Here is a 41,375-nt window from a genome sequence, read left to right as displayed (position 1 = left end):
CTTTTTGTGTAATCATTTTAGAGGAAAAGGAGTTTTTTCATGAAACACGAACTTCCTATTGTACATGCACTTCAACGTCATTTAGATCGATCGCCCATCTCATGGCATGTTCCTGGTCATAAGAATGGGACATTGACGCCTCTTCCTGACTTCTTTAAATGGGACGTCACAGAATTACCTGGTCTAGATGATTTTCATCATCCGGAAGAGGCTATTGCTGACGCGATAGCTTTGTTGCAAAAAGTCTACGGTGCAAAAGCGAGTCATTTCCTTGTGAATGGTTCGACCGTTGGAAACTGGGCGATGCTTGCCGCTACAGCAGCAAGAGGAGAGCGTGTTTATGTACAGCGTAATTCGCATAAATCCGTGTTTAATGCACTAGAATGGTTAGGAATCGAACCGATCTTTCTTGAACCAGACATCCATAAGGAAACGGGAATCAGTGGACATGTTTCACGTGAAACATTAAAGGAAGCGTTTACGAAATATCCAGGAGGAGTCGGTGTGTTTATCACTTCACCGACCTATTACGGGGAAGCAGCTGATATCACGTCACTCGTTCAGCTCACAGCGTCGCACGAACTCCCTTTATTAGTGGATGAAGCACATGGCGCACACTTCGGTGAAGCATTTGGTGTACGCTCTGCATTTGAATTAGGAGCAACCGCTGTTGTTCAGTCTGCTCATAAAACACTTCCAGCACTGACAATGGGAGCATGGATGCATGAGCGATTTTCAGAAAAGATGAGAAGGAAGTTACAGCGAGCGCTTCAAGCGTTTCAGACTTCGAGTCCTTCATATTTACTCCTGGCTTCATTAGATTACGCCCGTTCCTATCGTGAACAATGGACAGTTAAAGGGATGTCAGATGTGCAAGCTAGTCATGATGTATTCATCGAAGCACTTCAACGGTTCGATCATATGACGGTTCTGCGATTCGATGATTGGTCGCGGATGACATTAACGTATGAGGGATATTCAGGAGATGCGTTGTTGCACGCGTTACGAGCTGTTCAACTCGATGCGGAATTTGCTCTAGGAGATCACGTCGTCTGTATTTTGCCACTTCGTCCGCTAACAAAGTCTGAGCAGAATGACTGGGTCCACCGTGTCGAACGAGCCATTCAAATGATGAAATCAGAAGGAATTCCTTTGAAAAGGTATATCGAGCAACCAATTATGGGTAAAATACAGGTATCTGCTTTAGCTTGTTCTTATGAACAGTTAGAACAAGCAACAGGTATGTTCCGTCAGCTGGATGAGTGTATCGGTCATGTTTCACTCGAAACGATTATTCCATACCCGCCAGGCATTCCGTTGATCGTCAGAGGCGAACGCATTACGGCGGAACAGGTACTACGTTTACGATATTATCAAACCGTAGCCGTTCATTTGCAAGGGGGCGAACAATTGCAACGAGGAGCGTTACGCGTCATAGAGGAAGGGTTTGAAGAATGAAAGGTACGTTCATTACTGTCGAAGGACCAGATGGTGCCGGTAAAACGACACAACTACAATTGCTTGGCGATGTGTTAAAAGAAAAGGGCTATAACGTCATGACGACCCGCGAGCCAGGTGGCACACGCGTTGGAAACGAAATTCGTTCGTTGATTTTGAATCCTGATTTTGAAGAGATGAAAGAGATGACGGAAATTCTGCTGTATGCAGCGTCTCGTGCACAGCATGTCGAGGAATTGATTCGACCGGCGTTAGAGGCAGGCACAATAGTTTTATGTGACCGATTCGTTGATGCGTCACTTGCGTATCAAGGGTATGGTCTCGGACATCCGATTGATCTCGTGCGTCAAATCAATGATTCTGCAACAGGTGGGTTAGCGCCAGACCGAACGTATTTATTTGATTTAACGGTAACGGATTCTAAAAAACGAATGATGGACCGGGGAGCACTTGATCGAATCGAGCAGCGAGATGATGCGTTTCGTGCCCGCGTCTATGAAGGTTTCCAACAGATTGCAGCATCGGATCCGGAACGGGTGCAGATCGTACGGGCCAATCGATCGATTGAAGCGATTCATCAGGACTTAGTGGAAGATGTCATTACCTATTTAGAAGAAAAGGAGAGATTCTCATGAAAATGGTCATTACGATCGTTCAAGATAAAGATAGCTTACGTTTGGCGGAAGCACTTGTCGAGCATGATTTCCGAGCAACGAAACTGGCAACGACAGGTGGTTTTCTTAAAGAGGGGAACACGACGTTCATGATTGGTGTACAGAGTGAGCGTCTCGATGATTTGTTGCGATTGATCAAAAAGAACTGTTCAAGTCGCGAACAGATGGTTTCTCCAATCTCACCAATGGGTGGTCATGCCGATTCTTATATCCCGTATCCCGTTGAAGTCCAGGTAGGCGGGGCAACGGTCTTCGTCTTGCCAATCGAAGGGTTTCATCAATTCTGATGCAGACGTTTCATGAACTGGAACAGACACAATCGGTCATTTCGACGATTCTTCAAAATTCGTTACGGAACGATCGAATCAATCACGCTTATATCTTCACCGGAGACTATGAGCCGCTTCTACTTGAAGCGGCTCACTTGTTCGCGAAAAGCCTTTTTTGTGAGGCACCGGTCGATGTGGAGCCGTGTGGTGTCTGTCGTAGCTGTCGGCGGATGGAAAGTGGCAACTTGGTCGATTATTATGAAATCGAACCAGATGGCGCGACCATCAAAAAAGAACAGATTCAACAATTGATGCATGATCTCTCACTCCGAGGACTTGAAGGTGATCGTCAGATTTATGTCATTACCCAGTCCCATAAGATGACTCCCCAAGCAGCAAACAGTTTGCTGAAGTTCTTTGAGGAACCAGGAGAAGGAAAAGTGGCTTTATTGTTGACGAATCAACCCCAGCTCCTTTTACCGACGATTCGATCGCGGGGACAGTTATTAAGTTTTCGTCCGGCGGATCGTCAAATGATTGGCGAGGTTTTATCTGAAAAAACGGGACGGGACCACGAGTTGACGCAATTGGCAGCGCGTGTCTATCCAAAAGTCGAGGATGCAGAAGAAGCATTACTCGAAGACTGGTTTGTAAATGCGCGAGCGTCAGTGTTACAATTGATGGAGGAATTAGCGAATCGTCCGGCTGATTTACCACTGTTCGTACAAGAGAAATGGATGGGACAATTCAAAAACCGTCAGGATGTCCGAATCGGTCTTGAACTCGTCACTTGTTTCTTCGAGGATGTCTTACGTCTGAAACTGAATCCGGCGTGGGAAGGTATGACCTATACGAATAGTAAACCCCAACTTGAACAGATGGGGTCCAAGAGCCAGACGACGATCACCCGCTGGTTGCAAGCTGTGCTTGCCGCAGTAAGACGGGTCGAAGCGAATGTTAATCCCCAATTAACAGTTGAGCGTCTCATGTTTGACTTACAGAAAGGGTAGAGCGACATGCTAGAAGTAGTAGGCGTTCGCTTTAAAGAAGCGGGCAAAATTTATTATTTTGCACCTGGACAAGAGTCATTATCACGAGGACAAGCAGTCATCGTTGAGACGGTACGGGGCATTGAATATGGCGAAGTGGTCATCGCCGATAAACAAATGGACGAAGAAGATGTGGTGTTGCCACTGAAATCCATTCTTCGGATTGCTGACGATAAGGATGCAATGATCGTCCGCGAAAATAAAGTCGCAGCGCTTGATGCGCATGCGGTATGTGTCGAAAAAATCCGTGAACATAAACTCGATATGAAATTGGTCGATGTCGAGTACACGTTTGATCGCAATAAGGTCATCTTCTACTTCACGGCAGAAGGACGTGTTGACTTCCGTGAGCTCGTCAAAGATTTAGCGGCGGTCTTCCGGACGCGTATCGAACTCCGTCAAATCGGTGTTCGGGATGAAGCGAAGTTACTGGGAGGCATCGGTCCGTGTGGTCGTGTCTTATGTTGTTCATCTTTCCTCGGTGAGTTCGAACCGGTTTCGATCAAGATGGCAAAAGATCAAAACCTGTCGTTGAATCCGACGAAGATTTCAGGAGTATGTGGTCGTTTGATGTGCTGCCTGAAATACGAGAACGATACGTATGAAGAAATGCGCCGTGATTTGCCGGACTACGGAAAACGTTTGACAGTACCTGAAGGCGAAGGACGCGTCGTTGGTTTGAACATCCTCGATCAAGTCGTTCAAATCGAACTGAAGGATCGTTCCCGCGTCTTGACGTATTCAATGGAAGAACTATTATCCGTTGGTGCCGTAAAACCAAAACGACCAAAAGAATAACGGGGTGCATACGCGTGGAGAGAGTCGATAAAAAAGAAATCATTACGCGTGTCGATGCGATTGAGCAACAGATTCATTTGCTGACTGAGCATCTGAGCGTGTTAAAGGATCAGCTGGCTTACATGATGGAAGAGAACCAACATCTGTACCTGGAGAATCATCATCTTCGAGAAAAAGTCGAACGCGATGAACAACAGCCGGTCACGGAAGCGGAAGAAGCGGAAGCAGGCGTCGGTGCGGGCTACGATAATCTCGGGCGATTGTACCAGGAAGGGTTCCACATCTGTAACTTGCATTATGGACAAGTACGAAAAGACGGCGATTGTCTCTTTTGCTTATCCATGTTAACGAAACATTGAGAGGCTGACTTCTACATGAGTCAGTCTTTTTTTCGGAAAGGAAGGCACGACATGTTTGAACTATTACCAGACGAACGACTTGATTATCTCTTAGGACAGGAAGGGAAAATCATTCAAAGTCCATCCGTCTTCTCGTATTCACTTGACGCGGCACTGCTCGCACGATTTGCGTGGGTCCCGATTCAACAGGGACGGATTGCCGATCTCTGTTCAGGAAACGGTGCAATTCCACTCTTTTTATCCTACCGGACGAAAGGGCAGATCACGGGTCTTGAAATCCAGCCACGACTAGCGGAGATGGCACGACGGAGCGTCACCTTGAATGAACTGAACGACCGGATTGAGATGATTGAAGGGGACGTCAAAGAGGCGGGAGCGCGTCTTGGATACGGCATCTATGATGCTGTCACCTGCAATCCGCCATATTTTTTAGCAAATGAGACATCGAACCAAAACCAAAGTGAACATTATACGATTGCAAGGCACGAAGTCCTCTGTACCCTTGAAGACTGTATTCGAGGTGCATCTGATTTGTTGAAACAAGGCGGAAAAGCAGCGTTCGTTCATCGACCGGAACGACTGCTCGATATCGTCACCTTGATGCGGACGTATCGCTTGGAACCGAAACGGATGCAGCTGATTTATCCGAAAGCAGGGAAGGAAGCAAACATGCTCTTGATTGAGGGGATCAAGGATGCAAAACCTGGACTGAAGGTGCTCCCCCCATTCATCGTCTATGAGGCGGACAACTCGTATGCGGCTCAGATGAAGGAACTGTTCGATGTCTGAGCATGCAGTCTATATCGTTCGTTGCCAAGATGATACGTATTATACGGGTTACGCGGTAGACGTCACGCAACGCATCGCGACACATAACGCAGGTAAGGGTGCGAAGTATACACGTGCCCGTCTACCGGTCGTCCTCGTTCATCAGGAAGCTTTTGCGACGAAGTCAGAGGCAATGAAGCGGGAATATGCGATTAAACAATTAACCCGTTCACAAAAAGAACGGTTGATTCAAGGAGGAACCTCATGAAAGCGACGAGTAGCTATCAACAGCAAGGAGCCGGTCTCTATATCGTCCCGACACCAATCGGCAATTTAGAAGACATGACATATCGGGCAGTACGGATCTTACAGGAATCCGATATCGTCGCAGCAGAAGATACGCGGCAGACGATGAAACTGTTTCGACACTTTTCGATTGAGTCGAAGCTTGTCAGTTACCATGAACACAATAAACAAACAAGCGGCGAACGACTCCTCGCTGATTTAGAGGCAGGAAAACAAATTGCCCTCGTCTCCGACGCTGGTATGCCTGGCATCTCGGACCCGGGAAGCGATCTGATTCGCCAAGCGATTGCAGCAGACATCCCTGTCATCGTTCTTCCGGGTGCGAACGCTGCATTGACCGCTCTTGTCGCGTCCGGATTATCGACGGAACGCTTTTTATATTACGGCTTTTTGCCACGGAAGAAAAAAGAGCGTCGCGAAGCGTTGGAGCAATTGAAATACGAAACCGGAACGCTCGTCTTTTATGAAGCACCACATCGTTTGAAAGAGATGTTGCAAGGGATCGAGGAAGTACTCGGTGATCGTCAGGTGACGTTAGCCCGGGAACTAACGAAACGGTATGAGGAATACATTCGGGGGAGCGTGAGTGAATTACGTGCTTGGGCAGCAGAAGACGTTCGAGGTGAGTTCGTCGTTCTTGTCGAAGGGTCAAATGAAGAACGACCTGATGCGGTCATTCAAGACAGTGATCCACTCGAGCAAATCCGTCGGTATATCGAAGAAGGCGAAAAGCCGAATGCAGCGTTGAAGCGTGTCGCCAAGGAACGGGGACTGGATCGTCAGGAGCTGTATCTTGCGTTTCACGAAGCAGATTAAAAAAAGGAAGCCCCGTCAGGAGCTTCCTTTTTTGTTTACTCGTTGCTTGCGTAATGACGATCGAGGAAATCTTTTAATTCAACGAGAACGCGTTGTGCGCCATCTGGTGAAAGAATCAATTTACCATCAGCCAATTTGAAGTTATCTTCTGATACTTCTCCTGTTACTTGGCAAGTCATGTTTGGTTTATATTTTTTAAGGATGATCTGTTCGTTGTCGACATAGATCTCGAGGGCATCCTTTTCTGCAATTTGAAGTGTACGGCGTAATTCGATTGGAATTACGACACGACCGAGCTCGTCTACCTTACGTACAATACCTGTTGATTTCATTTTGTTGTTCCTCCTTTGATGTCATGGATCTCTTTTTCTTTTGAAAAATCGTCAAAATTCGACATCGTTTCTATAGAATGTAGAATACTAGACTTTCCAAAAGTAGTCAACCAATCTGAATAGCTTGAAATCAAAATGTCATTTATTTCTCAAAAACACCATATTTGAAACGATTTATTAATACATTTTCCCTTTTTAAAGGAAATGAAACTATAGAGTGTGTTTTTTTGTAATTTGATGTCTGATGTCAAAAAATGTTTTGATTCGACAAAAAGTGAGTTTCGACATCAGTCCCGTAACAGCGTATAATAGCCTATAATGAAGATGGAAATCAGAGAACGGAGGAATAACATGGCAAAGACATTTTATATCACGACCCCGATTTATTACCCAAGTGCAAAACTACATATCGGTCACGCGTACACGACGGTGGCTGGAGATGCGATGGCACGGTACAAACGACTTCAAGGATTTGATGTCCGGTATTTGACTGGTAGCGATGAGCATGGTCAAAAGATCCAGGAAAAAGCAGCAGAAGCAGGGATTTCGGAACAGGCATTCGTCGACGGTGTCGTCGAACAGATTAAAGTCTTATGGGATCGTCTCGACATTTCGTACGATGATTATATCCGGACGACAGAACCACGTCACAAGAAAGTCGTCGAAAAAGTGTTCGAGACACTTCTTGAATCAGGCGATATCTATTTAGGTGAATACGAAGGTTGGTATTCGATTCCGGATGAGACGTACTATACGGAATCACAACTCGTCGACGGGAAGAGCCCTGACAGTGGACACCCGGTCGAGCTCGTTCGCGAAGAATGTTACTTCTTCCGGATCAGTAAGTACGCGGACCGTCTGCTTGAGTACTTTGAGGCGAATCCGTCATTCATCTTGCCAGAATCACGTAAACACGAAATGATCAATAACTTCATTAAACCAGGTCTTCAAGACTTAGCGGTCTCACGGACGACATTCAACTGGGGTGTACAAGTCCCGTCGAATCCAAAACACGTCGTCTACGTCTGGATCGATGCGTTGACGAATTACATCTCGTCACTCGGTTACGGTACGGACGATCACGGTAACTTCGATAAGTACTGGCCAGCAGATGTCCATCTCGTCGGAAAAGAAATCGTTCGTTTCCACACGATCATCTGGCCGGCACTCTTGATGGCGCTTGACCTCCCATTACCGAAGAAAGTCTTCGCACATGGTTGGTTGTTGATGAAAGACGGAAAAATGTCGAAATCAAAAGGAAACGTCGTCGATCCGATTCCGTTGACGGATCGCTACGGTCTCGACGCCCTTCGTTATTACCTCTTACGGGAAGTGCCATTCGGTTCGGACGGTATGTTCACACCTGAAGCATTCGTTGAGCGGATGAACTACGATTTGGCGAACGATCTCGGGAACTTACTCAACCGGACGATCGCGATGGTCACGAAATACTTTGATGGTGAGATCCCAGCCTATACAGGTAACGTGACACCGTTTGATGCGACACTGTCGGATCTTGCAAAAGAAACGGTCACGAAAGTCGAAGCATCGATGGAACACATGGAATTCTCTGTCGTACTGTCGAACATTTGGCAATTGATCAGCCGTGCCAACAAATACATCGATGAGACACAACCGTGGGTGCTTGCAAAAGACGAATCCAAAACGGCGGAACTCGGTTCTGTCATGGTGCATCTCGTTGGCGTCTTGCGTCACGTGGCGATCATGTTGCAACCGTTCATGACGCGTTCACCAAAAGAGATCTTCGCGCAACTGGGTCTCTCTGGACAAGCGATGGACTGGGCAGCGCTCGAGAAATTCGCAGATATCACACCAGGAACAAAAGTCGATACAGCGACACCGATCTTCCCACGTCTCGACGTCAAAGAAGAAGTCGAAGCAATCGTCGACATGATGCGCCAAGCTTCTGCAGCACGTGTTGAGGAAGAGGAAGTTGAAGAAGAAGACGAAGATATTCGTCCAGAAACGACAATCGATGTCTTTGACCAAATCGAACTCCGTGTCGGTGAAGTCGTGACGGCTGAAAAAATCAAAAAGGCGAAAAAACTATTGAAGTTACAAGTCGATATGGGTAAAGAAACACGCCAAATCGTCTCTGGTATCGCTCAGTGGTATGAGCCGGAAGATTTAGTCGGACGAAAAGTCATCGTCGTGGCGAACTTAAAACCGGTCACGTTACGTGGCGAACTCTCACAAGGAATGGTCCTTGCTGCTGAAAAAGCAGGAAAACTTGAACTGGCGACGGTTCCGTCAACGATGGCGAACGGCGCAAGCGTAAAATAAAACCGATGCCTGTGGACTCCATGTCACAGGCATTTTTTTAAAGAAGGAGTCGAACAGCTATGTTAATCGATACACACACTCACTTAAATGCAGACCAATTCGCGGACGACGTCCATGAGACGATTGAGCGGGCACGCGCGAACGGTGTCTCACCGATGATCGTCGTCGGATTTGATCATAAGACGATTGATCGTGCGATGGAACTCGTCGAAGCGTACGATGATCTTTATGCGGTCATCGGGTGGCATCCCGTCGACTCGATTGATTTTGATGAGGAAGCGTACCAAAAGGTCGAACGGTTGATGGATCACGAAAAAGTCGTTGCGCTTGGAGAAATCGGACTCGACTATCACTGGGATACGTCACCGAAAGATGTGCAGCAGGAAGCTTTTCGTAAACAAATCCGGCTTGCGAAGCAGAAAAAGAAGCCGATCGTCATCCATAACCGGGAAGCGACAGAAGATACATTACGGATTCTTGAAGAAGAAGATGCGAAAGAAGTCGGTGGGATTCTGCATAGCTACAGCATGAGTGCTGAATTATTACCACGCTGCCTGGCGATGAACTTCTATATTTCACTCGGAGGTCCCGTCACGTTCAAGAATGCGAAGATGCCGAAGCGTGTTGCGCAGGAAGTCCCGCTCGATCGTCTACTCGTCGAGACGGATTGTCCGTATCTGACACCGACGCCACACCGCGGGAAACGCAACGAACCCGCTTACGTCCGGTTCGTCGCTGAAGAGATTGCGCAGCTCCGTGGCATGATGTATGCCGACGTGGAAGCAGCAACGACCGAAAATGCCAAACGGATCTTCCGCTTGCCATGATGCGTTCGTTGACGTTTACTACGATTGGATTCAGCCTCTTACTTGTTGCTGCACTCATCTATGGAATGATGGATCATCCACAAACCGTGACCGTCTTGATTGATGGACAAGAGCAGCAAATTGAAACGACAGCCGATTCCGTTTATGGCGTACTTAAAGAAGCAGGCATCACGACGCGAACGAATGACATCATCGAACCAGCGCTCAGTGCTGATTTACCAGAAAAACGGTTGATCGTCATTCAGCGTGCGAAAGAGATCACACTGATCATGGGCTATGGTGAATCCCGTCGTGTTCGGACGCAGGCGCGCCAAGTGAAGGATTTGCTGGCAGAACGTGGTATCAAGAAAGCGGAGACGGATGATATCTATCCGTCCTCTGACGCTGTTCTGAAGAGTGGTATGACGGTGCGATACCGAGAAGCTTTTCCTGTTGATCTTGTCGTCGGTGGAAAAGCCCGACAACTCTACACATATGAGACGTCGGTCCGGGAATTGTTAGCGCGAGAAGGAATTCGCTTGCAAAAAGAAGATCGGGTCGCTCCAGATCCCGACACCCGCGTGACGGAAGGGACGTTGATTACGGTCAACACGACACGTCGTGCAACGTTGACGCAGGAACAGCTCGTTCCGTTTGAAATCGAAGAAGTCGAGGACCCAACTTTACCGGAAGGCGAACAACTCGTGACGGCATCTGGTCGTCCAGGTGTCCGAACGAAAAAGTATCAATTGACGCTTGCTAACGGTTTGAGCAAAGAGAAAAAACTGATTGGTGATCAAGTGACGCAGACACCCGTCAAACAAGTCGTCAAAGTCGGAACCAAACCGGTCGAGACACCCGTCGAAGCGCCTGTCTTCAACGAAGAACAGGCGACGAATCCGTTAGCTGAAACACCGAAGGCCGATACGGATCTTGATTTTGCAAGTGCGAAGAGCTTGATGGTCGAAGCGACAGCGTATACGAACGATCCAGCTTCAAACGGCAGTCGTTTGTATAACGGTCGCGCCTTGACAGCGACCGGGTATGACGTGACAGATACGATCACCTATCAAGGGATGCCGATTATCGCGGTTGATCCGAAGGTCATTCCGCTTGGTACGAAGGTCTACGTCAAAGGAGTGGGGCTTGCGATCGCCCTCGATACCGGTGGCGCCATCAAAGGCAATAAGATTGATGTCTTGGTCGACGGAGAACAAAAAGCGAAGACGTTCGGTCGAAAACAACTGCAAGTCTGGGTCATTCCTAGTGCAACGGAAGCGGACACGTGACGCTTCCTTGTTTTTTTCGTGGAAACAGGTACAATTACGAGAGTGTTTGAAGAAGGTGGAGAGATCATGCGGAAACGCTTAAAAGAAGTCATCGTCGTCGAAGGACGGGATGATACGACACGATTACAAGAAGTCTTTGATGTCGATACAATTGAAACGAACGGCTCAGCCGTCAACGAACAAACGATGCAACGCATCGAGAAGGCGCTGGAACGGCGCGGTGTCATCATTTTCACGGATCCTGATTTTCCAGGAGATCGTATCCGTGCTCGAATCAATGAACGCGTACCAGGCTGTAAACATGCTTATCTTCCGCGTGCTCAAGCAAAAGACAAGCGAGGCAAAATCGGTGTGGAGCATGCCTCACCTGCCGCAATCGAAGAAGCGCTCGCTGCTGTCTATGAGACGGAAGAAGCACCGGTTGCTGAAGTGACACGTGAGATGATTCTGGCAGCTGATTTGATTGGTGGACCAGCAGCCTCGATCCGCCGTCGTCGTCTCGGTCAGATTCTTGCGATTGGTGAACCAAATGCCAAACAACTTGTCAAACGCGTCGCATCAATCCGGATCACGCGGGCAGAATGGGAAGCGGCTTTGAAACAATTAGAGGAGGAAGAAGTTTGAAAGACATTGCTACATTGCACCGGACGAAGGAAATTTTAGCGAAACATGGCTTTTCGTTTAAAAAATCGTTAGGACAAAATTTTTTAATCGATTTAAACGTATTAGGAAACATCGTCGGAGCAGCTGGATTAACGCCGGAGAGCGGCGTACTCGAGATCGGACCAGGAATCGGCTCATTGACGGAACAATCGGCGAAACAGGCGAAAAAAGTCGTCGCTCTTGAAATCGATCAGCGTCTATTACCGATTCTTGACGATACACTTTCACCGTATCCTCATACGAAGGTCATTCACGGTGATGCCCTTGAACTGGATCTTTCGACGATCGTCGCAGAAGAGTTCACGCAAGAAGGCATCACTGACATTGCCGTCGTCGCGAACCTCCCGTATTACGTCACGACACCGATCATCATGCGGATTCTCGAAGCGAAAGCACCGTTTCGGACGCTCGTCATGATGATTCAAAAGGAAGTCGCTGAACGAATCGGTGCAAAACCGGGCACGAAAGCATACGGTTCTCTATCGATCGCGATTCAGTATTATGCGGAAGCTGAAGTCTGCTTCACGGTTCCAAAACAAGTCTTCATCCCAGCACCAAACGTTGATTCAGCTGTCATCCGTTTGAACATTCGAAAAGAGCCAGCGGTACAGACGCAAGATGAGGCCCTCTTCTTCGAAATCGTCCGAGCAAGTTTTGCACAACGTCGGAAAACGATTCTGAACAACTTGACGACACACTTTGGGAAGACAGAAAAGGCGGCGGTCGAAGCGGCATTGTTAGAAGCTGGAATCGAACCACGTCGTCGCGGAGAAACGCTCAGCCTGCAGGAATTCGCACAGTTAGCGGATGCACTTTTGCCAATTAAAAAACGTTGACGGATACGATTAGAACAGATATAATATTTCCCCTTTCTAATATTTATTTAATATGCTATAATAAATATTAGTGAGGTGAAGCGTATGCCAAAGACGTTGAACGAAATCAGACATGTTTTCGAAACACATGTTGGTGAAAGACTGACGCTAAAAGCAAGCGGCGGTCGTAAAAAGGTCGTAACCCGAATCGGAACGCTCGTTGAGACGTATCCTTCGGTGTTTGTAGTCAAGCTAGACGCAGAGCGCCACAATGTCGAGCGAGTTTCTTATAGCTACGCCGACGTGCTAACAGACTCCGTACAAATCGAATTTGCGAATTCGTAAACTTACCTTCCGAAGCGGACAAAATGTTCGCTTCTTTTTTTGTGGAAAGGTTGATACAATTCCTACAGGAAACGAACTAGAGGAGGAACGGCACGATGACGATTATTGTAAAGGCTCCGGCCAAGATCAACCTAGTCCTGGATGCGACGGCAAAGCGCCCGGACGGCTATCACGATGTACATATGGTGATGACGACAGTCGATTTGGCAGACCGTCTAGAATTGACGGAGCTGCCGTCAGGAGAAATTCGCATGAATGCCCAGCATGCTTACGTTCCAAACGACGAACGTAATCTTGCGTATAAAGCAGCAGCGATCTTAAAAGAAAAATACGACGTCAAGACGGGGGTCGAAATCTTTTTAGAGAAACACATCCCGGTCGCAGCGGGACTTGCTGGTGGTTCCAGTGACGCGGCAGCGACGTTACGCGGTTTGAATGAGTTATGGCAACTCGGCTTGACGCTTGAAGAGTTGGCGGAAGTTGGCGCAGCGGTTGGATCTGATGTTCCGTTTTGTGTCATGGGTGGAACAGCGATTGCAACAGGTCGCGGAGAGAAGCTAGAAAAACTTGTCTCACCACCACCATGCTGGGTCGTTCTTGCCAAACCGACGATTGGTGTCTCGACGGCTGACGTCTATGGTGCTCTCGACTTGAACACGGCAAAACGTCCGAACGTCGAAGCGATGATCGATGCGGTGAAGGCGCAAGATTTCCAAGGCATTTGCCAGTCACTCGGGAACGTTCTCGAATCGGTCACGTTGCCGATGCACCCGGAAGTCGAGCAGATCAAGGAATTCATGACGAGTTGTGGCGCAGAAGGCGTCTTGATGAGCGGAAGTGGTCCGACAGTCTTTGCGTTGACGGAACACGAGAATCGGGCACAACGTCTCTATAATGGATTACGTGGCTTTTGTAACGAAGTCTACGTCGTTCGTCTTTTAGGCGAAAACCATTGATAATATCCGTATGAAAATGATATATTCACTATTGAATATTCGGAATTACGGAGAGGTGGAACAAAACAAATGAAAATTCGGAGAAGTGGTCGATTGGTCGACATGACGCGGTACTTGCTTGACCATCCCCATCATCTCGTCTCATTGACGATTTTTGCAGAACGCTACAAATCGGCGAAATCGTCGATCAGTGAAGATTTAGATATCGTCAGCGAGATGTTAGAACATGAGGGAACGGGTCGTCTCGTCACGGTACCAGGTGCTGCGGGTGGCGTCATGTTCATCCCGACGTGGAGCAGTAAGAAGGCGTTACCGTTCATCGATGATCTATGTGAACGTGTCGCACGTCCAGATCGACTGTTACCGGGGGGATATCTCTATTTGACGGACTTACTCGGGGATCCGAAGATGGTCAAACAAATGGGGCAAGTGTTTGCATCTGTCTTTAGCCAAAAGAAAGTTGATGTCGTCATGACGATCGCGACGAAAGGGATTCCGCTTGCTTATGCGGTCGCTGAGCAACTGGGTGTGCCGTTCGTCATCGTGCGTTCAGATAGTCGTGTCACGGAAGGATCAACAGTCAGCATCAACTATGTCTCAGGGTCTTCAAAAGCGATCCGGACGATGGCACTTGCGCGTCGGAGCTTGCCGCGTGGAGCGAACGTCTTATTGATCGATGACTTCATGAAAGCTGGCGGAACGATTCGTGGAATGATGAGTCTCTTGAGCGAGTTCGAAGCAAAGGTTGCAGGTGTTGGGGTCTTGATCGAGGCAGAGGGTGCTGAGAAGAAGATGGTCAACGAATACGTCAGTTTAATGAAATTAGCGGACGTCGACGTCGATCTCGGTCAAATCCAAGTCAAGCGTGGAAACGTCGATCACTATTTCTCGGAAGCCGAGACTACCTGAAATTGACAGCCGCATGGATTGTAACTATACTGTAATTATCAAACTTTTGGAAATTATGCGTAAAAAGATTGGGAAAGACTAAACCTTTATTTGTTTTAAGCCGTAAGTAGAAGTAGACAACGAAGAGTTGTGACAACGGTTAAAGGGGTGCGGACAAAATGAACGTTACGGACGTTAAAATTCGTCGCGTCGTGGCAGAGGGTCGAATGAAAGCACTTGCCTCTATTACGCTCGACCACGAATTCGTGGTACATGATTTGCGTGTCATCGAAGGGAATAGTGGTCTCTTCGTCGCCATGCCAAGCAAACGAACGCAAGAAGGTATCTTCCGGGATGTCGCTCATCCAATCAATGCATTAATGCGAAAAAAGGTCGAAGATTCAGTACTCGAAGCTTATGCGGCACGTGAGGAACAAGAAGAAGGCATCGGTTACGAAGTCGCTTCTGTTCAAACGACAGATCAAGTATAAGGAAAAAGACAGCTTTTCTCTTCTTGGGAAAAGCTGTCTTTTTTCTCGTTTTTTCCTCGATTCCGCTTCGTCCCATCATTGAATAACGGTGCCGTTTTCGTTATAGTTGGAACGAGTGTACTATTTCAGAACGAAATCAACACTAATTTACGTGGAGGAGCGACAAGGATGAATCATTTCGCGGTAATTCTAGCAGCGGGTAAAGGAACTCGGATGAAATCGAAGCTTTACAAAGTACTTCACCCAGTCGCTGGGAAACCTATGGTACAGCACGTCGTCGATCAATTAGCGACGCTCGGCGTCAAGCGACAGGTCGTCATCGTCGGTCACGGTGCGGAATCCGTCAAAGAAGTGCTTGGCACATCGGTGGAATACGCACTTCAAAGTGAGCAGCTTGGCACAGGACATGCTGTTCAAATGGCAGAACCCGTACTTGGGAACGAACAGGGAGCGACACTCGTCGTCTGCGGCGATACACCGCTCTTGACGAGCGAGACATTAGCTTCATTGTTACAACATCATACGGAGACGAACGCAAAAGTGACTGTCTTGACGGCACTCGCTGACGATCCGACTGGTTACGGACGAATCGTACGCGGTGAAGACGGAAACGTCTCGAAAATCGTCGAGCATAAGGATGCGAATGCAGAAGAACTCGCGATTCGTGAAATCAATACTGGTACGTATGTCTTTGATAATGAGATGTTGTTCGCGACGCTGAAGCAGGTCAAGAACGATAACGCGCAAGGTGAGTATTACTTACCAGACGTGATTGAGATTGCAAAGGCAGCAGGCGAAACAATCGCAGCGTATGCGGCACCTACGTTCGAAGAGACAATTGGTGTCAACGATCGCGTCGCACTTGCGCAAGCGGAAACATCGATGCGCAAGCGGACGAACGAGTACTGGATGCGTCAAGGTGTCACGTTCGTTGATCCGTCTTCGACGTATATCGGACCGGATGTCACGATTGGTTCAGATACTGTTCTTTATCCGGGAACGCAATTACTCGGTCAGACGGTCATTGGTTCAGAATGTACGATTGGTCCGAACTCGGATATCCGTAACAGTGAAGTGGCAGATGGTGCCATTGTTCGTCAATCCGTCGTCACGGACAGCAAAATTGGTCCAGCAGCGCAAGTCGGTCCATTCGCGCATTTACGTCAACAAGCAGTTCTCGGGGCGAACACACGCGTCGGAAACTTCGTTGAGATCAAGAAATCAACATTCGGTGAAGGTAGCAAATCAGCCCACCTGAGCTATGTCGGAGATGCGACGATCGGAGAGAACGTCAATCTCGGTTGTGGATCGATCACGGTCAACTACGATGGAAAAAATAAATTCCAAACGATCATTGAGGACGATGCCTTCATCGGCTGTAACGTCAACTTGATCGCACCGGTCACGGTCGGAAAGAACGCCCTTGTTGCTGCCGGATCAACCGTCACGGATGATGTGCCGGAAAACGGTCTCGCGATCGCACGGGAACGTCAAACGACGAAACCCGATTATCGTTAATTCATTACTTGTCGCTCTACTCGTCTAAACCCAAACAAATGGAGGCCACCTACACATGTCTACTGTCTTAGAACATGAAATTCGTATTTTCGCACTCAACTCGAACAAACCACTGGCAGAGGAAATCGCTAAAGTCATCGGAATCCCGGTCAGCGAAAGTTCAGTCAAACACTTCAGTGATGGCGAAATTTCGATGAACATCGAAGAAAGTGTCCGAGGGGATGATATTTACATCATTCAATCGACAAGCCAACCAGTCAACGAAAACCTGATGGAACTTCTCATCATGATCGATGCACTGAAACGGGCGTCTGCACGGACAATCAACGTCGTCATTCCGTATTACGGTTATGCGCGTCAAGACCGCAAAGCACGTTCACGTGAGCCAATCACGGCGAAACTCGTTGCGAACTTGCTTGAAGTAGCAGGGGCGACACGCGTCGTGACGATGGATCTCCATGCAGCACAAATCCAAGGGTTCTTCGATATTCCAGTAGATCAATTGATGGGTGTACCGCTTCTCGCTTCATACTTCGAGAAAAAGAACATCGATCCAAACGAACTCGTCATCGTTTCTCCAGACCATGGCGGTGTCACACGGGCACGTAAATTAGCAGAACAATTAAAAGCACCGATCGCGATCATCGACAAACGCCGTCCGAAACCGAACGTCGCAGAAGTCATGAACATCGTCGGTCAAGTCGATGGCAAGATTGCCATCATCATCGATGACATCATCGATACAGCGGGTACGATCACACTTGCAGCGAACGCTTTGATCGAAAACGGAGCGAAACAAGTCTATGCATGTTGTACACACCCTGTTCTTTCGGGTCCAGCAATGGAACGGATCGAGAACTCAGCGATCGAAGAACTCGTCGTCTTGAACACGATCGACTTGACACAACGCGAATGTGCAAGCAAAATCAAACAAATCTCTGTAGCACGCTTGCTTGCAGAAGCAATCATCCGTGTACACGAACAGAAATCAATCAGCCCGCTCTTCAGCTGATTGCTTGATGCATACGAACGACGTGGTCCGGTTTATTGAAATCGGACCCTTGTTCGTTTACTTTTTTAAATAGAAATGAGGAATCGATATGAAATGTATCGTCGGATTAGGGAATCCTGGAGCGAAGTATGCGAATACGCGCCACAACATCGGTTTTCTTGCGATTGATGCCTTAGCGGAGAAGCACGGGATCAAGCTTTCAGAATCGAAGTTTAAAGCCCTCTTCGGAACGGGAATGATAAACGGAGAACGTGTCGTGCTCGTCAAGCCATTGACGTATATGAACTTATCAGGTGAAGCGGTGCGACCGTTACTTGATTTCTATAAAATTGCGGTCGAAGATGTGCTCGTCATCTATGACGATCTGGACTTGCCGCTTGAGAAACTACGGTTGCGTTCAAAAGGCAGTGCAGGCGGTCATAACGGCGTCAAGTCGTTGATCCAGCACCTCGGTACGCAGGAGATCAAGCGTCTTAAGCTCGGCGTCGGTCGACCACCGGCACCCATCCAAGTCATTGACTGGGTGTTAATGAATTTTTCGAAGGCAGAACAAGGAAGTTTGCAACACGTACTCAATGCGTCTGTCGATGTAGCGACAGACTTCATAGACACACCGTTTCTCGCTTTGATGAATCGGTATAACTGAACGCAACGCTTTGGGGTTCCAAAGCGTTTTTGCTGTCGTGTTTTAGGAGGAAGAAGATGAAACAATTACAAGAACTCTTACTAGCGATTCCTGAAATCAAGACGGTTCGGGAACGCTTCCGGGACGGTGTCAACGCTCAGTTGATCACCGGTCTGATGAACAGTGGGAAAGCATTGTTCGTCGCCGGGATTTATCAGGAGACGAAACGTCGATTCGTACTCGTGACACATAATATGTTCCAAGCACAAAAACTGTACGATGATTTGATTGAACTTGTACCGGAAGAAGACGTCATGCTCTATCCGGTCGATGAGACGTTAGCAGCAGAACTTTCTTATGGCGCAAGTCCAGAACTGCGGGCGACGCGGATCGAGACCCGTCATCGTTTACTGACGACGGACGACGGAATTTTGATCATTCCGCTCGTCGGTTTACGCCGATATGTTCCGGATGCACAGACGTTCCTGTCACACGTCAAACAAGTGAAGCCGGGCGACATCTTATCGATTCCGGACTTCGTCCAAGATTTAGTCGATGCGGGGTACGAACGGACAGCGACCGTGACGACACCTGGTGAGTTTGCTGTTCGCGGAAGTATCATCGATATTTATCCGCTCACGGTCGAACGTCCATACCGGCTCGATCTATTCGACGAGGAAGTCGACTCGATCTATACATTCGATGCGGAGACACAACGCTCACTCGGTGTCGTCGCAGAAGCATGTTTGATGCCAGCGGCGGAACATTTCGCGACGAAGGATCAGTTGAAGGACGCGGGTGAAAAAGTCCGTCGTCTTTATGAGGCGACGAAAGAGCGCGTCCAAAGTACGGAAGTCCTCGCGGCACTTGAAGAGGGAATTGCTTATGACGTCGAGTTGCTAGAAAACGGCGATCGTCCGAAACAGTTCGCGAAGTATGCACCGATCCTCTACACGTCGACGTTACGTCAAGACGTGACGGGAAGCGTCTTGATCGTCGATGAAGTCGCACGGGTCGAAGAAGCGGCGGAAGTCCAGGATGCAGAGGAAGCAGAATGGATGGCGTCTCTCATTGAACGCGGACAAAGCGTCAGTGATTACGTCCTGTCCGTTCCGATGGCACATGTCTTTGAAGGACAACCATTGTTGTATCTCTCGCTCCTACCGACTCGTCGGAGCGGGGTACCGGAAAGTGCGGCAATCCATTTCAGCATCAAACCGATTGCACCGTTCCATGGTCAGATGGAACGCCTGAAGCAAGAAGTCGAGCGATATCGTCGCGCTGACATGTGGATGGTTTTCTTAGCGAGTAACCGAGAACGTGCCGAGCGGATGCGTCAGACGTTATCCGATTATGGGGTCGAAGCCTCGATCGTAACGAAAGAAGGCATCACTCGTGGTCAACCAGCAATCCTGATTGGGGGAATTCATGGTGGATTCGAGATGACGAATGCGCGTCTCGTCGTCATCACGGAAGAAGAAGTCTTCAAGCAACCAGCGCGTCGCCGGAAGCAAACGACGAAGCTGACGAACGCTGAACGGATTAAGAGCTACCAAGAATTGAAGACAGGCGATTACGTCGTTCATATTCATCATGGGATTGGTCGGTACCACGGCATCAAGACGATTGATGTAGCCGGTAATCATCAGGACTATCTCCATCTCGTTTACGCGGGAGAGGACTCGTTGTATGTTCCTGTCGATCAGATCGACTTGATTCAAAAGTATGTCGGGGCTGAAGGGAAAGAGCCGAAGATCTATAAACTCGGCGGGACGGAATGGAAAAAGGTCAAAGCGAAAGTCCAGAAATCGGTCGAGGATATTGCTGATGAGTTGATCAAGCTCTATGCGGCTCGCGAGGCTGCCGTCGGTTTTGCGTTCCCAGAGGACGACGATAACATGCAAGCATTCGAGGCTTCGTTCCCGTATGAGGAAACGGTCGATCAATTACGATCGATTGCCGAGATCAAGAAGGATATGGAACGTCCGCGTCCGATGGATCGTCTATTATGTGGCGACGTTGGATACGGGAAAACGGAAGTTGCGATTCGAGCAGCGTTCAAAGCGGTCATGTCTGGAAAACAAGTCGCGTTACTCGTACCAACGACTGTCCTTGCACAACAACACTACGAAACGATGCTTGAGCGATTCAGTGAATGGCCGATTCGTGTGTCGGTCATGAGCCGGTTCCGTTCGCCAGCAGAATTAAAGGCGACGAAACAAGGTCTAAAAGAGGGAACGATCGATGTCGTCGTCGGGACACACCGTGTGCTGTCGAAAGACGTCCAGTTTGCTGATATCGGATTATTGATCATTGATGAAGAGCAACGATTCGGTGTAAAACACAAAGAACGTCTGAAACAGTTGAAGACGAACGTTGACGTCTTGACGTTGACAGCGACACCGATTCCGCGGACATTGCACATGTCGATGATCGGGATCCGTGATCTCTCGGTCCTTGAGACACCGCCGGAAAACCGGTATCCGGTTCAGACATACGTCATGGAATACGACGGAATCGTCATGCGAGAAGCGCTCGAACGAGAACTCGGCCGGGGTGGACAAGCGTTCTTCTTGTATAACCGGGTCGAAGGCATCGAGCGAAAGGCAGAAGAGATTCGCGCGCTCGTACCGGAAGCGAGGATCGTCACGGCGCACGGTCGGATGACGGAAACCGAACTCGAAAGTCAGTTGATCGCGTTCTTCGAAGGGGATGCAGATGTTCTTGTCAGTACGACGATCATCGAGACAGGAATCGATATTCCGAACGTCAATACGTTGATCGTTCACGACGCGGATCAAATGGGACTATCCCAACTGTATCAATTGCGCGGTCGTGTCGGTCGTTCAAGTCGCGTCGCCTATTCGTACTTTACGTACCGTCCGCAAAAACGATTGACGGAAGTCGCAGAAAGTCGACTGCAAGCGATCAAGGAATTCACGGAGCTCGGTAGCGGCTTTAAAATTGCGATGCGTGACTTATCGATTCGTGGCGCCGGGAACTTACTCGGTTCCCAACAATCGGGCTTCATCGACTCTGTTGGTTTCGATCTTTATTCGCAGATGCTGGCAGAAGCGGTTGAAGAACGGAAAGAACGGATGAAGGGCAAAAAACGCGTCCAGAAATTCGTACCTGAGTTCACGTTCAGTCTTGATGCGTATATTCCATCGCACTACATGACGGACTCCGAGCTGAAAATCGAATTTTATAAACGTTTGAAATATGTCGATACCGTCGATAGTCTCGAACAACTTGAAACAGAGATGCTCGAACGATTCGGTGAGTTCCCGGATGAGGTTGCTCGTTTGATCCAACTGACGCGGATGCGGATTTTTGCTGAACGAGCGCGTGTCGAGCGCGTCAAACAAACCGATCCGAAAATCGAGATCGTCTTGTCACTTCAATCAACACAGCAGTTGGATGTGGCGGATTTCGTCAAATGGACCGTTCCGCTTGGACGTGGTCTAGGGATGGGGCAACAAGAACAGAAACTCGTCTTGACGCTCAACCGCAACAAGCAGTCGACGCAACAGATGACGATGCAAGCAGAACAGTTGCTAGCAGAGCTTGATCGTCGGCTCGTCGCACGATGAATAGACGAACGATTGCGCAAGGCGCAGCACTGCTTGCGATCTCTAGTTATATCTCGAAACTGCTCAGCTTCTTTTACCGGATTCCGTATCAGAACCTTGCAGGTGACTTCGGACTGTACGTCTATCAGACGGTCTATCCCTTATTCGCGATAGCGGCAGCGCTAGGTATTTATGCGCTGCCCGTCATCGTGGCGAAGTTGACGCTCCATCATCCAGATGAAAAACGAGAAGTTTTATGGTCGATTTTGTACGTCTTACTTGCGATGACGGTCTTCTTTGGTCTGTTCGGATGGTGGATTGCCCCGACACTTGCGGGTTGGTTTGGAGACGATAAACTCGTTGTTCCGTTGCGAGCCGTCACGTGTACGTTTTATTTACTACCTGTGATTGCCGTTCTTAGAGGCATGTTTCAAGCAGATCTCGAGATGCGACCGACGGCTGTATCCCAAGTCTCTGAAAATGCCGTCCGTGTCGGACTCTTGTTGCTCGTGACCTATATCGGCGTCTCGATGCAGGCGGACCCTTACTGGATTGGTGCCAGTGCCCATCTGACAGCGATCGGTGGCAGCATCGTTTCGTTATTCGTCCTGTTACGTTTTGCGAAAGGGAAGATCGGTCGTCCTGTGTTTTCAGGTATTCACGTACGTCGGGTCGGGAAAGTGCTCGTGACAAGCGGGGTGGCGGTCAGTATCGCCTCACTTGCCTTGTTACTGATGCAATTGATCGATGGATTGACGTTCGTCAATCTACTTGGCAATACGACGGAGACGAAAATTGAAAAAGGGGTGCTCGACCGTGGGTATCCGTTACTGCAATTCGCGATTCTCTTTGCGACATCGATGAGTCTTGCGAGTGTTCCATCCTTATCAACCGCATATCGAAAGCATGATCCGCAGATGATGCGTCAACAACTCGAGACATTACTCCGTTCCGGTCTATTGATTGCCGCTGCAGCGACAATCGGACTAATGGGTGTGATGCGTCCGCTCAATATTGCGTTGTATCAAGATGACCAGGGAACAGCAGGGTTGATTTGGCTCGCGGCGACGGCATTTGCCGCTTCGATTGCGATGATGATCATCTCTTGTCTCCAGTCGGTCGATGCTGAAAAATATGCGCTCGTTGGTGTTCTTGTCGGATTAGGGGCGAAGCTCGTTCTGAATCTCTATTTCATTCCCCGATATGGTATGATCGGGGCGGGTATGGCGACATTTGGCGGTTTTGCCGTCATGGCGACAGCACAATGGATTTTATTGAACCGGAAATTCGGTCGCGTATCGGCAGGAAACGCGTTCTACCGACGACTGGTCTTACCTGTGCTCGCCATGAGTGTGTTTCTGTACCTGATCGAAACGTTCTTCCGGCTGTTTGAGCTTGAGACACGAATCGGTGCGGCACTCGAAGTCGGCGTCCTTGTCGTCGGTGGTGCCATCATTTATGGCAGTATGGCATTACGCGTTCGTGCATTAACAGCACAAGAGTGGGCGCTATTGCCTTTAGGAGATAAGTTATATCAGATGTACCAACGTAGGAGGAGTATATGACACACCGAATCACGATCGTCGGCCTTGGCGTCGGCGAACTCGAACAATTGCCGTTTGGCATCTATCGATTATTAAAAAACACGACACAGCCTGTCTATTTACGGACAATGGATCATCCAGTCGTTTCAGAACTCGCAGCAGAGGGAATGAACTTTACATCATTTGACTCGGTTTACGAACGACATAGTCGGTTTGAAGACGTATACACAGAAATCGTTGAGGAATTGCTTCGCCTCTCAAAGACGACGGACATCATCTATGCCGTCCCAGGTCATCCACTGGTCGCTGAGAGTACCGTCCAGCAGTTATTAGAGCGGACGGACGCGGTCGACGTTGTAGGCGGACAAAGTTTTCTTGATCCGATGTTCGCGGCGCTTGGCGTAGATCCGATTGAAGGATTCCAGTTGCTTGATGCGACGGCGTTTACCGTCGATGAAGCGCAGATCCGTCAACATTTGCTGATTGGACAAGTCTATGATGCGCTCGTCGCCGGTGATTTAAAGGTTCAGCTGATGGAACGTTATCCGGACGAACATCTCGTCACTCTGGTCACAGCAGCGGGTACAAGCAAACAAACTGTCCAAAGCGTGCCGTTGTATGAACTCGATCATGTGACGACGCTCAGTAACTTGACGACAGTCTACGTGCCACCTGTTACGGATGAGCAGACGCTGAACCGTGACTTCGCGACATTAAAAGAGATTGTCGCACGGTTACGTGATGAAGGCGGTTGCCCATGGGATCAAGAGCAGACACATGAGTCCTTAAAACGTCATTTAATCGAAGAATCTTATGAATTACTGGAAGCAATCGACCTTCAGGACGATAACTTAATGATAGAAGAGCTAGGAGACGTCCTTTTACAGGTCATGCTCCATGCACAAATTGGTCTAGATGAAGGGTATTTCGACATTCGAGATGTCATCGGAAGCGTCAGTGATAAGATGATTCGTCGCCATCCACATGTGTTCGGAGAAACGATTGTCGATTCTTCGGCAGACGTCGTTTCGAACTGGCAAGACATTAAAGCACAAGAGAAACCGGAGCGGACTTCCTTGCTCGATGGCGTAACAAAAGGGGCACCTGCCTTGATGCGCGCAGAAGATATTCAAAAGAAAGTGGCGAAAGTCGGTTTTGAATGGAGTGACGTCGAGGGTGCACTTGAAAAAGTAATCGAAGAGTTACGTGAATTGAAGGAAGCCGCACCAGAAGAACGACTAGGTGAATTCGGAGACGTTCTGTTTTCGATAACACTCGTTGGGAAATACCTTGGTCTCTCGGCAGAAGAGGGGCTACAACAGACGAACGATAAATTCATCCGTCGCTTTACGCGAATGGAACAGCTAGCGGATCGACCGCTCGTTGAGATGACGCTTGAAGAGCAAGATTCACTCTGGCATCAAGCGAAGCAGGAGGAACAGTCATGAGACTTGATAAATTTTTAAAAGTATCGCGTCTGATCAAACGACGGACGCTTGCGAAAGAAGTAGCCGATCAAGGTCGGATTACAATCAATGGTAATGTGGCGAAAGCAAGTAGCACGGTAGCAGCAGGTGATGAGATGACGATTCGGTTCGGAAACAAGATCGTCACGGTTGCGATTTCGAGCATTAAAGAACATGCCAAAAAAGAAGAAGCATCTGATATGTATGAGATCATCCGTGAAGAAAAGGTGAATTCCGAAGAATCGATGTAATTTACCGGAAAAAGGAAGTATACTAAAGAGTGTCAGGGGTGACCACTCAGAAAGAGGAGGGATGATATGCCAACACCGCTCGAATCAGGGCGTCCTGCGCCAAAGATCAAGCCGCTCAATGACCGTAAAAAGCAGTTGAGTCAGAATGCCATCGAAAACCGTCGACGTCTCAAAAATCGCTTTTTCCTGTGTCTGACCGTCTTTTTACTCATCTTTTCCCTCATGGGGTGGTCATACATGGAGAAACGGCAATTGATCGCTGAACAAAAGCAGTCGTTTCAAGTCGCCGAACAAGAGCAGACGAAAGCAAAAAAAGAGACCGCCCGCCTGAAGGAAGAAATCAATCGTCTCAATGATAAAGAGTATGTAGCGAACTTAGCTCGAAGCGAGTTGCTCTATTCGAAAAAAGGGGAAACGATCTTCTACTTTTCACCGGAAGACTAATTGAAGGTTGCCGATTGATTGAAAAAAGAATGAATCACTCGTATAATAAGAAACGAATCAACTAAAAAGGAGCAATACAATTTATGTCGATTGAAGTAGGCAGCAAAGTGCAAGGGAAAGTAACAGGCATCACGAATTTCGGAGCGTTCGTTGAGTTACCAACAGGGAAAACTGGTCTTGTTCACATCAGTGAAGTGGCAGATTCTTACGTTAAAGACATCAATGATGTGTTGACGGTTGGTCAAGAAATCACCGTCAAAGTCTTAAGTGTTGAAAACGATGGTAAGATCGGTCTTTCCATCAAAAAAGCCGTCGATCGTCCAGAAGGCGAACGTCCTCGTCCTGCACGTCAGTTCGACCGTGGACCACGTCCAGCAGGACAAGATCGTGGACCACGTTCGTTCGATAACAAAGGACCACGTGGAGGCGGTAACCGTGGAGGCTTCAACAAAGGCGGCCGTGGCACACCACCACCGCGCAAAGAACAATCGTTCGATACGCTGATGTCTAGTTTCCTGAAAGATAGTGAAGATCGTCTTGCTACATTGAAACGTCAAACGGATTCAAAACGTGGCGGACGCGGCGCAAAACGTCAATAACTTGCTGACCTGTTCTTTATAAGAATAGAGATGGAATGACGCCGTTCATTCCATCTTTTATTTTTTTGAAATTATTTTTAGAAAAAGCGTTGACTTTCATTTGACCTGCCCGTATTATAGAAAATGTGCTTAAGACGCACGAGTTAAAAATATGGCGGTGTAGCTCAGCTGGCTAGAGCGTACGGTTCATACCCGTGAGGTCGTGGGTTCGACTCCCTCCGCCGCTACCATATTTTTTTGGCCCGTTGGTCAAGCGGTTAAGACACCGCCCTTTCACGGCGGTAACACGGGTTCGAATCCCGTACGGGTCATTCTCAAAAGCTATCTCTATTATATAGAGATAGCTTTTTTTAGGTTTTAACGGAAAGGGGGAAATCGTTATGGAAGGTGTGCCGTTCGAACCACTTTTAGTAGGTGTTTCGGGAGGTTGTGATTCGATGGTACTCGTCGATCGGTTGTACAAAGAGGGCTACGATATCGCGATTGCGCATGTGCATCATGGATTACGAGAGGCGTCCGACGAAGAAGCGTGCTTTATTAAGGAGTGGGCAACGGCCCGAAAGATATCTTTTTTCATGACGCGTTTAGAATGGACAGGACGTACGAGCTCTCAAGCAGCTTGTCGCGAAGAGAGATATGCGTTTTTTGAACGAATCATGGAAGAGACCGGGCGCTCGCGTCTGATTCTCGCCCATCATCAAGACGATCAAATTGAGACGCTACTCATTCAGCTCATTCGTGGAGAAGCGCAGGTTGATGGTATTCCCGTCGTTCGTCCGTTTGGTAACGGTTGGTTGCATCGACCGTTGCTACATGAATCGAAGCAAACATTACGCGAGTATGCGTTGCAACATGAAGTTCCATGGCGAGAAGATGCGTCAAATGCAGAAACTACTTATTTGCGTAATCAAATCCGGCATACGATTGTTCCATCACTCCGAGACATGCGTCCTGAGTTTGAACAGGCAACGGCAGCGGCAGCACATGCGCGACAGCAAATCATCCGTGAACAGGCGGCATTCGTCGCGACCTATCTCGAACGGTGTAAGGAAGCGAACGGAATTCCGGTCGCACGTATTTTAGAATTACCGACGGATTTACAGCGGCTTGTTTTGCCGACATTAACGGGAGAAATGTTTTCTTCGGATGTGATTCGTCACTTTGTTACATGGCTTCGGGTGGATAAGGGCTCAGACGAAGTGTATTATGGAAACTGGAGGATGCGACGTGCATATGGCTTTTTGATGCAGGATCGTGTGATACGGTCAATGAATGACGATTTATCGTTTCAAGTAGGGGAGAATTTGGGAACGTATCATTATGGTGAACAAATGGTTCGCTTCTCAATCGGAAATCAAGGTATCCCGCTGGACGCGATTGCGTTCCCATTGACGGTACGTCCGCCACGTCCAGGAGATCGGATTCAGCTTGCTGTGGGTTCGAAAAAAGTCAGTCGAATTCTGATTGATGCTAAGGTTCCGCGTTATCTCCGGGAACAGGTTCCGGTCGTCGTCGATGCAAATGGAGTGATTTTAGCCGTCATTGGACATCGAATTGCAATATTCGGGTCATTTGAACTCCTCGCAAAATCTTATTTAATGATAGAATGGTAATGTAGTGTTTATTATGGAGGAGGAATACCTAGCATGACCTTGATGAACGATATGGAAAAAGTACTGATTTCAGAAGAAGAGATCCAAAATAAAGTGGGCGAACTCGCCGGCGAATTGACAGCGGATTATCACGATCGTTTTCCGTTGCTTGTGTGCGTCTTAAAAGGCGCAATGCCGTTCATGTCTGATCTTGTGAAAAAGATGGATATGCATCTTGAAATGGACTTCATGGACGTTTCAACGTATCACGGTGGGACAACATCAACAGGTGAAGTCAAGATTGAAAAAGATTTGAACACATCGGTAGAAGGACGCGACATCTTGATTGTCGAAGATATTATCGACAGCGGATTGACGCTTGGTTACCTTGTCGATCTCTTCAAGTACCGGAAAGCGAAGTCCGTTAAGATCGTGACGTTGCTCGACAAACCAACAGGACGGAAGAATGACTTGCACGCAGATTACAGCGGCTTCGTCATTCCACACGAATTCGTCGTCGGTTATGGTCTGGATTACGAAGAAAAGTATCGTAACCTTCCATACGTAGGTGTCTTGAAACCTGCAGTCTACGGTGGCTAATTATTTTTAATCTCGTCTGTCCCATGATAAGATGAAACCAATTACAAAGCGCGCCCTGTCGCGCCAGGATTCGTATTCATCCACTAGAAAAACGAGATGGATGCGGAGAGGAGGCATAAGATGAACCGAGCAGTGAAGAATACCCTCGTGTTTGGGGTCATTTTTCTAGCTTTGATCTTGTTTCTGCAATACTTGCAGAGTCCAGTGAACAAAAGCAAAGAAATCAATTACACACAGTTTGTCGAGTCTGTTGAAAAAGGTGAAATCAAGACGGCTACCTTCCAATACGAAGGGCAGACGTATAATGTGACAGGAGATTTGCGTGAAAAAGATTCAACGTATGAGACGGTCGTACCGGCTGTTGATACGGAACTAACGGATCTTTATACGCAATTGAAAAGCCAAGGAGTCAAATTGGACTTTAAGGCAGCAGAAACGAATGGTGGTTGGATCGCGTTACTGACGACGATCGTTCCATTCATCATCATCTTCATCCTCTTCTTCTTCTTGATTAATCAAGCACAAGGTGGCGGTGGTGGCGGTCGCGTCATGAACTTCGGGAAATCGAAGGCACGCCTCTATGACACAGAGAAGAAAAAGATTACGTTTGATGATGTAGCCGGCGCAGACGAAGAGAAACAAGAACTCGTCGAAGTCGTTGAATTCTTGAAAGATCCGCGTAAATTCGCGAAACTCGGTGCCCGTATTCCGAAAGGGGTCCTCCTCGTAGGTCCTCCAGGTACAGGTAAGACGTTGCTCGCGCGTGCCGCAGCTGGTGAAGCTGGCGTACCATTCTTCTCGATTTCAGGTTCTGACTTCGTTGAGATGTTCGTCGGTGTCGGGGCATCACGTGTCCGTGACTTGTTCGAAAACGCGAAGAAAAATGCACCATGTATCATCTTCATTGATGAAATCGATGCTGTCGGTCGTCAACGGGGCGCAGGTCTCGGTGGTGGACACGATGAGCGTGAGCAGACATTGAACCAACTTCTCGTCGAGATGGATGGATTCAGTGAAAACGAAGGCATCATCATGATCGCAGCAACGAACCGTGCTGATATTCTTGACCCAGCCTTACTCCGTCCAGGTCGTTTTGACCGTCAAATCACGGTTGACCGTCCAGATGTCATCGGTCGTGAAGCAGTCTTGAAAGTTCACGCGCGGAACAAACCGCTCGATTCAACGGTTGATTTAAAAGCAATCGCACAACGAACACCTGGATTCTCAGGTGCGGATCTTGAAAACCTTCTAAACGAAGCAGCACTTGTTGCCGCTCGGGCAGATCGTGATAAAGTCTCGATCGTTGACCTCGAAGAAGCGATTGACCGCGTTATCGCTGGACCAGCGAAGAAGAGCCGGATCATCTCGCCGAAAGAGAAAAAGATCGTCGCATGGCACGAAGCTGGACATACAATCATCGGTGTCACGCTCGACGATGCGGATGAAGTACACAAGGTAACGATCGTTCCTCGCGGTAACGCGGGTGGATATGTCGTCATGTTGCCAAAAGAAGATCGTTACTTCATGACGAAGCCGGAACTTGAAGATAAGATTACTGGATTGCTCGGTGGTCGTGTCGCAGAGGATATCGTCTTCGGAGAAGTCTCGACTGGGGCAAGCAATGACTTCCAGCGTGCGACAGGTCTTGCACGGAAAATGGTCATGGAGTTTGGGATGAGTGAAAAACTCGGACCGCTTCAATTCGGATCAGGTCAAAGCGGTAACGTCTTCCTCGGCCGTGATTTCCAAAACGAACAGAACTACTCGGATGCAATCGCACACGAGATCGATACGGAAATCCAAGCGATCATCAACCGCTGTTACCAAAAAGCGAAAGATATCCTGACTGAGAAGCGCGATCAGCTCGACTTGATTGCAACGACATTGCTTGAAGTCGAAACACTCGATCAAAAACAAATTCACCACCTCCTAGAGACGGGCGAATACAAAAAACATGAACCAGAAGCAATGACTCCAAAAGCAGAAGAGAAAGCACCGGAATCGACAGATGCAACTGTTGATCAACCGACAGAGTCTCCAACGCAAATGGGTTCAGTCGTTGACGAAGGGAAAAATGTAGATACGGATACACCAGATACGCCGCGTCGCGACGATCAAGTGTAAACGGATGGAACGGATTCGATTGATATCGAATCCGTTCTTTTTTGTGGCAGACCGAGCGAATACACATCGGTAGGTGTGACCATACGAGCATGGTATAATCACAACGTATATAGTTCCGATCGTGAAACAACGGAATACAATCGAAGCATGAAAATTGAGAAGAAGCGGGGAAATAAGCAAATGATTTTAGTCATCGATGTCGGAAATACGAATATCGTCTTAGGTGTCTATCAAGGACAAGAGTTGATTGAGCATTGGCGGATTGCGACAGACCGGACACGGACGACGGACGAATACGGTATGCTCGTCAAAGCGTTGTTCCGTGACGCAGAGCTAAACGTGGAAGAAATCGAGGGAATCGTGTTATCATCTGTCGTACCCCCCGTCGTGTTTCCACTAGAAAATATGTGTGTGCGTTACTTTAAACGCCGTCCGTTCTTGATTGGACCAGGAATCAAGACAGGACTCGATTTAAAAGTCGATAATCCACGAGAAGTGGGAGCCGATCGAATCGTCAACGCGGTAGCAGCGACGGCGAAATACGAGGGACCGATGATCATCGTCGATTTCGGAACAGCGACGACGTATTGTTACATCGATGCACAAAAACGGTATTACGGCGGCATCATCTCACCCGGTGTGATGGTTGCAACCGAGGCACTCTATAATAAGGCAGCAAAATTGCCGCGAATCGAAATCGCGAAACCGCAGTCAGCCATCGGACGGAATACGATCCATGCGATGCAGTCGGGGACCTATTTCGGATATGTGGCACAGGTGGACGGACTCGTTCACCGGATGAAAGAAGAAATGGGAGAAGCGAAGGTCATTGCGACCGGCGGCTTAGCCCGATTAATCAGCGAGGAATCCACGATGATTGAGATCGTCGATCCATTCTTGACGTTAGATGGATTACGGATTATCTACGAACGAAATAAGTGAGGGAATCAAGATGAAACGTGAAGAATTATTAGCACAATTAAAAGATGACTATTTAGTACGGGCGTTAGGCTTCAATGGAGAAGTCCGTGCGTTTGCAATCCGTTCGACGAAGACGGTCTATGAAGCACAACTGCGCCACCAGACGACACCTGTCGTCACAGCAGCGCTCGGTCGGACACTGACGATCGGTGCAATGATGGGTACGATGCAAAAAGGCGATACACGTGTCACATTAAAAGTCGAAGGCGATGGACCGATTGGGAAAATCATCGTCGATGCCGACGCAAAAGGTGTCGTACGTGGATATGTGAGTCGTCCCCGTGTCGAGATGGATACGTATGTCAATGCAGATGGTCTGACGAAACTAAAAGTCGGTGAAGCGGTCGGTCGCGGAAACATCTCTGTCATCAAAGACCTCGGGTTACGTGACTTCGTCGGTGGTCAATCGCCGATTCAAACAGGTGAGATCAGCGAAGACTTTACGTATTACTTCGCTGTATCGGAACAAAGCCCATCGGTCGTTGGGGCTGGCGTTCTCGTTTATCCAGAAGACGAATCAGTTATCGCAGCAGGTGGCTTGATCGTTCAATTGATGCCAGGTGCATCGGAAGAGACGATTGCAGCACTCGAAAAACGTGTTGGAGCCCTTAAACCGATCTCGATTCTCGTCGGTGAGGAAAAAACACCAGAAGAAATGTTAGAACTCGTTCTCGGTGACTACGAACATCTTGATACGATTCCAGTATCATTCGAATGTACGTGTGACCGTGACAAATTAGCGACAGCAATCATTGCCCTTGGACCAGATGAGATTCAAGCGATGATTGATGAAGATGGTGGTGCGGAAGCTGTTTGTCACTTCTGTTCAGAGCATTATCACTATGATGTTCCAGAATTAGAGGAACTTCGCGAAAAATCACTCGAAAGAGCATAAGAGGGATCGAATATGGGGAATGTACAACCTAAGTACTTGTGGATGTTGATCTTCATCTTAATGTTGACGAATTTCATGACCGGTGCTTACGCCTTCATGGGTGAGCTCCCAAAGGTCGATTCTCCTAAAATCGTTCAAGACAGCATCGGTGGTCCGCTCGAGGATGTCGTCGCCGAAGTCGGTGATGAGAAAATCACGCGCGCGATGGTCTATCAGACGATGCGAACGGAACAGGAAAAACAGACGATTGATCGTTTGATTCAAGAAGCGGTCGAACGCCAGACGAAGGATGGAAAAAAGCCGGAAGTCAAACGCTTTGATTGACAGATTTCATCCAGTCCGCTGATAATTAGTTTATCGGATTACTTGGAATTCAAGCGGTTCACTAATGAGGAGGAATGGTCATGCGTATTGCGAATTCAGTATTAGATTTAGTCGGTCGCACCCCGATCGTCAAGTTACATCATCTAACGGGTCCTGAGGATGCAGATGTGTATCTGAAATTGGAGTACATGAACCCTGGATCAAGCGTAAAAGACCGGATCGCGTTATCTATGATTGAGGCCGCAGAAGAAGCGGGTCAACTCAAAGAAGGAGACACGATCATCGAGCCGACGAGTGGGAACACAGGAATCGGACTCGCGATGGTCGCTTCGGCGAAAGGGTACCGCGCCATCCTCGTCATGCCGGAAACGATGAGCATGGAGCGCCGGACGTTGCTTCGCGCCTATGGTGCAGAATTGATTCTGACTCCGGGTCCTGAAGGGATGAAGGGTGCGATCGCTCGCGCGACAGCGGAAGCAGAAGAACACGGTTACTTCATGCCGCAACAATTCAATAACGGTGCTAATCCAGTCGTCCATGAAAAAACGACAGGTCCTGAAATCGTCGAAGCGTTCGAAGGCATGCAACTCGATGCGTTCATCGCGGGAATTGGAACGGGCGGAACGATCACCGGTGCTGGTAAAGTGTTACGCGATGCTTTCCAAGGTATTGAAATCATTGCCGTCGAACCAACGGATTCACCGGTCTTATCAGGTGGTAAACCGGGACCACACAAACTGCAAGGAATCGGTGCTGGGTTCGTGCCGTCGATTCTCGATACAGAGATTTATGATGGTGTTGAGCAAATCACGACGGAAGAAGCATTCGATCACGCACGCCGAGCAGCGAAGACGAATGGTGTCTTAGGTGGTATCTCGTCAGGTGCTGCGATTGCAGCGGCGCTCAAGACAGCGAAACGTCTCGGTAAAGGGAAAAACGTTCTTGCGATCATTCCTTCGAATGGGGAGCGGTACTTAAGTACACCGCTGTATCAAATCGAGGAAGAAGCAGACCAATCGAAGTAATCAACTGGACGTACACGGAAGTCATTCGGCTTCCGTGTACTTTTTTGCGTATAATGAGAGCAGAATAGTGTGAAGTGGGGGACGCGTATGCGACAGACGAAATACAAAGCAGTACCATGGACGAAAGAACAATTTTACAATCGATATGTTGAACAGACGAATGGCACAACGGGACACGTCTGGCTCGAAAGCGGTCGAATCGGCCGATATACGATGGCGGCGACTCGTCCTGTCGGATACGTTCGGACAAAGGACGGAACGACGACGATTGAGACAGATGGAAAAGTCGAGACATCGACGGCGAATCCGTTTGATGTACTCGAACAGCTCCGCGTCGACCGTGAATCGATCCGACCGGATGGAATGCCACCGTTCTTTGGTGGGTTTGCCGGATACGTCAGTTATGATGCCGTCCGTTATTTAGAAAAGCTACCTGAACGAGCGATGGATGATTTGCAAACACCCGATCTATCATTTTACTGGTACGATGAAGTCGCCGTGTTTGATGAAGAAACGAAGCAATTGTTCATTGCCGTGACACGAGACACAGCAGAAGAAGCAGAGCGAGTTCTTGAAACGGAAGTCGCGCGTTGGTGCATCGAGACGGATGCACCTCAATTTACACCGACTGGTTTATCAGGTGAGCGAGAACGGGCTTTCGGGCAGGAAGCGTTCATGACAGCGGCACACCGGATTAAATCCTATATTGAGGACGGTGACGTTTTCCAAGTTAATTTGTCCGTCCGTCAACAGGAACCGCTTGGGACGACAGCGGAACATTTGTATGATGTATTACGACAAGTCAATCCTTCTCCATACATGGGTTACTTTGCGGATGAAGATTTAACACTCGTGTCCGCCTCACCCGAGTTGCTCGTCGAAAAAATCGGTGATGCGTTAGCGACACGTCCGATTGCCGGAACACGGCCGCGCGGGAAGGATGAAGCGGAGGATTTACGACTTGCGAAAACCTTACTCGATAATGAAAAAGAACGGGCAGAGCATGTGATGCTTGTTGATTTAGAGCGGAATGATTTAGGACGCGTCAGTCGTTATGGTACGGTTCATGTCGATGAGCTGATGGTGATCGAGAAATACTCGCACGTACAACACATCGTCTCAAACGTCAGAGGGGAAGTAGCTCCGGAACACTCTGGGAGTCAGGTGCTCGCTGCGATGTTCCCAGGTGGTACGATCACTGGCGCACCAAAAATCCGGACGATGGAAATCATTGAAGAACTGGAACCGGTCCGGCGCGGTATCTATACTGGGTCGCTTGGCTTCATCAGTTGGGCGGATGATGTCATTTTCAATATCTTGATCCGGACACTCGTCGCAAAAGACGGGATGGCATATGTTCAAGCAGGTGCTGGAGTCGTCACAGATTCGGACGCAGCACGTGAATACGAAGAGTCACTTAGTAAAGCCAAAGCGTTATGGGTGACAAAAGAAACAGCGGAGGGAACGCAATGATTGTATTGATTGATAACTATGATTCCTTTACGTACAACTTAGTCCAGTATTTCGGCGAACTTGGGCAAGACATCCGGGTATTTCGCAACGACGCGATCACCCTTGCGGAAATCGAAGCGTTGCAACCGGATCATCTGGTCATCTCACCGGGCCCCTGTACACCGAATGAAGCGGGGATCAGTCTAGAAGCGATTGCTTATTTTGCTGGGAAGGTGCCGATACTAGGGGTCTGCTTAGGTCATCAAGCGATTGGACAAGTATTCGGTGGTAAAGTCGTCCGCGCGAAGGAATTGATGCACGGAAAAGTCTCGCCACTGACGCATGACGGACAAGGCATCTTTGAACGAATCCCACAAGCGACGCCGGTGACACGTTATCACTCGCTCGTCGTTGAACGCGAGACATTCCCGGAAGTGCTCGAAGTGACGGCGGAATCCGGTGGGGAGATCATGGCACTCCGTCACCGGACGTTGCCGATTCTCGGTGTCCAGTTCCATCCGGAAGCGATTTTGACGCGAGACGGGAAGCAGATGTTAAAAAATTTCTTGGAGTTGACGCATTATGTATCTCTGGCATGACGGAACCATTAAACGAGAAGAAGAAGTACGCATCTCCCCGCTCGATCACGGATTCGTCTACGGGATGGGTGTATTCGAGACGTTTCGGACCTATAACGGACATCCGTTTTTGTTCGATGATCATATTGAACGCTTACGGATGAGTTGTGTCGCACTCGGAATCCAGCTAGCATATGATCGGGAAGCCTTACGGCAAGCGATCCAAGATTTATATGCGGCATATGGGGCGAACGATTTATACATTCGGTTGAACGTCTCTGCCGGTCCACGTGAGATCGGTTTATCAATCGATCCTTACGACACGCCGACCGTGTTGATCTATGCGAAACCAATCGCTCCGCGAAAACGGGCGGAACGTGCACTCGAGACGATTCGTTTACCGCGCAGTACACCGGAGACGACTTACCGCTTGAAGTCACATCATTACATGAACAATCTAGTGGCGAAACGCCAATTGTTCAATCCGGAAGCAGAAGGGTTGTTTTTGACGAAGGAAGGTCATGTCTGTGAGGGCATTACGTCAAACATCTTTTGGCGTTACGGAAGTACATGGTATACGTCACCGCTTGAAACCGGTGCACTGAACGGGATTACCCGTCAGTTCCTCATGCAATATGTACCGGTCGAAGAACGCTTGGCTTATTTACCGCAGCTCGAAGAAGCAGATGAGATCATCTATACGAATTCCGTTCAGGAAGCGGTCGCTATTTCGTCACTTGACGGACGCCCTTTCCCTGGAATCAACGGAACAGGATATGCACAAATCATGACGCTGTTCGATCAATCCGTCGAACAGGTGACGACAAGGAGAGAACAACGATGACTTACATCATGGGTATCTTGAACGTGACACCGGACTCCTTTTCGGACGGTGGACAATATGTCGATGTCGAGCAAGCGATGCGGCAAGCGCGTCAGCTCGTCGCGGATGGAGCAGATGCAATCGATGTCGGTGGAGAATCGACACGACCGGGTGCAGCATTCGTATCAGTCGAAGAAGAACTCACCCGTGTTTTACCGATCATCAAGCGCATCAAACGAGAGCTGAACGTCCTCGTATCGATCGATACGTACAAACCGGTCGTCGCAGAGGCTGCTATTGAAGCAGGAGCAGATATCATCAACGATGTTTGGGGCTCGAAGTGGGGCGATCGTTCGATGGTCAACGTTGCTGCGCAGTATAAAGTACCCATCATTTTGATGCATAACCGGGAGACGGCGCATGGGACAGATATGCTGGCAGAAGTCCGGGCTGACCTTGAGGAATCGATTCGGTTAGCAAAACAGGCAGGCGTAGCGGAAGAGCATATTTGGCTCGACCCTGGGATTGGATTCATGAAGACGCATGAAGAGAACTTGTACCTGATGCGTCATCTATCGATCGTAACGGACTTCGGGTATCCGGTTTTACTCGGAACGTCCCGTAAATCGATGATCGGACTTGCGCTCGGATTACCGACAGAAGAACGACTCGAAGGAACGATTGCGACGGTGTGTTACGGAATTCAACAAGGATGTGACTGGATGCGTGTGCATGACGTCAAAGAAGTCAAACGGGCAGCGCAGATGATGGACATCATGTTGGCTGCGACGAAGGGGGAATAACGGTGGATCGAATTCATGTAACAGGAATGCGTTTTTATGGGTACCACGGTGTATTCGCAGAAGAGACGAAACTCGGTCAACGCTTCAATGTCGACTTATCGATCGGACTTGCATTGGCAGAAGCCGGTCGGACGGATGATTTGACGAAAAGTGTCAATTACGCCGAATTGTATGAAGCGACGAAACGTGTCGTCGAAGGAGAACCGCTCCAACTCGTCGAAGCCTTGGCGGACCGTATTGCAAAAGCAGTATTTGCGTTAGACGAACAAATTCAAGAAGCGTCGATCAAGGTCATCAAACCGGATCCGCCGATTGCCGGTCATTATGAACATGTGGCGGTCGAGATCAATCGCCTTCGGGAGGACTATGCATGAAGGAAGCTTACATTGCACTCGGCTCGAACATCGGCGATAAAGCGGCTCACTTAAGAGCAGCGATTGCTCGCCTGAGAGCCTTATCGTCCGTTCATGACGTAAAGACCTCTTCCATTTATGAGACGGTACCTGTCGGGTATCTCGAGCAGGATTTATTCTATAATATGGTCGTCGCGATTCAAACGACGGATGAGGCATCTGTCTTACTTGGGCGACTGCAGGAAATTGAACAGCTAGAAGGACGCGAGCGTTTGTTCAAAAATGGACCACGAACGCTTGACTTAGATATTTTGCTATATGAGGAAGAACGCATTGACCTCGAAGGATTAACCGTTCCGCATCCGCGGATGCAAGAGCGGGCATTCGTCCTCGCACCATTACGTGAACTCGCAGCAACATGCGTCATACCCGGTCTTGAGCAAAGTGTCGAGCAGTTGTATCAGCAGTTACCAGAGACAGAACGAAACGGTGTACGACGGTTAGGTGGGCTTTTAGAAGCGGAGGAACAATAATGGAATTTAACATTGGTGATGTCAAACTGAAGAATCAAGTCATCTTGGCACCGATGGCAGGCGTCTGTAATCCGGCGTTTCGGTTAATCGCAAAGGAGTTTGGTGCAGGACTCGTCTGTGCGGAGATGGTCAGCGATAAAGGGATCTTGTACGAAAACGAACGGACGCTTCAGATGCTGTACGTGGATGAGCGGGAAAAACCGCTCAGTCTTCAAATCTATGGCGGTTCAAAAGAGACACTCGTTCAAGCGGCACGATATGTCGAAGCGAACACGAATGCCGACATCATTGACATCAACATGGGCTGTCCCGTCCCGAAAGTCACGAAAAGCGATGCTGGAGCGAAATGGTTGCTTGATCCAGATAAGGTATATGAGATGGTTCATGCGGTGACGCAAGCGATCGATAAACCCGTTACTGTTAAGATGCGGACCGGCTGGGACAGCCATCACATCTATTGTGTCGATAATGTCAAAGCAGCAGAAGCGGGTGGGGCGAAAGCTGTAGCCATCCACGGGCGGACACGTTCGCAAAAGTATGAAGGGGTCGCAGACTGGAACATCATTGGCGAAGCGAAAAAAGCGGTCAACATCCCAATCATCGGAAATGGAGATGTTCAGACGCCGCAAGATGCAAAACGGATGATTGATGAGATCGGCGTCGACGGTGTCATGATCGGACGGGCCGCTCTCGGGAACCCGTGGATGTTGTATCAGACGATCCAGTACCTCGAATCAGGAACGCTTCCAGCAGAACCGACGGCGCGTGAGAAGATTGATATTTGTCTCTTGCATGCCACACGACTAGTCGCGCTAAAGGGAGAAGAACTCGCCGTACGCGAAATGCGGACACATGTCGCCTGGTATTTGAAAGGAATGAAGGGGAACGGTCGCGTTCGCAATGCGTTATTCAATATCGACACACACGCAGGACTCGTCGAACTGTTACAGCAGTACTTGCAGACACTCGAAGAAGACGTAGCATATGCCTAACAGGTAAAGTATAGTCGGACAGCGTCGTTTTGTGGTACGCTAGTTGCATTGAAGATGAGCGTATCGGTTTTCTAAAGGGCTGTCGGTCATTCCGGCAGCTTTTTATTCGAGAGAATCGTCGTGAACCATTATTAAAAGGAGTGAAGAGAGTGAGTCAGGATATGGAAATGAACGATCAAATGCAGGTGCGTCTCGGTAAGATGAACGCCATGCGTGAACAAGGTCTCGATCCATTCGGCGCACGTTTTGAACGTTCGACGGATACCGCGAGCATTCGTGCATCGTTTGGTGAACATACAAAAGAAGAGTTGGCTGAACTGAAACCGGAAGTTGCCATCGCGGGTCGTGTCATGACGACACGTCGTAAAGGGAAGGTTGGCTTTACGAACGTTCAGGATGTACAAGGTCAAATTCAGTTGTATGTCCGTAAAGATGATGTCGGTGAAGAGGCGTATGAGATCTATAAGACATGTGACTTAGGTGACATCGTTGGGATCCAAGGATACGTGTTCAAAACGAATGTTGGTGAACTCTCTGTTCACGTCACAGCATTTACGTTATTAACAAAAGCATTACGTCCGCTTCCGGATAAATATCACGGATTAAAAGATATCGAGCAACGCTATCGTCAGCGTTACCTCGACCTCATTACGAACCAAGAATCACGTGAGACATTCATCGCGCGGAGTAAAGTCATTCGTGGAATTCGTCAATATCTCGATAACCTCGGATACTTGGAAGTCGAAACACCAATGTTGCATACGATTGCGGGTGGAGCATCGGCTCGTCCGTTCATCACGCATCATAATGCACTCGACATGACGCTTTACATGCGGATTGCGATCGAGCTCCATTTGAAACGTTTGATCGTCGGTGGACTTGAGAAAGTCTACGAAATCGGTCGTGTGTTCCGTAATGAAGGAATCTCAACACGCCATAACCCAGAGTTTACGATGATCGAACTCTATGAAGCGTATGCGGATTATAAAGACATCATGAACTTAACAGAGAACCTGATCGCTCACGTCGCACAAGAAGTACTCGGTACGACACAAGTCACTTACGGAGAAGACGTCATCGACCTATCTGTCGGTTGGAAACGAGCACACATGGTCGATCTTGTTAAAGAAGCGACAGGTGTCGACTTCTTTGAACAGATTTCAAACGAACGTGCTCTCGAACTAGCGCATGAACACGGTGTTGAAGTCCAGTCGCACATGACGACGGGACATATCTTGAATGAGTTCTTCGAACAAAAAGTAGAAGAGACACTCGTTCAACCAACATTCGTCTATGGTCATCCTGTTGAAGTATCGCCACTTGCGAAGAAAAATCCAGAGGATCCACGCTTTACGGATCGCTTTGAATTATTCATCGTCCGTCGTGAACATGCGAATGCCTTCACGGAATTGAACGATCCAATCGATCAACGTGAACGTTTCGAAGCACAACTCGTCGAAAAAGAAGCAGGAAACGACGAAGCACATGAAATGGATACAGACTTCATTGAAGCACTCGAGTACGGTATGCCGCCAACGGGTGGTCTTGGCATCGGGATCGATCGTCTCGTCATGTTGTTGACGAATGCGCCATCGATTCGTGATGTATTACTCTTCCCAACGATGCGTCACCAACAAAATTAATGAGTAGAGCTCCGTTTCTTCTATAGCTTATAGAAGGAACGGAGCGTTCTTTTTGAAGTCAATGTAGGGATAAACGAGTCAAAAAACGGGTAAATAAAAGTTTTTAAATGTTTTTCTAATAAAATGCTTGTACGATTCGAAAAGCCATGGTATATTACTTCTTGTGCCGCGAATGGTCGTGACACACAAAAATAAATATCAAAAAAGTTGTTGACAATCGGGTTGATAACTTGTTAAGAT

Annotated in this window: 43 protein-coding genes and 2 tRNA genes; 44 read left to right on the top strand and 1 reads right to left on the bottom strand. The window is 48.4% G+C overall.

The features are described from left to right. Positions 1-39: 39 nt before the first annotated feature. Genes N179_RS16050 through rsmI form a run of 9 tightly spaced genes read left to right on the top strand, consistent with a single transcriptional unit; the run spans position 40 to position 6,497 of the window. The gene (locus tag N179_RS16050; protein WP_075643148.1) at positions 40-1,458 is read left to right on the top strand and encodes an aminotransferase class I/II-fold pyridoxal phosphate-dependent enzyme; all 1,419 of its coding nucleotides are present in this window, start codon (positions 40-42) and stop codon (positions 1,456-1,458) included. Then, on the top strand, positions 1,455-2,093 hold the full coding sequence (gene tmk, locus N179_RS16045; RefSeq protein WP_075643147.1) for a dTMP kinase: 639 nt from the start codon (positions 1,455-1,457) through the stop codon (positions 2,091-2,093). The genes N179_RS16050 and tmk overlap by 4 nt, the downstream gene beginning before the upstream one ends. After that, the gene (locus N179_RS16040; protein ID WP_023466519.1) at positions 2,090-2,419 is read left to right on the top strand and encodes a cyclic-di-AMP receptor; all 330 of its coding nucleotides are present in this window, start codon (positions 2,090-2,092) and stop codon (positions 2,417-2,419) included. Before tmk ends, N179_RS16040 begins: the two co-directional genes overlap by 4 nt. Further along, positions 2,419-3,411 (top strand): DNA polymerase, encoded by a 993-nt coding sequence (locus N179_RS16035; protein ID WP_050677360.1) that lies wholly within the window; start codon positions 2,419-2,421, stop codon positions 3,409-3,411. The genes N179_RS16040 and N179_RS16035 overlap by 1 nt, the downstream gene beginning before the upstream one ends. A gap of 6 nt (positions 3,412-3,417) precedes the next feature. Then, a complete protein-coding gene (locus tag N179_RS16030) occupies positions 3,418-4,248 on the top strand; it encodes a PSP1 domain-containing protein (RefSeq protein WP_029343044.1) in 831 nt (276 codons plus the stop codon). Between the two features lie 8 nt (positions 4,249-4,256). Further along, positions 4,257-4,607, top strand: coding sequence for a DNA replication initiation control protein YabA (yabA, locus tag N179_RS16025; RefSeq protein WP_119182633.1), 351 nt, complete (start codon positions 4,257-4,259; stop codon positions 4,605-4,607). A gap of 51 nt (positions 4,608-4,658) precedes the next feature. Next, a complete protein-coding gene (locus N179_RS16020) occupies positions 4,659-5,396 on the top strand; it encodes a tRNA1(Val) (adenine(37)-N6)-methyltransferase (RefSeq protein WP_023466526.1) in 738 nt (245 codons plus the stop codon). Next, positions 5,389-5,643 (top strand): GIY-YIG nuclease family protein, encoded by a 255-nt coding sequence (locus N179_RS16015; protein WP_058266114.1) that lies wholly within the window; start codon positions 5,389-5,391, stop codon positions 5,641-5,643. The genes N179_RS16020 and N179_RS16015 overlap by 8 nt, the downstream gene beginning before the upstream one ends. Next, on the top strand, positions 5,640-6,497 hold the full coding sequence (gene rsmI, locus N179_RS16010) for a 16S rRNA (cytidine(1402)-2'-O)-methyltransferase (protein WP_055966569.1): 858 nt from the start codon (positions 5,640-5,642) through the stop codon (positions 6,495-6,497). Before N179_RS16015 ends, rsmI begins: the two co-directional genes overlap by 4 nt. Before the next feature lie 35 nt (positions 6,498-6,532). Here rsmI and N179_RS16005 read toward each other — a convergent pair whose 3' ends face one another. Then, a complete protein-coding gene (locus tag N179_RS16005) occupies positions 6,533-6,829 on the bottom strand; it encodes an AbrB/MazE/SpoVT family DNA-binding domain-containing protein (protein WP_023466531.1) in 297 nt (98 codons plus the stop codon). Positions 6,830-7,153: 324 nt separating this feature from the next. Here N179_RS16005 and metG point away from each other — a divergent pair, with 324 nt between their 5' ends. From metG to lysS, 35 genes are all read left to right on the top strand, one after another. Next, entirely contained in the window at positions 7,154-9,133 is a 1,980-nt protein-coding gene (metG, locus tag N179_RS16000; RefSeq protein ID WP_276327342.1) for a methionine--tRNA ligase, read from the top strand. Between the two features lie 59 nt (positions 9,134-9,192). After that, the gene (locus N179_RS15995) at positions 9,193-9,960 is read left to right on the top strand and encodes a TatD family hydrolase (protein ID WP_075643145.1); all 768 of its coding nucleotides are present in this window, start codon (positions 9,193-9,195) and stop codon (positions 9,958-9,960) included. Beyond that, on the top strand, positions 9,960-11,228 hold the full coding sequence (locus N179_RS17255) for a 3D domain-containing protein (RefSeq protein WP_276327343.1): 1,269 nt from the start codon (positions 9,960-9,962) through the stop codon (positions 11,226-11,228). The genes N179_RS15995 and N179_RS17255 overlap by 1 nt, the downstream gene beginning before the upstream one ends. 66 nt (positions 11,229-11,294) lie before the next feature. Next, a complete protein-coding gene (rnmV, locus tag N179_RS15985) occupies positions 11,295-11,852 on the top strand; it encodes a ribonuclease M5 (RefSeq protein WP_023466539.1) in 558 nt (185 codons plus the stop codon). Further along, a complete protein-coding gene (gene rsmA / locus N179_RS15980) occupies positions 11,849-12,727 on the top strand; it encodes a 16S rRNA (adenine(1518)-N(6)/adenine(1519)-N(6))-dimethyltransferase RsmA (protein WP_023466540.1) in 879 nt (292 codons plus the stop codon). Before rnmV ends, rsmA begins: the two co-directional genes overlap by 4 nt. 84 nt (positions 12,728-12,811) lie before the next feature. Further along, on the top strand, positions 12,812-13,051 hold the full coding sequence (locus tag N179_RS15975) for a Veg family protein (RefSeq protein ID WP_012368950.1): 240 nt from the start codon (positions 12,812-12,814) through the stop codon (positions 13,049-13,051). Positions 13,052-13,146: 95 nt separating this feature from the next. Next, complete coding sequence (gene ispE / locus N179_RS15970) at positions 13,147-14,007, top strand: 4-(cytidine 5'-diphospho)-2-C-methyl-D-erythritol kinase (protein ID WP_058713009.1); 861 nt, start codon at positions 13,147-13,149, stop codon at positions 14,005-14,007. 69 nt (positions 14,008-14,076) lie between these two features. Next, on the top strand, positions 14,077-14,916 hold the full coding sequence (purR, locus tag N179_RS15965) for a pur operon repressor (RefSeq protein WP_023466544.1): 840 nt from the start codon (positions 14,077-14,079) through the stop codon (positions 14,914-14,916). Between the two features lie 158 nt (positions 14,917-15,074). After that, positions 15,075-15,386, top strand: a complete 312-nt coding sequence (spoVG, locus tag N179_RS15960; protein ID WP_023466546.1) for a septation regulator SpoVG — start codon at positions 15,075-15,077, stop codon at positions 15,384-15,386. A 168-nt stretch (positions 15,387-15,554) separates the two neighbouring features. Next, positions 15,555-16,904 carry a bifunctional UDP-N-acetylglucosamine diphosphorylase/glucosamine-1-phosphate N-acetyltransferase GlmU gene (gene glmU / locus N179_RS15955; protein ID WP_023466548.1) on the top strand — a complete coding sequence of 450 codons (1,350 nt, stop codon included), beginning with the start codon at positions 15,555-15,557 and terminating at the stop codon, positions 16,902-16,904. 55 nt (positions 16,905-16,959) lie between these two features. Further along, entirely contained in the window at positions 16,960-17,916 is a 957-nt protein-coding gene (locus N179_RS15950; RefSeq protein ID WP_012368955.1) for a ribose-phosphate diphosphokinase, read from the top strand. A gap of 88 nt (positions 17,917-18,004) precedes the next feature. Continuing rightward, a complete protein-coding gene (gene pth / locus N179_RS15945) occupies positions 18,005-18,562 on the top strand; it encodes an aminoacyl-tRNA hydrolase (protein ID WP_023466549.1) in 558 nt (185 codons plus the stop codon). A gap of 56 nt (positions 18,563-18,618) precedes the next feature. Then, complete coding sequence (mfd, locus tag N179_RS15940; protein ID WP_023466550.1) at positions 18,619-22,134, top strand: transcription-repair coupling factor; 3,516 nt, start codon at positions 18,619-18,621, stop codon at positions 22,132-22,134. Further along, the gene (locus N179_RS15935) at positions 22,131-23,678 is read left to right on the top strand and encodes a putative polysaccharide biosynthesis protein (RefSeq protein ID WP_023466552.1); all 1,548 of its coding nucleotides are present in this window, start codon (positions 22,131-22,133) and stop codon (positions 23,676-23,678) included. Before mfd ends, N179_RS15935 begins: the two co-directional genes overlap by 4 nt. Then, positions 23,675-25,105 (top strand): bifunctional methyltransferase/pyrophosphohydrolase YabN, encoded by a 1,431-nt coding sequence (gene yabN, locus N179_RS15930; protein ID WP_075643143.1) that lies wholly within the window; start codon positions 23,675-23,677, stop codon positions 25,103-25,105. Before N179_RS15935 ends, yabN begins: the two co-directional genes overlap by 4 nt. Further along, positions 25,102-25,374 carry an RNA-binding S4 domain-containing protein gene (locus tag N179_RS15925; RefSeq protein ID WP_023466556.1) on the top strand — a complete coding sequence of 91 codons (273 nt, stop codon included), beginning with the start codon at positions 25,102-25,104 and terminating at the stop codon, positions 25,372-25,374. Before yabN ends, N179_RS15925 begins: the two co-directional genes overlap by 4 nt. A gap of 66 nt (positions 25,375-25,440) precedes the next feature. Beyond that, on the top strand, positions 25,441-25,818 hold the full coding sequence (locus N179_RS15920) for an FtsB family cell division protein (protein ID WP_023466557.1): 378 nt from the start codon (positions 25,441-25,443) through the stop codon (positions 25,816-25,818). An 83-nt stretch (positions 25,819-25,901) separates the two neighbouring features. Further along, on the top strand, positions 25,902-26,417 hold the full coding sequence (locus N179_RS15915; protein WP_023466558.1) for a S1 domain-containing RNA-binding protein: 516 nt from the start codon (positions 25,902-25,904) through the stop codon (positions 26,415-26,417). Between the two features lie 153 nt (positions 26,418-26,570). Further along, positions 26,571-26,647 (top strand) — tRNA-Met (locus N179_RS15910). 9 nt (positions 26,648-26,656) lie between these two features. Continuing rightward, positions 26,657-26,728 (top strand) — tRNA-Glu (locus N179_RS15905). Between the two features lie 69 nt (positions 26,729-26,797). Continuing rightward, positions 26,798-28,030, top strand: coding sequence for a tRNA lysidine(34) synthetase TilS (gene tilS / locus N179_RS15900; RefSeq protein ID WP_055966560.1), 1,233 nt, complete (start codon positions 26,798-26,800; stop codon positions 28,028-28,030). Positions 28,031-28,063: 33 nt separating this feature from the next. Continuing rightward, positions 28,064-28,609: a hypoxanthine phosphoribosyltransferase gene (gene hpt, locus N179_RS15895; RefSeq protein ID WP_023466560.1), complete on the top strand. Its 546-nt coding sequence runs from the start codon at positions 28,064-28,066 to the stop codon at positions 28,607-28,609. 120 nt (positions 28,610-28,729) lie between these two features. Further along, complete coding sequence (gene ftsH / locus N179_RS15890) at positions 28,730-30,733, top strand: ATP-dependent zinc metalloprotease FtsH (protein ID WP_075643142.1); 2,004 nt, start codon at positions 28,730-28,732, stop codon at positions 30,731-30,733. 180 nt (positions 30,734-30,913) lie between these two features. Then, a complete protein-coding gene (locus N179_RS15885) occupies positions 30,914-31,675 on the top strand; it encodes a type III pantothenate kinase (protein ID WP_035399500.1) in 762 nt (253 codons plus the stop codon). A 10-nt stretch (positions 31,676-31,685) separates the two neighbouring features. After that, positions 31,686-32,609, top strand: coding sequence for an Hsp33 family molecular chaperone HslO (gene hslO / locus N179_RS15880; RefSeq protein WP_023466563.1), 924 nt, complete (start codon positions 31,686-31,688; stop codon positions 32,607-32,609). Between the two features lie 12 nt (positions 32,610-32,621). After that, positions 32,622-32,933, top strand: coding sequence for a SurA N-terminal domain-containing protein (locus tag N179_RS15875; RefSeq protein ID WP_023466564.1), 312 nt, complete (start codon positions 32,622-32,624; stop codon positions 32,931-32,933). Between the two features lie 80 nt (positions 32,934-33,013). Further along, positions 33,014-33,958, top strand: a complete 945-nt coding sequence (gene cysK, locus N179_RS15870; protein WP_023466565.1) for a cysteine synthase A — start codon at positions 33,014-33,016, stop codon at positions 33,956-33,958. An 87-nt stretch (positions 33,959-34,045) separates the two neighbouring features. Next, the gene (locus N179_RS15865; RefSeq protein ID WP_023466566.1) at positions 34,046-35,431 is read left to right on the top strand and encodes an anthranilate synthase component I family protein; all 1,386 of its coding nucleotides are present in this window, start codon (positions 34,046-34,048) and stop codon (positions 35,429-35,431) included. Continuing rightward, on the top strand, positions 35,428-36,009 hold the full coding sequence (locus tag N179_RS15860) for an anthranilate synthase component II (RefSeq protein WP_023466567.1): 582 nt from the start codon (positions 35,428-35,430) through the stop codon (positions 36,007-36,009). The genes N179_RS15865 and N179_RS15860 overlap by 4 nt, the downstream gene beginning before the upstream one ends. Continuing rightward, positions 35,993-36,832 carry an aminotransferase class IV gene (locus tag N179_RS15855; protein ID WP_023466569.1) on the top strand — a complete coding sequence of 280 codons (840 nt, stop codon included), beginning with the start codon at positions 35,993-35,995 and terminating at the stop codon, positions 36,830-36,832. The genes N179_RS15860 and N179_RS15855 overlap by 17 nt, the downstream gene beginning before the upstream one ends. After that, entirely contained in the window at positions 36,829-37,614 is a 786-nt protein-coding gene (folP, locus tag N179_RS15850; protein ID WP_023466570.1) for a dihydropteroate synthase, read from the top strand. Before N179_RS15855 ends, folP begins: the two co-directional genes overlap by 4 nt. Before the next feature lie 2 nt (positions 37,615-37,616). Further along, positions 37,617-37,988, top strand: a complete 372-nt coding sequence (gene folB, locus N179_RS15845; RefSeq protein ID WP_075643141.1) for a dihydroneopterin aldolase — start codon at positions 37,617-37,619, stop codon at positions 37,986-37,988. Beyond that, positions 37,985-38,500 carry a 2-amino-4-hydroxy-6-hydroxymethyldihydropteridine diphosphokinase gene (folK, locus tag N179_RS15840; RefSeq protein WP_075643140.1) on the top strand — a complete coding sequence of 172 codons (516 nt, stop codon included), beginning with the start codon at positions 37,985-37,987 and terminating at the stop codon, positions 38,498-38,500. The genes folB and folK overlap by 4 nt, the downstream gene beginning before the upstream one ends. Then, complete coding sequence (gene dusB / locus N179_RS15835) at positions 38,500-39,492, top strand: tRNA dihydrouridine synthase DusB (protein WP_023466575.1); 993 nt, start codon at positions 38,500-38,502, stop codon at positions 39,490-39,492. The genes folK and dusB overlap by 1 nt, the downstream gene beginning before the upstream one ends. A gap of 161 nt (positions 39,493-39,653) precedes the next feature. Beyond that, a complete protein-coding gene (gene lysS / locus N179_RS15830) occupies positions 39,654-41,135 on the top strand; it encodes a lysine--tRNA ligase (protein WP_087682563.1) in 1,482 nt (493 codons plus the stop codon). Positions 41,136-41,375: the final 240 nt, after the last annotated feature.

The sequence above is a fragment of the Exiguobacterium indicum HHS 31 genome (genome assembly GCF_001939065.1).
In the GTDB taxonomy this organism is placed as follows: Bacteria; Bacillota; Bacilli; order Exiguobacteriales; family Exiguobacteriaceae; genus Exiguobacterium_A; species Exiguobacterium_A indicum.
The sequence above is the reverse complement of the archived record's forward strand: the minus strand, read 5'-3'. Positions and strand labels throughout refer to the sequence as shown.

Excerpts from the sequence above, each read along its gene's own strand:
- N179_RS16050 (WP_075643148.1), top strand. The coding sequence starts at position 40 with ATGAAACACGAACTTCCTATTGTACATGCACTTCAACGTCATTTAGAT.
- tmk (WP_075643147.1), top strand. The coding sequence starts at position 1,455 with ATGAAAGGTACGTTCATTACTGTCGAAGGACCAGATGGTGCCGGTAAA.
- N179_RS16040 (WP_023466519.1), top strand. The coding sequence starts at position 2,090 with ATGAAAATGGTCATTACGATCGTTCAAGATAAAGATAGCTTACGTTTG.
- N179_RS16035 (WP_050677360.1), top strand. The coding sequence starts at position 2,419 with ATGCAGACGTTTCATGAACTGGAACAGACACAATCGGTCATTTCGACG.
- N179_RS16030 (WP_029343044.1), top strand. The coding sequence starts at position 3,418 with ATGCTAGAAGTAGTAGGCGTTCGCTTTAAAGAAGCGGGCAAAATTTAT.
- N179_RS16020 (WP_023466526.1), top strand. The coding sequence starts at position 4,659 with ATGTTTGAACTATTACCAGACGAACGACTTGATTATCTCTTAGGACAG.
- N179_RS16015 (WP_058266114.1), top strand. The coding sequence starts at position 5,389 with ATGTCTGAGCATGCAGTCTATATCGTTCGTTGCCAAGATGATACGTAT.
- rsmI (WP_055966569.1), top strand. The coding sequence starts at position 5,640 with ATGAAAGCGACGAGTAGCTATCAACAGCAAGGAGCCGGTCTCTATATC.
- N179_RS16005 (WP_023466531.1), bottom strand. The coding sequence starts at position 6,829 with ATGAAATCAACAGGTATTGTACGTAAGGTAGACGAGCTCGGTCGTGTC.
- metG (WP_276327342.1), top strand. The coding sequence starts at position 7,154 with ATGGAAATCAGAGAACGGAGGAATAACATGGCAAAGACATTTTATATC.
- N179_RS15995 (WP_075643145.1), top strand. The coding sequence starts at position 9,193 with ATGTTAATCGATACACACACTCACTTAAATGCAGACCAATTCGCGGAC.
- N179_RS17255 (WP_276327343.1), top strand. The coding sequence starts at position 9,960 with ATGCGTTCGTTGACGTTTACTACGATTGGATTCAGCCTCTTACTTGTT.
- rnmV (WP_023466539.1), top strand. The coding sequence starts at position 11,295 with ATGCGGAAACGCTTAAAAGAAGTCATCGTCGTCGAAGGACGGGATGAT.
- N179_RS15975 (WP_012368950.1), top strand. The coding sequence starts at position 12,812 with ATGCCAAAGACGTTGAACGAAATCAGACATGTTTTCGAAACACATGTT.
- ispE (WP_058713009.1), top strand. The coding sequence starts at position 13,147 with ATGACGATTATTGTAAAGGCTCCGGCCAAGATCAACCTAGTCCTGGAT.
- purR (WP_023466544.1), top strand. The coding sequence starts at position 14,077 with ATGAAAATTCGGAGAAGTGGTCGATTGGTCGACATGACGCGGTACTTG.
- spoVG (WP_023466546.1), top strand. The coding sequence starts at position 15,075 with ATGAACGTTACGGACGTTAAAATTCGTCGCGTCGTGGCAGAGGGTCGA.
- glmU (WP_023466548.1), top strand. The coding sequence starts at position 15,555 with ATGAATCATTTCGCGGTAATTCTAGCAGCGGGTAAAGGAACTCGGATG.
- N179_RS15950 (WP_012368955.1), top strand. The coding sequence starts at position 16,960 with ATGTCTACTGTCTTAGAACATGAAATTCGTATTTTCGCACTCAACTCG.
- pth (WP_023466549.1), top strand. The coding sequence starts at position 18,005 with ATGAAATGTATCGTCGGATTAGGGAATCCTGGAGCGAAGTATGCGAAT.
- mfd (WP_023466550.1), top strand. The coding sequence starts at position 18,619 with ATGAAACAATTACAAGAACTCTTACTAGCGATTCCTGAAATCAAGACG.
- N179_RS15935 (WP_023466552.1), top strand. The coding sequence starts at position 22,131 with ATGAATAGACGAACGATTGCGCAAGGCGCAGCACTGCTTGCGATCTCT.
- yabN (WP_075643143.1), top strand. The coding sequence starts at position 23,675 with ATGACACACCGAATCACGATCGTCGGCCTTGGCGTCGGCGAACTCGAA.
- N179_RS15925 (WP_023466556.1), top strand. The coding sequence starts at position 25,102 with ATGAGACTTGATAAATTTTTAAAAGTATCGCGTCTGATCAAACGACGG.
- N179_RS15920 (WP_023466557.1), top strand. The coding sequence starts at position 25,441 with ATGCCAACACCGCTCGAATCAGGGCGTCCTGCGCCAAAGATCAAGCCG.
- N179_RS15915 (WP_023466558.1), top strand. The coding sequence starts at position 25,902 with ATGTCGATTGAAGTAGGCAGCAAAGTGCAAGGGAAAGTAACAGGCATC.
- tilS (WP_055966560.1), top strand. The coding sequence starts at position 26,798 with ATGGAAGGTGTGCCGTTCGAACCACTTTTAGTAGGTGTTTCGGGAGGT.
- hpt (WP_023466560.1), top strand. The coding sequence starts at position 28,064 with ATGACCTTGATGAACGATATGGAAAAAGTACTGATTTCAGAAGAAGAG.
- ftsH (WP_075643142.1), top strand. The coding sequence starts at position 28,730 with ATGAACCGAGCAGTGAAGAATACCCTCGTGTTTGGGGTCATTTTTCTA.
- N179_RS15885 (WP_035399500.1), top strand. The coding sequence starts at position 30,914 with ATGATTTTAGTCATCGATGTCGGAAATACGAATATCGTCTTAGGTGTC.
- hslO (WP_023466563.1), top strand. The coding sequence starts at position 31,686 with ATGAAACGTGAAGAATTATTAGCACAATTAAAAGATGACTATTTAGTA.
- N179_RS15875 (WP_023466564.1), top strand. The coding sequence starts at position 32,622 with ATGGGGAATGTACAACCTAAGTACTTGTGGATGTTGATCTTCATCTTA.
- cysK (WP_023466565.1), top strand. The coding sequence starts at position 33,014 with ATGCGTATTGCGAATTCAGTATTAGATTTAGTCGGTCGCACCCCGATC.
- N179_RS15865 (WP_023466566.1), top strand. The coding sequence starts at position 34,046 with ATGCGACAGACGAAATACAAAGCAGTACCATGGACGAAAGAACAATTT.
- N179_RS15860 (WP_023466567.1), top strand. The coding sequence starts at position 35,428 with ATGATTGTATTGATTGATAACTATGATTCCTTTACGTACAACTTAGTC.
- N179_RS15855 (WP_023466569.1), top strand. The coding sequence starts at position 35,993 with ATGTATCTCTGGCATGACGGAACCATTAAACGAGAAGAAGAAGTACGC.
- folP (WP_023466570.1), top strand. The coding sequence starts at position 36,829 with ATGACTTACATCATGGGTATCTTGAACGTGACACCGGACTCCTTTTCG.
- folK (WP_075643140.1), top strand. The coding sequence starts at position 37,985 with ATGAAGGAAGCTTACATTGCACTCGGCTCGAACATCGGCGATAAAGCG.
- dusB (WP_023466575.1), top strand. The coding sequence starts at position 38,500 with ATGGAATTTAACATTGGTGATGTCAAACTGAAGAATCAAGTCATCTTG.
- lysS (WP_087682563.1), top strand. The coding sequence starts at position 39,654 with ATGGAAATGAACGATCAAATGCAGGTGCGTCTCGGTAAGATGAACGCC.